This is a genomic window from Blastopirellula marina (assembly GCF_002967715.1).
In the GTDB taxonomy this organism is placed as follows: domain Bacteria; phylum Planctomycetota; class Planctomycetia; order Pirellulales; family Pirellulaceae; genus Bremerella; species Bremerella marina_B.
In genome coordinates this window covers 1-57671 of the sequence record NZ_PUIA01000016.1, presented here as the reverse complement: position 1 = coordinate 57671, position 57671 = coordinate 1, and the positions used below count along the sequence as shown (strand labels likewise).

The 57671-nt window shown below is 55.9% G+C and carries 52 protein-coding genes and 1 tRNA gene; 25 read left to right on the top strand and 28 right to left on the bottom strand.

The window, feature by feature from the left end; genetic code table 11:
• Positions 1-589: 589 nt before the first annotated feature.
• The 9 genes from C5Y96_RS02245 to C5Y96_RS02205 form a co-directional block, all read right to left on the bottom strand.
• A complete protein-coding gene (locus C5Y96_RS02245) occupies positions 590-1003 on the bottom strand; it encodes a hypothetical protein (protein WP_105349923.1) in 414 nt (137 codons plus the stop codon).
• Between the two features lie 125 nt (positions 1004-1128).
• Positions 1129-1548: a carboxypeptidase regulatory-like domain-containing protein gene (locus tag C5Y96_RS02240; protein WP_105349922.1), complete on the bottom strand. Its 420-nt coding sequence runs from the start codon at positions 1546-1548 to the stop codon at positions 1129-1131.
• A gap of 115 nt (positions 1549-1663) precedes the next feature.
• Positions 1664-2650 carry a DUF1559 domain-containing protein gene (locus C5Y96_RS02235; RefSeq protein WP_105349921.1) on the bottom strand — a complete coding sequence of 329 codons (987 nt, stop codon included), beginning with the start codon at positions 2648-2650 and terminating at the stop codon, positions 1664-1666.
• A gap of 117 nt (positions 2651-2767) precedes the next feature.
• Complete coding sequence (locus tag C5Y96_RS02230; RefSeq protein WP_105349920.1) at positions 2768-3748, bottom strand: DUF1559 domain-containing protein; 981 nt, start codon at positions 3746-3748, stop codon at positions 2768-2770.
• A 488-nt stretch (positions 3749-4236) separates the two neighbouring features.
• Positions 4237-4977 (bottom strand): SDR family oxidoreductase, encoded by a 741-nt coding sequence (locus tag C5Y96_RS02225; protein ID WP_105350877.1) that lies wholly within the window; start codon positions 4975-4977, stop codon positions 4237-4239.
• A 63-nt stretch (positions 4978-5040) separates the two neighbouring features.
• Positions 5041-5442 carry a hypothetical protein gene (locus C5Y96_RS02220; RefSeq protein ID WP_105349919.1) on the bottom strand — a complete coding sequence of 134 codons (402 nt, stop codon included), beginning with the start codon at positions 5440-5442 and terminating at the stop codon, positions 5041-5043.
• Positions 5443-5465: 23 nt separating this feature from the next.
• Positions 5466-6104, bottom strand: coding sequence for a DUF4272 domain-containing protein (locus C5Y96_RS02215; protein ID WP_158261046.1), 639 nt, complete (start codon positions 6102-6104; stop codon positions 5466-5468).
• Between the two features lie 63 nt (positions 6105-6167).
• Entirely contained in the window at positions 6168-6806 is a 639-nt protein-coding gene (locus C5Y96_RS02210; protein WP_105349917.1) for a LysE family translocator, read from the bottom strand.
• A gap of 118 nt (positions 6807-6924) precedes the next feature.
• Positions 6925-8310, bottom strand: a complete 1386-nt coding sequence (locus tag C5Y96_RS02205) for a sulfatase-like hydrolase/transferase (RefSeq protein ID WP_105349916.1) — start codon at positions 8308-8310, stop codon at positions 6925-6927.
• A gap of 114 nt (positions 8311-8424) precedes the next feature.
• Between C5Y96_RS02205 and C5Y96_RS02200 the strand changes: the two genes are divergently transcribed.
• The 3 genes from C5Y96_RS02200 to C5Y96_RS02190 are packed head-to-tail and all read left to right on the top strand — an operon-like array spanning position 8425 to position 9783.
• A complete protein-coding gene (locus C5Y96_RS02200; RefSeq protein WP_199188618.1) occupies positions 8425-8892 on the top strand; it encodes a DUF695 domain-containing protein in 468 nt (155 codons plus the stop codon).
• Positions 8893-8911: 19 nt separating this feature from the next.
• A complete protein-coding gene (locus C5Y96_RS02195) occupies positions 8912-9469 on the top strand; it encodes a hypothetical protein (protein WP_105349914.1) in 558 nt (185 codons plus the stop codon).
• Positions 9470-9483: 14 nt separating this feature from the next.
• Entirely contained in the window at positions 9484-9783 is a 300-nt protein-coding gene (locus C5Y96_RS02190; protein WP_105349913.1) for a hypothetical protein, read from the top strand.
• Positions 9784-9984: 201 nt separating this feature from the next.
• Here C5Y96_RS02190 and C5Y96_RS02185 read toward each other — a convergent pair whose 3' ends face one another.
• The 4 genes from C5Y96_RS02185 to folE2 all read right to left on the bottom strand — a co-directional run bounded on the left by C5Y96_RS02185 (position 9985) and on the right by folE2 (position 12807).
• Positions 9985-10197 (bottom strand): hypothetical protein, encoded by a 213-nt coding sequence (locus C5Y96_RS02185; RefSeq protein ID WP_105349912.1) that lies wholly within the window; start codon positions 10195-10197, stop codon positions 9985-9987.
• A 281-nt stretch (positions 10198-10478) separates the two neighbouring features.
• Positions 10479-10826, bottom strand: a complete 348-nt coding sequence (locus C5Y96_RS02180; protein ID WP_233198729.1) for a nucleotide pyrophosphohydrolase — start codon at positions 10824-10826, stop codon at positions 10479-10481.
• On the bottom strand, positions 10823-11761 hold the full coding sequence (locus C5Y96_RS02175) for a sugar phosphate isomerase/epimerase family protein (protein ID WP_105349911.1): 939 nt from the start codon (positions 11759-11761) through the stop codon (positions 10823-10825). The genes C5Y96_RS02180 and C5Y96_RS02175 overlap by 4 nt, the downstream gene beginning before the upstream one ends.
• 35 nt (positions 11762-11796) lie before the next feature.
• Positions 11797-12807 carry a GTP cyclohydrolase FolE2 gene (gene folE2 / locus C5Y96_RS02170; protein WP_233198728.1) on the bottom strand — a complete coding sequence of 337 codons (1011 nt, stop codon included), beginning with the start codon at positions 12805-12807 and terminating at the stop codon, positions 11797-11799.
• 402 nt (positions 12808-13209) lie between these two features.
• On the opposite strand from folE2, the gene hemB reads away from it, so the two are divergent.
• The 5 genes from hemB to C5Y96_RS02145 all read left to right on the top strand — a co-directional run bounded on the left by hemB (position 13210) and on the right by C5Y96_RS02145 (position 17849).
• Entirely contained in the window at positions 13210-14220 is a 1011-nt protein-coding gene (gene hemB / locus C5Y96_RS02165; RefSeq protein ID WP_105349910.1) for a porphobilinogen synthase, read from the top strand.
• A gap of 143 nt (positions 14221-14363) precedes the next feature.
• Complete coding sequence (locus C5Y96_RS02160) at positions 14364-15233, top strand: EboA domain-containing protein (protein ID WP_105349909.1); 870 nt, start codon at positions 14364-14366, stop codon at positions 15231-15233.
• 64 nt (positions 15234-15297) lie between these two features.
• A complete protein-coding gene (locus C5Y96_RS02155) occupies positions 15298-16209 on the top strand; it encodes a TatD family hydrolase (RefSeq protein ID WP_105349908.1) in 912 nt (303 codons plus the stop codon).
• 198 nt (positions 16210-16407) lie between these two features.
• Positions 16408-16914 (top strand): DUF1569 domain-containing protein, encoded by a 507-nt coding sequence (locus tag C5Y96_RS02150; protein WP_158261045.1) that lies wholly within the window; start codon positions 16408-16410, stop codon positions 16912-16914.
• A 152-nt stretch (positions 16915-17066) separates the two neighbouring features.
• A complete protein-coding gene (locus C5Y96_RS02145; RefSeq protein WP_105349906.1) occupies positions 17067-17849 on the top strand; it encodes a DUF480 domain-containing protein in 783 nt (260 codons plus the stop codon).
• A 242-nt stretch (positions 17850-18091) separates the two neighbouring features.
• Here the strand turns inward: C5Y96_RS02145 and C5Y96_RS02140 are convergent, their stop codons facing one another.
• Positions 18092-19738, bottom strand: coding sequence for a vWA domain-containing protein (locus C5Y96_RS02140; protein WP_105349905.1), 1647 nt, complete (start codon positions 19736-19738; stop codon positions 18092-18094).
• Positions 19739-19936: 198 nt separating this feature from the next.
• Between C5Y96_RS02140 and C5Y96_RS02135 the strand changes: the two genes are divergently transcribed.
• From C5Y96_RS02135 to C5Y96_RS02125, 3 genes are read left to right on the top strand one after another with little or no spacing between them, the layout of a single operon-like run.
• On the top strand, positions 19937-20476 hold the full coding sequence (locus C5Y96_RS02135; RefSeq protein WP_105349904.1) for a type 1 glutamine amidotransferase domain-containing protein: 540 nt from the start codon (positions 19937-19939) through the stop codon (positions 20474-20476).
• Complete coding sequence (locus C5Y96_RS02130) at positions 20476-20862, top strand: VOC family protein (protein WP_105349903.1); 387 nt, start codon at positions 20476-20478, stop codon at positions 20860-20862. The genes C5Y96_RS02135 and C5Y96_RS02130 overlap by 1 nt, the downstream gene beginning before the upstream one ends.
• A 15-nt stretch (positions 20863-20877) precedes the next feature.
• A complete protein-coding gene (locus C5Y96_RS02125; RefSeq protein WP_105349902.1) occupies positions 20878-22341 on the top strand; it encodes an ArnT family glycosyltransferase in 1464 nt (487 codons plus the stop codon).
• On the opposite strand, the gene C5Y96_RS02120 is transcribed toward C5Y96_RS02125, so the two are convergent.
• The 3 genes from C5Y96_RS02120 to C5Y96_RS27575 all read right to left on the bottom strand — a co-directional run bounded on the left by C5Y96_RS02120 (position 22338) and on the right by C5Y96_RS27575 (position 25109).
• The gene (locus tag C5Y96_RS02120) at positions 22338-23180 is read right to left on the bottom strand and encodes a purine-nucleoside phosphorylase (RefSeq protein ID WP_105349901.1); all 843 of its coding nucleotides are present in this window, start codon (positions 23178-23180) and stop codon (positions 22338-22340) included. The two genes, C5Y96_RS02125 and C5Y96_RS02120, sit on opposite strands and share 4 nt — an antisense overlap.
• 115 nt (positions 23181-23295) lie before the next feature.
• The gene (locus tag C5Y96_RS02115) at positions 23296-24123 is read right to left on the bottom strand and encodes a purine-nucleoside phosphorylase (protein ID WP_105349900.1); all 828 of its coding nucleotides are present in this window, start codon (positions 24121-24123) and stop codon (positions 23296-23298) included.
• A gap of 341 nt (positions 24124-24464) precedes the next feature.
• Entirely contained in the window at positions 24465-25109 is a 645-nt protein-coding gene (locus tag C5Y96_RS27575; protein ID WP_199188617.1) for a DUF2500 family protein, read from the bottom strand.
• Between the two features lie 177 nt (positions 25110-25286).
• Here C5Y96_RS27575 and C5Y96_RS02105 point away from each other — a divergent pair, with 177 nt between their 5' ends.
• The gene (locus C5Y96_RS02105; RefSeq protein ID WP_105349899.1) at positions 25287-26585 is read left to right on the top strand and encodes a hypothetical protein; all 1299 of its coding nucleotides are present in this window, start codon (positions 25287-25289) and stop codon (positions 26583-26585) included.
• 698 nt (positions 26586-27283) lie between these two features.
• On the top strand, positions 27284-28129 hold the full coding sequence (locus C5Y96_RS02090; protein WP_105349896.1) for a sugar phosphate isomerase/epimerase family protein: 846 nt from the start codon (positions 27284-27286) through the stop codon (positions 28127-28129).
• A 78-nt stretch (positions 28130-28207) separates the two neighbouring features.
• Here C5Y96_RS02090 and C5Y96_RS02085 read toward each other — a convergent pair whose 3' ends face one another.
• Positions 28208-29653, bottom strand: coding sequence for a sulfatase (locus C5Y96_RS02085; protein ID WP_105349895.1), 1446 nt, complete (start codon positions 29651-29653; stop codon positions 28208-28210).
• A gap of 280 nt (positions 29654-29933) precedes the next feature.
• Here C5Y96_RS02085 and C5Y96_RS02080 point away from each other — a divergent pair, with 280 nt between their 5' ends.
• From C5Y96_RS02080 to C5Y96_RS02070, 3 genes are all read left to right on the top strand, one after another.
• Entirely contained in the window at positions 29934-34652 is a 4719-nt protein-coding gene (locus C5Y96_RS02080) for a VCBS domain-containing protein (protein WP_105349894.1), read from the top strand.
• Positions 34653-35395: 743 nt separating this feature from the next.
• Positions 35396-36316, top strand: a complete 921-nt coding sequence (locus C5Y96_RS02075; RefSeq protein WP_105349893.1) for a DUF1559 domain-containing protein — start codon at positions 35396-35398, stop codon at positions 36314-36316.
• Positions 36317-37154: 838 nt separating this feature from the next.
• Positions 37155-38135, top strand: a complete 981-nt coding sequence (locus C5Y96_RS02070; protein ID WP_105349892.1) for a hypothetical protein — start codon at positions 37155-37157, stop codon at positions 38133-38135.
• A 357-nt stretch (positions 38136-38492) separates the two neighbouring features.
• On the opposite strand, the gene C5Y96_RS02065 is transcribed toward C5Y96_RS02070, so the two are convergent.
• The 5 genes from C5Y96_RS02065 to C5Y96_RS02045 form a co-directional block, all read right to left on the bottom strand.
• A tRNA-Lys gene (locus C5Y96_RS02065) sits at positions 38493-38565 on the bottom strand.
• A 199-nt stretch (positions 38566-38764) separates the two neighbouring features.
• Positions 38765-40693: a sigma-54-dependent Fis family transcriptional regulator gene (locus C5Y96_RS02060; protein ID WP_146115488.1), complete on the bottom strand. Its 1929-nt coding sequence runs from the start codon at positions 40691-40693 to the stop codon at positions 38765-38767.
• Between the two features lie 155 nt (positions 40694-40848).
• Positions 40849-41808: a PDZ domain-containing protein gene (locus C5Y96_RS02055; RefSeq protein ID WP_105349890.1), complete on the bottom strand. Its 960-nt coding sequence runs from the start codon at positions 41806-41808 to the stop codon at positions 40849-40851.
• 86 nt (positions 41809-41894) lie between these two features.
• Positions 41895-42599: a hypothetical protein gene (locus C5Y96_RS02050; protein ID WP_105349889.1), complete on the bottom strand. Its 705-nt coding sequence runs from the start codon at positions 42597-42599 to the stop codon at positions 41895-41897.
• Positions 42600-42617: 18 nt separating this feature from the next.
• Positions 42618-43142, bottom strand: coding sequence for an RNA polymerase sigma factor (locus C5Y96_RS02045; RefSeq protein WP_105350867.1), 525 nt, complete (start codon positions 43140-43142; stop codon positions 42618-42620).
• A 408-nt stretch (positions 43143-43550) separates the two neighbouring features.
• Between C5Y96_RS02045 and C5Y96_RS02040 the strand changes: the two genes are divergently transcribed.
• Both C5Y96_RS02040 and C5Y96_RS02035 read left to right on the top strand, forming a co-directional pair.
• Positions 43551-44594 (top strand): aldose epimerase family protein, encoded by a 1044-nt coding sequence (locus tag C5Y96_RS02040; RefSeq protein ID WP_233198726.1) that lies wholly within the window; start codon positions 43551-43553, stop codon positions 44592-44594.
• Positions 44595-44808: 214 nt separating this feature from the next.
• Positions 44809-47247 carry a protein kinase domain-containing protein gene (locus C5Y96_RS02035; RefSeq protein ID WP_105349887.1) on the top strand — a complete coding sequence of 813 codons (2439 nt, stop codon included), beginning with the start codon at positions 44809-44811 and terminating at the stop codon, positions 47245-47247.
• Positions 47248-47279: 32 nt separating this feature from the next.
• On the opposite strand, the gene C5Y96_RS02030 is transcribed toward C5Y96_RS02035, so the two are convergent.
• Complete coding sequence (locus C5Y96_RS02030) at positions 47280-47729, bottom strand: SufE family protein (protein ID WP_105349886.1); 450 nt, start codon at positions 47727-47729, stop codon at positions 47280-47282.
• Between the two features lie 39 nt (positions 47730-47768).
• Positions 47769-48350, bottom strand: coding sequence for a thioredoxin family protein (locus C5Y96_RS02025; protein WP_105349885.1), 582 nt, complete (start codon positions 48348-48350; stop codon positions 47769-47771).
• A 988-nt stretch (positions 48351-49338) separates the two neighbouring features.
• On the opposite strand from C5Y96_RS02025, the gene C5Y96_RS02015 reads away from it, so the two are divergent.
• Entirely contained in the window at positions 49339-49677 is a 339-nt protein-coding gene (locus tag C5Y96_RS02015) for a P-II family nitrogen regulator (RefSeq protein ID WP_105349883.1), read from the top strand.
• 147 nt (positions 49678-49824) lie between these two features.
• Here the strand turns inward: C5Y96_RS02015 and C5Y96_RS02010 are convergent, their stop codons facing one another.
• Positions 49825-50220 carry a GlsB/YeaQ/YmgE family stress response membrane protein gene (locus C5Y96_RS02010; RefSeq protein WP_199188616.1) on the bottom strand — a complete coding sequence of 132 codons (396 nt, stop codon included), beginning with the start codon at positions 50218-50220 and terminating at the stop codon, positions 49825-49827.
• A 287-nt stretch (positions 50221-50507) separates the two neighbouring features.
• Here C5Y96_RS02010 and C5Y96_RS02000 point away from each other — a divergent pair, with 287 nt between their 5' ends.
• The 4 genes from C5Y96_RS02000 (at position 50508) to ilvA (ending at position 54379) form a co-directional block, all read left to right on the top strand.
• The gene (locus C5Y96_RS02000) at positions 50508-51116 is read left to right on the top strand and encodes a hypothetical protein (RefSeq protein ID WP_146115487.1); all 609 of its coding nucleotides are present in this window, start codon (positions 50508-50510) and stop codon (positions 51114-51116) included.
• Between the two features lie 74 nt (positions 51117-51190).
• A complete protein-coding gene (locus C5Y96_RS01995) occupies positions 51191-52255 on the top strand; it encodes a bifunctional transcriptional activator/DNA repair enzyme AdaA (RefSeq protein WP_105349880.1) in 1065 nt (354 codons plus the stop codon).
• Positions 52256-52756 (top strand): hypothetical protein, encoded by a 501-nt coding sequence (locus C5Y96_RS01990; RefSeq protein WP_105349879.1) that lies wholly within the window; start codon positions 52256-52258, stop codon positions 52754-52756. It abuts the gene before it with no gap.
• Between the two features lie 117 nt (positions 52757-52873).
• Positions 52874-54379 (top strand): threonine ammonia-lyase, biosynthetic, encoded by a 1506-nt coding sequence (ilvA, locus tag C5Y96_RS01985; protein ID WP_199188633.1) that lies wholly within the window; start codon positions 52874-52876, stop codon positions 54377-54379.
• On the opposite strand, the gene C5Y96_RS01980 is transcribed toward ilvA, so the two are convergent.
• Complete coding sequence (locus C5Y96_RS01980) at positions 54376-55155, bottom strand: c-type cytochrome (protein ID WP_233198799.1); 780 nt, start codon at positions 55153-55155, stop codon at positions 54376-54378. The two genes, ilvA and C5Y96_RS01980, sit on opposite strands and share 4 nt — an antisense overlap.
• A 382-nt stretch (positions 55156-55537) precedes the next feature.
• On the opposite strand from C5Y96_RS01980, the gene C5Y96_RS01975 reads away from it, so the two are divergent.
• Together C5Y96_RS01975 and C5Y96_RS01970 are read left to right on the top strand one after the other, a co-directional pair.
• Positions 55538-56491, top strand: coding sequence for a DUF1559 domain-containing protein (locus C5Y96_RS01975; RefSeq protein ID WP_105349876.1), 954 nt, complete (start codon positions 55538-55540; stop codon positions 56489-56491).
• Positions 56491-56898, top strand: coding sequence for a hypothetical protein (locus C5Y96_RS01970; protein WP_105349875.1), 408 nt, complete (start codon positions 56491-56493; stop codon positions 56896-56898). The genes C5Y96_RS01975 and C5Y96_RS01970 overlap by 1 nt, the downstream gene beginning before the upstream one ends.
• A 7-nt stretch (positions 56899-56905) precedes the next feature.
• Here C5Y96_RS01970 and C5Y96_RS01965 read toward each other — a convergent pair whose 3' ends face one another.
• Entirely contained in the window at positions 56906-57460 is a 555-nt protein-coding gene (locus C5Y96_RS01965; RefSeq protein WP_105349874.1) for a hypothetical protein, read from the bottom strand.
• Positions 57461-57671 lie beyond the last annotated feature (211 nt).

The following is a 57671-nucleotide window of genomic DNA, read 5'->3' as shown; positions in this document are numbered from 1 at the left end:
CGTCTCCTTCTCTGTTCCCAGAGAGATACAAGAAAATAGAACTGAGATGTGGTAACGAGCCCTCGCGAAACACAATACGAGAACCGGTATTCCGACCCCGAAGGTGATTGCCTTCGTGCCTCTATGGCCGTTCAACCCAGCGTAAAGCAGCGAGATCAATAAGGAATCTTACTGCATAAAATGTGCTGCGTGATTCTTTATACTCCAGTTTCTTATGTTAACGAGTAGCAATCACCTAACTATAAAAAACTAATTTACCTAACAGTCCTGCCACCCCCTCAATGGAGAAGTTCTCTTCCTAAAGGTGCTTGTGCGTACCCACAGAGATGATTGTGAATTCTTGCAAAGGCATTCTCTTCAATATTTGAAAGTTTCGCCTTGCACCCAGGTGGCCAAATTTTGGGCCATTCTGTTTAATCAACCACTATCAATAGACATACACCCAATAACGTCGACAAACTCCCCATTGACAGCAGGCCCCTTCTGCTGCACTCCTCTTTCGGGTAAGCCTGACGAGGGCCAATGACACATCCACCCAGACCGGCAAAACACGCTGTAGTTTATGGCCAATCACGCGCCCTTCGAACCTTTACGATTCAGGCGGATTCCCCTCCTTAAGTCGAGTGCGTTGAGCACACAAAGAGACCACTCTTTCATGAGGCGTACTCATAACGCCTCCCCCCAACCTGGAGACCACCCGAAGGTATTGCAAGGCCGTCTCAGGAGCCTCTCTAAGCATGGGGACGTAGGCCTTCTGTAAAACCCAGTAGCCCACAAACACGATCGCTGCGGCCGGAAGCACACGCACGAAGAAGGGAGTGGCGACGATCGTGGTCGTGCTCAGCGACAGCAGAAAAATAGGAATCAAAAGATACATCACAGCCCCACCAAATAAATCTCGCAGCTCTGCTTCGATCTGGGGCAGGCTCATCGCATCGACCGGTCGCCGATAAGGCTCGTCGGGCTCTGGCACATCGGGAAGAGGCTCTTGTTCTTCAATCATTGGCGATCCATGCGGTTGCGGGTTTCAGGTCGCTTCATCCTAATGTCCAACCACAAGAAATAAAAAGACGCCCTGACCTTCGAAAGCCAGGACGTCTTCGACATGGTTCAGGTATGCATGCTTGGCTATTTTGATGTTAACTCAAAGTCGAACGTATTAGGTCCGAGTTCTACCGTTCGAGTCAATTCACTCTTTTTGTTGTATCGCACGGGAAGCGGGTCCTTGAACGCCGGTCCGCGATAATCGTCCGGCTGAACCGGTGGAACGGTACTTATCGAAACGCGATGTTCGCCAGGCACAACCCCTTTCGTATCACGAATGTAAACCAACTCGTACGAACCATCCTCATTGGTAATCGCAATGGACGGACGCCCCTTGCCCGGCGTGAATGTAACCATGGCACCGGGATAGGGATTGCCATTGAGCGTGACAACGCCGGTTGCTTGGCCCAAGTCCCCATATTCCTGCTTGCCGCAGCCCAGAGACAGCAGCACGAAGGATAACCCCAGGACAGCAGTGACACGCTTCAATTCATAGGTGAACATTCCGCATCTTTCCCCGTCTTTTGTAATAGACGAACTCAGTTAACTAATCTGTATTTGCAATGAATAAAAAGTCAGACACTGCCGCTGGAACCGCGGCAGCGTCTGGGCGACCAACTTAGAACGAACCAAGAACCGCCCCATCTTGTCGATCGGCCAGGCCGGTCAAGATCGAGAAGTCAACGGTTTCGGGCAGAAAGCGTACCGAAGCATCACCCAAGGTGACCAGCACGCCGCCTGGGTGAGCGGAGATTAGCGGAATGTTCGCGTGATAGTTCGCGCCGTTGCCTGTGCCTCCGGTAGTGGCGATCGGATAGCGAATGGTCGTAACGTTCGCTGTCCAGGCATACGTGCTGTCCGTGGTTCCGTCACCGCCATACCAAGAGCGGCCTGCGTGGCCACAGCTTCGACGATTGACTTTGTTACCGCTGGCATCGTAGAAGTAGTCACTCTGTTCGCTCACCATTATCACGTTGGACGTCCCGTCGGTGGCATTCTTCAAACCAATCGAGCGACTCTTCGTGTTCACCGGAACAATCATGCCGCTGTAAACGGAAGTGCCGTAGCTGGTGTTATCTTGCGGAGACGTTGAAACGACATTGGTCGTTCCGCCTCGCCAATACGAACCAGTAATCCCTACGTAGTTCACTAGCTGCAACTCCACGGCACCATTGGCGTTCGTGTTCTGAGTTTCCAATTCCGGCAGTGGGCTAGACGGGCAATTGAACCCGGGAACTCGCAGCTGCCCTAGAACAACCGAATTCGGACTAGGACCATCCTGCATCGAAAAGTCGCCACTGAAAACGATTTGATCATAGGCAGCAGACTGTTCGACGAATGGAAGCAGTCGAATCAACCACGAGCACCCTCGTTGCATGCTGCCAGAACTATCTTGCGGCACCGCGTTATGTGGAAGATTCAAAAATGTATCGTGGTAGTTGTGCAGGGCCAGGCCAAGCTGCTTTTGATGATTGGTGCACTGAATCCGCCGAGCAGCTTCTCGTGCTTGCTGTACCGCGGGAAGCAACAAGGCAATAAGAACACCGATGATGGCAATCACCACCAACAGTTCAACAAGCGTAAATCCGTGGGAGTTCTTCTTCATTGGCAGGCTCACTTCAATGGTCGAGGATTAATGATCGATGGTGTGATTCGTGGCAGGAAGCACAGGCCAATGGCCTGTGCTTGTTTATCGAGGAGGGAGTTGAAACAATCTTGGCAATTAGAATTCGCCGAGAACGTTACCGTCTTGGCGATCGGCAAGACCTGTCAGAATTGCAAAGTCAACGGTCTCAGCGAGAAAGCTGACCGAAGCATCACCCAAGGTGATGAGGACCCCACCGGGGTGAGCGGAGACCAGTGGAATATTCACTTCGTAGTGCTGGGTGTTTCCAACACCCCCTTCGGTTGCAATTGGGTACCGAATGGTCGTGACATTCGCCGTCCAAGTTCCGGCTCCTCCGCCGTTGCCCCACGTGTGCCCCCAATGCCCAGAACTCCGACGATCGATCTTGGTACCCGATGCATTGTAGAAGTAGTCACTTTGCTCACTTACCATCATCGTATTGCTCGTGCCGTCTGTAGCAGACTCCAGGCCAATCGCGTTACTCTTTCCACTCACTGGCACAATCATTCCGTTGTAGACTGAGTCACCGTAACTGCTGTCCTGCGGAGAGGTAGAAACGGTGCTTGTTGTTCCGCCCATGTAGTACGAACCTGTAATACCAACGTAGTTGGTGATCTGAAACTCTACGTTACCGTTGGAATTCGTTCCTCGCGTCTGCAAAACGGGAAGTGGGCTCGAAGGACAGTTGTAACCAGGCACTCGCAATTGATTGATCACTGCGGCATTGGGACTCGGCCCATCCTGCATCGTCCAATCGCCGGAAAATTGAAACTGATCGTACGCGGCATTCTGCTCCATGAAGGGAAGCAATCGAGTCAACCACGAGGGGCCTCGCTGCCGTGGGGTGCTAGAGCTTTGCGGAACAGCGTTGTACGGGAGCTTTCCGAACGTGTCGTGATAATTGTGCAACGCCAACCCCAGTTGCTTCTGGTGATTGGTGCACTGAATACGGCGGGCCGCTTCACGAGCCTGCTGTACGGCTGGCAGCAACAACGCAATCAAGACACCGATGATGGCAATCACCACCAGCAACTCAACCAACGTGAAGCCGTGACGACTTCCCTCATAGCGAGACATGCCTCTACTCCGGAATGAAAGACTGAACAAGAGAACGTAATGGCGCATCCGGTCCCATTAGGGAATGGATCGACATAGCTAGTATTCAAATCTTGTACCCAGGAAGAAAAACATATCCTCAGCTTGAGGATTCCCGCAGTACCATGCCATCACCGCGAATTACCCCTGCACTAACACGGGCCTAGAGGGCGACCATAGCCCATAAATCAAAGACTTATACCAATAGCTTAATAAAAGAGTTTCTTACAGCGACACCTTTTCAGTCCTGTGTGCTCAGGGCGCAAGCACTTTCCATTGGGGTCTGCTCAAAAACAATGCTTCCACGAGATATCATCGAGCACTAGCCATCTATCCGTGGGGATTCCGGTTATTTTCTGCTCAGCAGTCCTGAATCACGGGGGTCAACCACCCAAAAAGGAGTAAGGAAAGATAAGCCCCCCAAAGGCATTGCATGCCGAACCGCAGAAGTTGTGACAATTTGCCTCCTTCTAGGCGGTACCCCCATTCACCGGAATGACCTGACCGGTGATCCAGCCGCTATCTTCACTGGCGAGAAATACGACGACCGGCCCCATGTCTTCCGGCTTCCCAAGCCGTCCGAGAGCCGCCATCTTTCGCATGCGATCGATCTTTTCTTCGTCGTTGTTACCGAGAAATAATTCGGTCTCCGTTGGCCCTGGTGCAACGATATTCGACGTGATCCCGCGGTGCCCTAATTCTTTGGCCAAGCTGCGCGAAAGTTGTTCGATCGCCCCTTTTGTTGCACAGTAGGGACCATAGGTTGGCAGGAACATGCGTGCTGCCGACGAGGAGATAGAGATAACCCGTCCTCCATCCGTCAGGCGGACAGATGCCTTGCGCATGCCATAAAAGGCGCCGTTGACGTTGACCTGCATTAACCGGGCAAATTCCTCATCGGTCGTGTCTTGAATCGTCTTGTAATGCACGACGCCAGCGTTGTTCACCAGGATATCGACTTTACCGAATGTCTCTTCAGCAACGTCAAATAACTTCGTGACATCGGCCGACTGCGCAACATCTGCCTGCACGGCCACAGCCTTGCCGCCAGCCGATTCTATCCGAAAGACAACTTCGTCGGCCGCGTTCTTATTGCTGGCATAGTTAACCACCACGTTCGCCCCGGCAGCCGCGAGACACTCGCAGAGATTGGCCCCAATTCCACGTGAACCACCGGTGACAATCGCGGTCTTGTTTTCCAACTTGCGCATGGCCATTCCTTACTTCGAAACCTTGGGACTTTTACAGAATTAAGAGGGCCTATGGGCAACAAATCAACCCAGGTCGAATGTTTCGTACCCGCCGCATCGAATCACGGCCTGGACGCGAAAGAAGACACTTTCTTCGTAACCCACGGTGTCGTCGGATGGCATGTAGACCTTCATCGGCGGATCGGTATAAAAGCGGAAGAAGCGATCTTGCGGGGGATGAAACCAATCGCGATCAGCCACCAGCATGCCAAATGGCTTTGCCCCGCCTAATTTCCTCATGAAACGCATGATCCCGGACTCCTGGATCTTACCGATCTCTTCGAAACGAAAAGACTGCGTTCCATCAGGCGTTTCCACCTGCAATCCAGTCGGCCACACGGTCACCGAAGTCACGTCAGTAAACCATTCCACACGCGATGGGGTGAACGTGATCTTGAAGTCTGGTTCGTGAGTTTCCTGCTGCACGGCTTCGCGTCCTTCGCCGAGGGCTAATCGATATCCATAGGCACTTCGTCCCAGGGTTCATCACAGAAGAGCCACTCCAAGGCGTGCCGTCGATTGATGATGATGTACGGTCGCAACCGCTTCGGCTTCTTGGGCAGTTCGAGCTGGTGTTCCGTTTCGTGCTGGATTGCCCAGTGAATGCAGTAGGCCAGGTCTAGCTTCGGTGCGATTTCTTCTACCGATCGCAACTGACATTTACTGCGAAAAGCTTCGCTCGAGGCCGAGGCCTTCAAGTTGGGAAACATGGACACCATATCGTTGGTGCATGTCTGATTGAACTCGAGGGTATCATGAACCTGAGCAAGCCAGGCCAGAGTCCAAATGGTCTCGACATGCGGTTGAAACTTTTCGACCGGGCTTTCATCCTTGCTTCGCAGATAGAGCGACTCTTCTGGCGTGACCTTCTCGAGCAGCCCCTCCTGGGCCAGCCATGACCACCCCAACTGCTTGGGAAGACCGAAAGAACATGCTACGCAGGTAAACAGGCACAACATGCGATCGACCAGTTCCTCTTGCGTTCGCTGAATGGCAATATCGCCCAGCAGCGGCAAGTCCGAGTTAACCGGATAGCCCAGCTTCTTGGCCTTGGTCAAGCTAATTCTGCGAACGGTCTCAGGTTCCATAATTCGTTCCATCTTCGGCAATTGAGATAGCAACAGGCATCAGCACACGGCCGATCGTCCGGCCTACGACTTCTGCCCGGTAAAGATCAAGTGCAAGCCTAACCCCACAAACAGGGCACCGGTCACGCGATCAATCCACTGACCAGTCGAGGGACGACCTCGCAGCCAACCACCGACCAAGCCGCTATAGTACCCCAAAAGGGAATAGCTGAGCGTCACCCACAACCAAAAAACGATCCCCAACACCAACAACTGCGACCAAGCCGGCTGGCTAGAGTCGATAAACTGCGGCAGAAATGCCAGAAAGAAGAGCCCCACCTTGGGGTTCAATGCGTTGCACAAAAAGCCCCGCAGGCAAGCCTCACTAAAGCTTTGGCGGGGAACTTGTGCATCCAATGCCATTCCCTCTCCCTTGGCTGGAGCGACTAATGCTCGGGTGCCCAGGTAAATCAAATACGAAGCTCCAGCGTACACGATAAATCGGAACGCCCACGGCGACGTCGCAACGACCGCCGAGATCCCCACTACGGCTAGAAGTGTATGAAAGAGGGTACCCAGGCCGACACCAATCGCAAAACCCATCCCCGCTTGTCGACCGCGACCGACCCCGTAACTCAAGATCCCCAACATATCTGGCCCCGGCGTCACGCTAATCACCAGCATGGCAAACAAAAAGTAGGGAAGCAATTCAATCGGAGGCATGCAGCGAGTTCTCTCAAGGAAACAGCGGGAAACCAATGAGCCAGCAAAGATTCCTAGCCCAATCAGTCACCTACGACAAGACATCTAACCTAAAAGTTCACAGGCATCGGCCACTTGGCTAATCACTCTGCACGACTCTCTTCAGATAGGCTTTGAGCTGCCGCTCCATTTGCGAGATCCGATCATCATGCCTCGATTCGTTGGCCACGTTATTCGCTTCGATCGCGTCGGAATTCAGATCGTAGAGTTCGCGAAAGACCTGACCATTACCCAAGTCGGTCTCGATATACTTCCAACGGGCATCACGCACGGCCCACAGAGGTTTGCTTCCCAACTGCGGCGTCGGAGCCTCATAGAGGAAACTCGTTCGCCAGTCGCTAATTGTTTTTCCTTGGACGATCGGCAATACGCTGCGCCCATGTAGCGACCTTGGTACTTCCAGCCCGGCCAACTCGTAGATCATCGCGGTCAAGTCGATGTTCAGCACCAGTTCACTGCGAACCTGGGGCTGTTGGCCGGGGCCGACAACGGCCATGGGAACACGCATCGATTCTTCGTAGGCAAGAACCTTGCTGGTGAAGCCATGTTCCCCCAGCATCCAGCCGTTGTCTCCCATCAATATGATCCACGTACTTTCACGCAGGCCACGCCGCTCGAGCTCGTCCAGGAACTTCCCAACAGCCGCATCCATTTGCTGAACGCTCGCGTAATAGTCGCGTGTGTGCTTGCGGATATTCTCTGGGTCGTCGTAACCGTACGACAGAGCCTGGGTGCGGCTGCGTGACATCGCCAGATATTTTGGCTTTCCTTCCAGGTCATCGTTCCACGTTGCTGCCAGCGGCATAGATCCGACTATGTACTGATCCTTGTACTCCTGCTTTGCCGGCCAGGTATGCTTGTGGTCCATATGTGGAACCTGCGTGCAGAGCCAAAGTGCAAACGGCTTGTTGGCCTCGGCGGCTTGATCGAGAAAACGCAGCGATTGTTCAACTGCGACGTCGTCGACGAAGCCAGGCATCACTTGCTTCTTTCCATCAATCATAAACTCGCGGTTGTACCACGTACCGTTCGACCAGCACGTCGAAGCAAAGTCGAAGCCGCAATCGCGCGGTGAATTTCCCAGATGCCATTTACCCGCCACACCAGTTGCATAGCCTGCCTCCTTGAGGGCACGGGCGAAGGTCGGTTCCCCTTTCTTCAGCGAAGCATGCCCAACCGCAGTCACCCCGTTGCGACTACCATAGCGTCCCGTCAAACAGGCGGCCCTGCTAGGCGAGCATATGGCCAGCGTCACGAACGCGTTCTCAAACCGCGTGCCTGCCTGGCACAGCTTATCGAGATTGGGTGTTCTGATCTGCTCGTTACCGGCGGAAGTGAGCCCGTCCCAGCGGTGATCGTCGGTGAGGATAAAGACAATATTGGGCTTGGTATTCTCTGCACGCAGGTGCGTCGAAGCCAGACAGCAAATTGCCAAAGCGGCTAGGTGAAGAATGGAAGGTCGCATGATTTCACAGGGAAAGTACGCAGAGTTCGAGACACGAATTCAGTAGTCAATATAATACGAGAGCCCAACCTTGCCGAATTGGACATGACTGCATCTATAAAACGGAACCCACTTTTGACTGAATATCGAGTCATCATCCCGGAAGAAGAATGGTCGCTGCTGGAATTCCAACAGGAAAGCCTTCCAGGCGTGGCCGTGATCAATAGAGCACTTCGCAGCTTCGAGCCGAAGATAGTATTTGCCTGGCACTTGTCGCTGCTGCTGAACTTTGAAGACTTAATCGACAACGGAATGCCGTCGCAATTAGAACGTGAAATCGTCGATCCCTTCTGCGAGCGTCTAAATGAAGAAATCCGTGGAAAGGACAAGCAGAGACCGAATGCTTTGTTCCTGGCCAGAATCACGTGGAATGGAACCCGCGAACTAATCTGGCGGGTGTTCGATCCGGAACTCCCTCACGCTTACCTCCAGGACCTCATCAACTCAGCCCCGCCGGAGTACCCTCGGCCCTTCGACTATCGAATGGACGAAGATCCCGAGTGGAAACTGGCACAGTGGCACCTGAGCCACAACGAAGATTAGTCGAGCCCCGAGGCCTCTCATGTCGATCTCGCCCGAACTCTTCCAGCCTTACAATAAGCAGATCGCCGAGGCTCTCGGGCTTTCCGAATTACGCAATGGCAGTTGGAGAGTTCAGAACACAGACGGCCATTCGTTAGTCTATTTTTGGCAAGCCGCGGTCATGCCTACGTTTCGTGGTATGAGTATACTGACGGTCATTCATACACAGCGGCTGAGTGATTCGGATCCCGTGAATTCAGGCAAGTGGAAAGGCGCCTTTGCATTGCCCAACAGCAAGTTGCAAACGCTGGAAGAAATCGCGGTCGCATCCATCCCGCACGATGTCCTTTGGGCGGAACTTAATCAAGTTGACTTCACCGAGAACATCGTTACCTCCTCTCGCGACGGCATCGGATATCATCTTGCGACCACCACCAACGACTTCAGTGCCGAGTTCAACTTTAGCAACCCTGAGTCGGCGTGGCTGAAACGAGTCGAGCGGGCACTGCTTTATCAATTGCAACGCATCGCGATGACTTCTCAGAGTTTGGCCGCGCATGAATATTTAGCGATGTGGAAAGAATACGTTGAACGATAGGAATTTAAATCTCCATGTCCAATACCACAAAGCCCGACAACCAATCGAATACGCTGCTTGATTCTGTTCTCAGCGAAGAAGGAGATCGCTCGTTCCGCGCGGTAGATAATCCCTCACCGCAGCAGCCCTACAAAACATCTTCGGACACCAAAGGCCTTATGATCCTGATGGTGATCGGCGGAGTCCTGACCATGGGAATCTTGCTACTAACACTTCCCGAATGGGCCCTCCCCTTTGTGCTCGGCGGATTCGCGGGCCTATTCATTGCTGTGAAGCTTGTGCTGGAAGTGCGACAGCTGCTGCGTAAGAGATAAACGGACAAGTCGGAATCAGTCGTCCGTGTTAATGCCAGCCCCAATCAAGAGACAAGTGGCTTCCGTGCCACTTGACCCGGGTATGCCGGCGGGTGGTGGCAGCAGGGTTACTACTATCATTACGAAAAACGGGTGCCGGGTCGACTTTTTTGAAAGTCATCCCGGCACCCGAATATGGTAAATCGACCTTTGCCTGGGTCGTTACTTGCAAGTTCGCATGGCTTCAAAACCGGACTGGGTCAGGCTGTAAGCGCCTTTGAACGATTCAGGAACCAAGTATTCCCTTTTGACCAGCTTGGTGAGTGAATTCTTGTGAGTGGCCAACATCGGCCCGGTGAAGCAGAGCATTCGGCCTGGATCCATCAAATACTGGCGGAACGTTCTGAGGACTTTCTTTTCGCCTTCGGTCAGCATGGGAAGCTCCTATGAGAAGGAATCGAAGAGCTCAGCCTCCTGCTATTAAATTGGCGACTTTTTCCGTAAAGTCGAGGTTGCTGATGCCATGCGATCGTCAGACGCATCTAACAATTGCGGGCAGGAAAAAAGAACGCCTTACGTCCGAGAAAGCTTCGTGCTTCTGGTAAGAAAGCGCCAGTTTTTCCACAGCAACTAGTATCGTACCATTTTTCACACGCAGATACCAGTACCCCAAAAGGATGGCAACCCAGTCCTTGGGGGCAATACGGTGAGAATGCCTACTTAAGCTTCTCGTTTTCGTGGTGACGGGTCGCGTCGCGTCGGGTTTTCTTTTCGAGATTTCGCCGGAGGGCCTCGGTCAGGTCGACACCTGTTTGATTGGCCAGGCAGATCACTACGAACAACACGTCGGCAAGTTCATCCGAAAGCTCGACCTTCTTGTCCGACGCTTTGAAGCTTTGTTCGCCGTAGGTTCGCGAAATGACGCGGGCCACCTCACCCACCTCTTCCATCAACTGGGCCAGGTTGGTGAGTTCCGAGAAGTATCTTACGCCGATCGTTTGGATCCACTGGTCGACGTCGTCTTGGGCCTGGCGAAGCGTCAGAGGGTTTTCGGTCTGTGTCACGGGGCAATCAATTTCGCAAAGGTTTTTTGAGCGTATTCTCGGCCGATTGTGTGGGCCTCGACCGCGCCGGCCGTATTGGGTGTCTTTCCTTCGACCGCTTGCTCTAAGACCAACAGGGGCGGTGTCTCAAGGTCCAATAGCATCTCGGCCAGTTGATCGTAATCGATGTCACCGGAACCGAATGCTTCGTCCCAGATCCCGTCGTGTGATTGACGCAGATGCAACTCGACGATCCGATCTTTGTACAGTCGCACCACATCGAACACAGCCACCTCCGAGTTACCGCACCCGCGAAAGATCCAATGGGCATCTAAACAGAATTTGACGTTGTCGGGGTCGGTCGAAGCCAACATGTGATGCAGTTCACGAGCCCCCTCGCGCAGTTCGATATCGTGGTTATGATACGCCAACTGCTGCCCCTGTTTTCGCAACTGAGCTCCGAGCAGATCAAGAGCATTGGCCTGGGTTCTCAGTTGCTTGTCGGATTTGTTCTGACTGCCGCCCCATTGAATGGGACTTGGATTGGTCACGATGATCCGCGTGCCGCAAGCTTCTTTCGCAGTCGCAGCAATATCGAGAACCGACTGAATACTCGCGGCGGCCTGGCCAGGATCGTGCAGCGTGCTGTTGACGTACAGCGACTCGACTTTCAGGTCATGCTGCTTGGCCGCGTCAGCGATTGCTTTCATCTGCTGCGGCGAGCCAGCGATCGGCTCGTAACCCACTAGGCCGCACGATTTCACTTCGGCCAACAGCGCGTTCAAATCTCCAGCATCGCGGTTACTGCGGCGATAGAACGTCCCCCAGGGATACTGCTGCGTGAAGATCGGCACGCTGGCCGCTTCAGCCGCATGCAGCAGCGACGAGGTGGCAAGAAACGGAGAACAAGCTGCCAGGACGGCAGCTTGCTTCGTGAATGCACGGCGACTGAGCATAGGCTTCTCAATCTTGATGGGGGTAGGCTGGCGAATTAAGGAACCATGCCGCCAGGAACGCCTTTGACGACAATCGCCACGGCGTCGTGCGGGTGCAGGCTTTCGAAGTGGCTGGCTTGAATGCGGTAGTCGATCACGCCTGGCATCGGGTCGATGGCCGATTTCATACGACGTGCTGCGTCTTCGCAGAACATAAGGTTCTCGCCGTTCAGGCGGGCAAACTCTTGCTCGTCGGCTCGCTTTACGGCAGCTTGAACCGCCGTATTCAAAACGCCTTCGACGCGTTGAATGATTTCGTCGATCGGCAGGTCTTCGCGCGTGTCATCCAGGTCGACGGTGATATCGGCATGGCTTCGCTGGCTATGCGGAACCGCAATCAACGTGTTGTTTGAGCCGAGCCAATTCAGCACGGTCGCGGCGCTCATCCAGTTGTGACCGTAGAACTGCTCTTCAAACTGCTGCTGCAGCAACTGTCGCGACAAAGCCGCCGAACACGGGCAAGCACTCGAATAAGTCAGCCGCACGTGAACGCGATACTTGACCGAGTCTCCCTGCTTCAAAGCCTCGATCTGGATCGGATAGCTTCGCCAGGCGGTGTTGTCCGACAGGAGCGAGGCCCGCTGGATCATATGTTCGAACGAGAACTGCAGGTAAGCCGACTGGCTCATTTCGCTGTGCGTTTCCAGGAAGCGACCAAGAATGCGTTCGATCTGCTTGCGCGAAAACTCGGTGTGCAGTTCATTCTGTAGGCTCAGGTAGAGCCGCGACATGTGGATGCCCTTGGTCGCCGGGTCGTCGAGACTGACGTAGGCATCAACCTTAGCAGGCGTACGCATCAGGACATCGTCTTCGCCGCGAACGAGAATCGCAACTTCGATGCCCGACATACCAACGCGATTGATCGGCGACAGAAACTGCGGAGCCGTGTCGTTCGCGACATCAGGCAGCAATCTTGGTGACGTATCCATTGCCAATGGGCGAGTCACTTCGGAAGCCAGTGGGGTGGCCGAAGTCGATTGCGATGATGTGGGCGAGTCGGTGGACATCTACGTTTCCTTAGCGGAGTATATTCGTGTGCGGTCGGAGTTTTCCTAGCGTAGGACCGGGAAATTCCAGTCCGGGCAACCGCAAAATGTTCGGAGTTCGCACAGATGGCAACCTCTGCTGGGCGGGGCCCTATCATAACCGATTCCCGGTTACCCATGTTAGGATGCCACCCCCAACCAGAGCGTTACAGGCAACTTATGCTGCCCCGCGAGGGAAAACTGAGTACACTAAGTAGTATTCCAGCCTTCACTTACTATTGTTGCCTGCGGTGTGGCTGGGCTCAACAATTGCTTTCGTGGCCGAGCACCTGAATTGTCGATAACTTATTTATTGACAATCGTTTCCAACCAGTTGCAAAAGTCAATCCACCCCCCGATAACCCCACGAACAAGATCGCAATTATGACTGCTACGGGTTCGCTCGGAGATTTCCCACATTACCGCCCTCGCCGGAACCGGCAAACCGAATGGTCGCGGCGGCTCGTGCGAGAAAACCATCTGACCGTCGACGATCTGATTTGGCCCATCTTCGTTCAGCCAGGCAAAGCCACACGTACGCCGATCTCTTCCCTGCCAAGCGTCGACCGCGTGACGATCGATCTCGCCGCGGAAGAAGCCCAACGTGCCGAGGAACTTGGCATTCCGGTGATCGCCCTGTTTCCGGCGACACCAAGCGAACTGAAGACACCTCAGTGCCAGGAAGCGATCAACCCCGATAACTTGGTTTGCCAGTCGGTTCGAGCAATCAAACAACTAGGTTTGACCGTCGGCATCTTGTGCGACGTCGCACTCGACCCATATTCCAGCCACGGGCAAGATGGCCTGGTCAAAGATGGCTATGTGGTCAACGACGAAACGGTCGAGATGCTGTGCCAGCAATCGATCGTCCAGGCCCAGGCCGGCTGCGACATCATCGCCCCCAGCGACATGATGGACGGACGCATCGGTGCCATTCGCAAGGCGCTCGATCACGACGGCTACCAACACGTGCAAATCATGTCGTACGCGGCCAAGTATGCTTCGGCCTTCTATGGTCCTTTCCGCGATGCGGTGGGGTCCTCTGGCAATCTTGGCAGCGGCGACAAAAAGACCTACCAAATGGACCCGGCCAATACCGACGAGGCGCTGCGTGAAGTAGCACTCGACATTAAGGAAGGGGCCGACATGGTGATGGTCAAACCCGGGATGCCGTACCTCGACATCGTGCAGCGTGTGAAGGAAACCTTCGGCCAGCCTACATACGTCTACCAGGTCTCAGGCGAGTACGCCATGCTGCACGCCGCCGCCGGCAACGGCTGGCTCGACCTCGACAAGACGATGCTCGAAAGCTTAACGGCATTTAAACGCGCGGGTGCCGATGGCATACTTACTTACTTCGCCCCTAAAGCAGCGGAAATGCTGAAGAAGGGCTAATCCTTTACCAACCCACGATAGGAACTCGCGCAGCATTGTCCCACGTCCTTGCTTCGTGGAGTTTCTAGATTTAGGCTAAATGAGGTTCTCTGGCTTTTCGCATTGCGGTCAGAGAACCTTCATCAGACGATCAGGTCGACCCTATGTCCTACACCCCAGTTCAACTGTTAGAGAATTGGATTCTGCGTCAGGCTTCCGATTCCGGCCAGGCATGGCTCGATACGCAGCGTGAAGCAGTCGCCACCGGCGATCTCAAATCGCTGTACATGGCCTTTGGCTTTGCTCCGCGAAAGATCGGCAAAGCCGATCTTCAGCTGACCGAGCGCGACTATAACGATGCTGCCGAGGCCCGGCCCGGTTGGATGCCGCATACCTGGACGATCGACCAGGCAGCTCGCGTGCTCCTGCTGATGTCCCTTCCTGCGGAAGACGACGCCGCGTTTTTTGTCACGCTGGAGAAGCTGTTCCAAACGGCAGAGATTCGCGAACAGATTTGCCTGTACCAGTCCCTGCAACTGCTGCCACACCAAGAGCTTTTCGACGACCGCTTATCCGAAGGCACTCGCACCAACGTCAAGTCAATCTTCGAGTCGATCGCACACCACAATCCGCTGCCGATGGAACTGATGTCGGAGCAGGCCTGGAATCAGATGGTTCTTAAGGCGCTGTTCATTGGTACGGCACTCGACCCAATCGAAGGGCTCGATCGTCGCGTGAATCCGGAACTGGCACGCATGCTGATCGACTTTGCCCACGAACGCCGCGCGGCGAAGCGACCGATTCCCGTAGAGTTGTGGCGAGTGGCCGCCCCGTTTGCCGATGAAATAGCATTAGAAGACATGAAAGCACTATATGCTTCCGGCGAACAGCTCGAACAATCGGCCATCGCGTTGGCCCTGGTTTCGACCGCTTCAGACGAGGCCGACGACATCCTGAAAACCAATCCTGAAATCGCCAAGCGAGCCGAAAGCGGCGAAATCACTTGGCGTGATATCGCTCAGCAAGCGTACTAGCATAGACATGCTACCGCTGGCTGAGTTGCTGATAACTGAACACTGACAACTGAAAACCAATTCCATGAAATTCATCGACCCCCACATTCACGTTACCTCGCGTACGACCGACGACTACGAAGCGATGGCCAAAGCAGGCGTGGCGGCGATCATCGAGCCGGCATTTTGGCTGGGGCAACCTCGCACCAACGTCGGTTCCTTCCAGGACTACTTCAGCAGCCTGGTCGGTTTCGAGAAGTTCCGCGCGGCCCAGTTTGGCATTCGCCACTATTGCACCATTGGGCTCAACTCGAAGGAAGCCAACAACGAGGCCTTGGCCGAACAAGTCATGGAGATCATGCCACTGTTCCTAGCTAAAGAGAACGTCGTGGCCGTGGGGGAAATTGGTTTCGATGACATGACCGCCCTCGAGGAGAAATACCTCCGTCTGCAGCTGGAAATGGCGAAGGAAGTCGACCTGCCGGTGCTGATCCATACGCCCCACCGCAACAAAAAGCAGGGAACGTATCGCAGCATGGACATCATCGAAGAACACGAAATCCCACCCCATTTAGTGGTGATCGACCACAACAATGAGGAGACCTGCGAAGAAGTCCTGCGACGTGGCTACTGGGCCGCGTTCACCATCTACCCCAAGACCAAAATGGGGAACGAACGCATGGTCGAGATCGTAAAGAAATACGGTCCAGAGAGAATCATTGTCGATTCCTCCGCCGATTGGGGTGTTTCCGACCCGTTAGCCGTTCCGAAAACTGGCAATTTGATGCTCGAGCGGGGTGTCCCGCAAGAGCACGTTGAGTTAACCTGTTACAAGAACGCTTTGGCTGCTTATGGCCAGAGCGGTCAGTTCGAGGAATCGGATTGGCTCACCCCAGAACCCATCGATCAACGTACGTTGTTTGAAGGGAATAGCGTTCTGCGGGGAGGCCAGGCTCCTCGAGTCGATAAGCCTGAAGACGATCGTATCATTCAATAAGCTCATACGTCTTCCAGCTTCAAGACGGATCGGTTTCCCGCAAGGGAAGCAACTGAACAGAGACGCTAGGCACCACAGTAAAAGGAAATGCGTTCGGAACCGCATTTTGCTTTCGCTATCCAGAGGCACCCAGCACTTTGCCTTAAGGGTCGTTACGTTTGCGACCCGACGACTGGACCAGCTTACTTACGGTGTGTTATGAGCTTTCATCGCAATGGCGCAAGCGACAAGTTGTCGCGGCGCGAACTTCATTTCGAGAACTTCGAAGACGTTCTCGGTGAAGCAAGAAGTCTTTCTCGTGTCGGTTACCACCGCGTATCGAAGTGGTCGCTAGGACAAATCTGCGATCACCTATCGCGATTCATGGATGCGTCGCTCGACGGTTTTCCGCCAGCACCTTTCTATGCCGCGATCGTTCGGCCGATTGCCCGCATGATGTACCTGGGCAAGATTCTGCGAAACGAGCAGATGCCGGCCAGGCTACCCACGCTCAAGGAGTTCACTCCCGGAGAATGGGCTGAGGATCCCAAGGCGATTCCTCAACTGGAAGCTGCAATCGCCCGAATTACCGACCCCAACGCCCAGTTCGTTCCATCGCCACTTTTTGGCAGTTTAACGAACGATCAGTGGCGAAAGGTTCACCTGTGGCATTGCCAGCATCACCTGGAATTCCTCATTCCAGCAGCTAAAGACGCAACGGCGTAAGCAGGGTCGACCGCCCATCGCGGCACAACGAATCGCGCGCTATTCGTTGTGCCGTTATTCAGGTTGATCCCCTTCGGACCTTGCCATTTGGCATGCAGCGTCGTATCCTGCGCGACAAACCCAGTTGTGTCGTTTCAGGAAAGACCCCATCCATGTCTGAAGATATGCATACCCCGGAGCCAGCGTGGCGTCCCCTTTCCAAGATCCAGCGTCGCGTGCTTGGCGTGCTGATCGAGAAAGCCAAGACAACGCCAGATGCCTATCCCATGTCCCTTAACGGTCTGACGACCGGCAGTAATCAGAAAAGCAATCGCGACCCTCAACTGAACCTGGAAAGCTGGGAAGTCGAGGAAGCGATCGAGCAGCTGCGCGAGATGGGTGCTGTCGCCGAAGTGCATGGAGACGGACGCGTCGTCAAGTTTCGCCACTATGCCAAAGACTGGCTGGGCTGCGATGGAAACGAACTTGCCGTGATGGCCGAGTTGCTACTGCGCGGTCCCCAAACCGTGGGCGAGCTGCGCGGCCGGGCAGCTCGAATGGGCAAGATTCCCGATATGGGCTCGCTGCAGCCACTTCTGGATGATCTCCAGCGAAAGAAGCTGATCATACCGCTCACCCCCAAGGGGCGCGGGCAAGTCGTTACGCATGCGCTGTTCAGCGAGAAGGAACTGACCGAGCAGCGCAACCAGTTGGGCGATGGACGAGTTGTCGAATCGCATGTCGAACCGCCTGACGCCACGTCGATCGCCGAACCAGTCCAGCGTCCGGTCAGCCCCGAGCCAACGTCTCCTCCGCCAGCGCCAGTTGCTACGTCGGCAACCGCGTCTTCCGATAGTTCGGAGATTGCCGAGCTCCGCGCAGAAGTGGCCGCCCTGAAGGCGGAACTCGAACGCCTGAAGAAGGACGTTGAAGATATCTGGTCGAGCATGACCTGATCGGCATCTTCACGCCCCTCACAGTAACGGAAGTTGCCGTGCGAGTTAACTTCGCTTTAAGGTGCGTTTTAGTTTTGACGAATCAGCCTGCATTAATCGCTGCGCCAATTGCTATCCGCGAGAGCGTGATTGAGAATGACTCTCGCTGTGAAGCGTTCCAATTGGGTCGGCACCGTCGTATACGGTGCCGGCCTTTTTTTATGCCAGCAAACAGGCACTAAGCGCGGAACTGTCGAAATCGATTAGTATTCAACCCACTTCCAGCCGATAGGCGCTTCCAGCTCTTTTTCTGCAAAGTAGGCCCATGGCGTGTCCGGGTGTTCTTTGATGACACGTTCGAGATACTCTTTGGCCTGCAGGCGGGTCTTTTCCAGGCGGCTACCAGCTTCTTCCAGGGTATCGGCCGGTTCGAGGTTCCACGTGTTGTGCGAAGGGTCCTCGAACTTTCGCCCCCCCTTCAGAATCGCGAGCATCTGGTTGTAACCATCGACGCGAGCCTTATTGGCAGCGGCGCGGCCCAGGGCCAGGTCGTAGCTGGCCTGCCAACGCTTATCGGTGATCTTATCGCGATCTTTCTCCCCTTCGGCCAGCGGATCGTAAATAGCGTTGATCAGCGGCTCTAAGCGTGCAGCAATGCGTTGGGCTCCATCCAGTGCGTTTTTCAGCCGAGCTTCGTCCTCCACCACGAACTGCGAAGCGGGATAGGTCATCGCTTCGACCTGTCCTTGCGAAGCAGCCTGATGCAGCGCGGCGAGCGCTTTGTTCTCGGAGAGCTGGGTCTGATACTGGGCTTCGGTCAGGTACTGTGGCGGGTACTTTCGCATCACCTCGTCCTCGAACCGTATGGCACTGCCTGGCCAAGGAGCCGAGCGAAGCCGCGACACGAGAAACGATCCACGCGTTTGATAGGCCAAATAGGTCAAACTGAATGGACCGTAGCCGCTATCGACGTCGTCACCGCCGAACCCGCCACTGTTGAACTTCATATCGACACGTTGCGAGTAACGTGTTTCCGGTCCTTGCAGCATCGCTGGTATGCCGTCGGTTCGCGATTCCTGCGGGGCGACTTCTGCCATCTTGCGTCCCATCGGGGCAGGCACACCAATCGCATACACTCGCACACCGGTCGTGTTGGCCTTTTCCACGATCGCGTCGACCTGTTGCCAGTCATCGCCAGCTTCATCAGTAACCACAACCACCATCAGCTCGCGAGCTTGCTGCTGCTTGATCGGGCCGTACTTATCGAAGACCTGGCCGATTGTGGCGAAGGTAGATTCCTTGCCCGAGTTGTCGGTCTGAATGGCGTTGAGCTTGCCGATCACTTCATTGAAGTCGGTCGTCGGCTGCTCGAGTACGAAATCGGTTTTCTCGCCAAAGCTGACAATCGCGGTAGAAAGAGCTTCTGCCGATTTTCCCCCAGGCAAGCCATTGGCCTGAAAGTCGGAGTACAGCTTCTTCACACCACTAGCCCACGAACTTCGCAGTTCGGAAGCACTGAGCGTCGAGTCAACGACCCAGACAATCATGGTCGGAGCGAAGTCGATGCTGCTGGCGATCTCCGAACGCAACCGTTCGACGTTTTCTTCGACACTCGAATTGGCTCCCACCGCTTTGCCGCTACCAAACCGGCTGGCACCGCCGCCTCGCAGCGAGGTCGTGCGAATCATCGTATTGCGAGCTTGGGCTTCTTTGGTCTGCACCGGCTTGGGATCCGCCTTGGGCTTAGGTGCCGGCTGTGCAGGAGCGGGCTGCTGCTTGGGCTCGTTCTTGGCCAGTGGATTGCGAAACTTGACGTTGTCTCCACAACCAACCAACATCACCACGCCCACGAGCGTCGCGGAGATCCATCCCAATGCGGCGTTGTTCACAGTTATCATTCGGCGAGGCATGTCAGTAGAGGCTCCCAAGGAAGAGAAATACGGCAGGACGACCGACTTTTATTCTACCCCTCATTTCAGTCGGGTCGAGTCGATGTCCGAGATTCCCTGTGCCAGCATCCCCCACCACAGCACTGATTGCTTAGGGACTGGCAATTGCGGCGAATATTCGAAACAATAACGCAGATCGAATACGAATAAGGATTTTTCATGCCCTCTGAGCAAACCCTCGCCGGAAAACGAATTCTCATCTTTGTAGGTGACATCTACGAAGATCTCGAACTGTGGTATCCTCACCTGCGCTTGAAAGAAGCCGGGGCCGAATCCGTTTTGGCTGGTCTTACCGCAGGCGAAACGTACGCCGGCAAGCACACCTATCCCGCGAAAGCCGATATCGCGATCGCGGATCTCGACCCCAACACGTTCGACGGTGTGATCTGCCCTGGCGGTTTCATGCCTGATCGGCTACGCCGAGAAGATCAGGTGAAATCGCTCGTTCGACACTTTCACGACAAAGGCCAATTGGTGGCCGCCATTTGCCACGGAGGATGGTTCCTGGCTTCGGCCGGTATCTGTCGTGGGACTCGCCAAACGGGTTCACCAGGCATCAAAGACGACATGATCCATGCCGGCGTTACCTGGGAAGATGCGGAAGTAGTCGTCGACGGCCATATCGTTACCAGTCGCCGCCCCGACGACCTCCCGGCGTTTTGTCGTGCGATCATCGGCGTGCTGGAGAAACAAGCCTAATGTCGCTCGCCCACCTCACGATCGCCACACAAGATTCCGCGGCTACGGCTAAGTTCTTTCAAGAGATCTTCGACTGGCCGGAAGTCCATCGCCCAGCTAACGTCGACCTGACAACCTATTGGCTCGATATCGGGCACGGCCAGCAGGTCCACGTGCTGCAGGTCGATGACTTCCAGGTGTCTCCATTCGAACGGGAATTCGGTCGCCACTTCGCCTTTCTTTTTTCGGCTGCCAAGCTCGTCACCATTCGCGAGCGACTCGCTGAAAGAAACGTCGACGTCATTCCGCCGATTCGCCCCACTCCGTTCGAGCGGTTCTTCTTTCAAGATCCCAACGGGTACATGTTCGAAGTAATCGACCAGGATAAGTTCGTCCAAGAGAAATAACTAAGCGGTACTGCAGTGAAAGCAACGGATTGCCAAAGTGTTCACGGATGGACTTCGCTGCAGAAATATCTCTTCGCGGCCCTGCTGGTCGGCACGTTTCTCTTTCAGCTTGCTTTGCTGCGTGCGGGACACGACTGGGGAGGTGACTTCGCCCAGTACTTGAGCCACGCACGCAACCTGGCCACCCTTGAAAGCTACGCTGACACCGGCTATGTCTACAACCCCGATGCGGCGGTCATCGGGCCGCGCGCCTACCCACCGCTCTTTCCGCTGTTTCTGGCACCGATCTACGCGGTCTTTGGCGTTAACTACACTGCGTTTCGTGTTGCGATTCTCGTGCTGTTTGTCGCAACGGTCGCGATTTCCACGATCCTATTCGCCAGACGACTATCACCATGGGCGTCCCTTTGTTTTGCAGGGCTGCTGGGTACCTGTCCAATCTTCTGGGATTTCCATCTATCCATTCTCTCGGAGCATCTGTTCATGCTGTGGTGGATGCTGACCTTCTATGTCTATCAGCGTTACCGCGGCGATCCCGAAAAACCTTCCGAGCACTTCGGACCGGCAATCGTAACCGGCCTACTCATATATCTGGCCATCGGCACGCGGACCGTTGGCATCGTGCTACCCCCTGCCCTGCTGCTGACCGAGGTTATCCTTTACCGCCGTTTAACACGCTACGTCGTGGTCAGTATCACGGCGGCCATTGTTTTCTATGCCTTTCAGAAGTTCGCATTTCCGATCGGTGGCTCTGGCTACCTCGATCAGCTTTCCGAGATCAATGTCCGTACGCTTGCGTCGAACCTGTTTGCCGACTCGGTCTCGTTTCTGTACTTCTGGAAGAATGGCTACGCGAAGTGGCTTACCGCGGCGACCGGCTTCTTTCTGGGACTGATCGCAATCACTGGTTTCTGCAAAGAAAGCTGGCCGCGGCCGCAGCTTCTGGCCATCGCCAGCGTATTTTATTTTGTACTGATCGTGGTCTGGCCTGGTGCCAATGGCATTCGCATGACGTGGCCCTTATTGCCAGGCTTTTTGTTTTGGCTGCTGTATGCCCTGGAAAACGTTCCCGCATCAGAATCGTGGCGAAAGGTATGCCTGACAGGCTTTGTCGTCTTCACGCTGGCCTGCTATGTCGGCGAGTACTCCGCTTCCGAGTACGGCCTATTAGATGGTCCCGAGACTCCAGCTGCGCAAGAACTATTCGCAGAAGTCAACGAGCGGGTCGATCCAGAAGAGATGTGCCTGTTCTTCAAACCGCGTGTTCTGGCATTTTACACGCGTCGAAACTCGATCGGGTATCCCATCGATCTCAATCCCCAGTCACTCGATCGTACGCTGGAAACAGCCCAAGTCGATGTCGTGATCACGCGCAGCGACCAACTGCCAGAACTGGAGAGTCTTCTCAAGCAGGATGGCTTTCAGATCGACTGGTCGAATGCCGAGTTTCAGCTCTGGCGGAAAAAGGGCACGCCTTAGACGGCTGCCAACTGGCCTTGCTGTTCGAGCAAGACTTCTTTCACAATGTAACGTAGGCGAGGCTCGGCGGCCTGGGCGGCTCGAATGACATCGTACTTGCCGACACAACCCAAGTTGTCTGGCAGGCAGATGTTGGTCACCGTCGATAAAGCCAACACGCGCAAGCCAACCTGGGCCGCGACGATCGCCTCCGGCACGGTGCTCATACCAACGACGTCGGCCCCGATCTTCTTGAGAAAGCGGTACTCGCTCCGCGTTTCGTAGTTCGGCCCGGTCATGGCCGCATAGACGCCGCGATGATGCGGGATCCCTTCACGGCGGGCAATGCGAGCGGCCGCGTCGAGCAGTTCTTTATCGTAAGGACTCGACATATCGGGAAAACGCTTGCCGAGATTCGGATCGCTGTGCCCGGTCAGCGGATTGCGCCACATGAAGTTGATGTGGTCTTCCATCAGCATGATGTCGCCGCTTTGATAAGTCGGGTTCATGCCGCCGCTGGCATTGCTGACAACCAGAATACTAGCCCCCAGCGCCTTCATCACGCGAACCGGCAGGGTAATCGTTTCGAGCGAATACCCTTCGTAAACATGAAAACGGCCCTCCATGACCAACACTGGGACAGTGCCCAGTCGTCCACATACGAGTCGCCCCTTATGACTCAGGGCGGTAGAAGATGGAATGTGCGGCAGGTCTTCGTAGTCGATCGTCACTTCGACATCGACACCATCAGTCAGCGTACCGAGCCCTGTTCCTAAAATGATTCCGGCCAAGGGGCGTTCGTTCCATCGACGCCGAATGGCAGCAGCCAAATCCTCGACCTGGGCTTTAAGCTTGAACAAGCATCAACTCCTGTTCCCTTACCACTCTGGGCAAGTGGCCAACCGTGTACCAACATTGCCCCTCACCCTGGCCCTCTCCCCTGAGGGGCGAGGGGACAATAGTCGCGTGCCGTTACTAACCGGCGTACTCTGTCAGCACACCTTTGACCAGCGTTCGCAGCTTCGGTTCTGCTTTGTTGGCAATCGCAATGATCTCGGCCACATCGGCTGGCTTCAAGGCATCCGGCAGGCACAAGTCAGTGACAATCGAGAAGCCAACGGTCTTCAGCCCGCAGTGTACCGCGACAATCACTTCCGGCACGGTGCTCATGCCGACCAGGTCCGCGCCGATAGCACGCAGGAAGCGGTACTCGGCACGCGTTTCGAGGTTCGGCCCGGCGACCGCCACGAATACGCCCCGATGCGCAACGATATCTTCCTTGCGAGCGATGCCCAGAGCCTTGTCGATCAGCTCGTGATCGTACGGGGCACACATATCCGGGAAGCGTGGCCCAAGGCGATCGTCGTTGATACCGATCAGCGGGTTATCCCCCATCAAGTTGATGTGATCGTCGATCAGCACAATGTCGCCGCAGTTATAGAACGGGTTCATACCGCCGGCCGCGTTCGAGCACAGCAGCAGTTCGGCACCCAGGGCCTTCATCACGCGTACTGGCAGGGTAATCTGCTTGAGCGAGTACCCTTCGTACATGTGGAAACGGCCTTCCATCGCCACGACCGGAACCCCACACAGCGTACCGCAAACCAACCGGCCGCGATGGCTGGTCGCCGTCGAAGCGGCGAAGTGCGGGATGTCGGTGTATTCAAACGAGGCCTCTTCCTCGATCTCTTCCACCAGGCCGCCCAGCCCAGTGCCCAGGATGATGCCAGCCTTGGGGGTCTTGTTCCATTTCGCTTGGATAACTTTCAATGCGTCCTGGATTTTGTCGTACAGATCGAGCATGAGCGGGCATTCCCGTTTGGAACTGAACAGATGGGCCAACGTAGCCCCCGATTATGCCACGTTCCCTTCGAGCCACAAGTCCCGACATGTTATGGAGGGGATTCGGAGCGAATTCAGCGAGAAACAAGAGAAGAATTTCTGACCACGGATGAACACGGATAGGTTTTGAGTTAGCTGGTCGTAGGATGGCTACGCCTTCCGAGGCGATAGCCATCTTGAATCTATGAAAAAGATGGCTATCCGCCGAGGACGTCGGTAGCCATCCTACGACCTATTCCATCAACTCTTATCCGTGTTCATCCGTGAAATCCGTGGTCAGTCCTCTTCTTCCTATGTGAGTACTAAACCCTCACGCGATCGAAATCGACGGCGAATTTATCGCGGGAAAAGAGAACGCCTGCGTCGTCTTCAGAAACTCGCCCATAGAGACTTCCATCCAAGACCGGAAACTCCCTGCGCTGGCCATCTTCGAACTCGAACGTCACGAAGTAGCTGGTGCTGGCCGAACTGTTCTCACCTCCGCCGGAAACCTGAGTGCGTTTCCCGGTGACAATCGCCGCGATGGCATCGACCTTGCCATCGCGCATCGTCTGGAAGTTTTGGAACATACGGATCGCCATGAACACGCCCATCACGAACATCCCCAGAGGTACAATCCCCATACAAAACGGGATGATTGAAAACGGGAACGCCTGTTCGCTCATGCTGGCCACTCCGCCGATCCCAATCGCCATCACGGCAATGAACAGGGAGATGCCACAAAACATCGTGAAAAAGACCCCCAGAAAGATCATCTGCCCGATGCCTGGCTTGGGCAACTTTTCGATGCGCTGTGCCGAGAGTCGATCGACATACAACGGAGAAAGCTGGATGCGTCGGAAAATGTCCCGATCGTGCTGTTGGTTGGGGGATGTCGTACGCGAACCGCAAAACTCGCACGTTAACGAGTCTTCCAGCAAATTGGCTCCACAACTGGGGCACTTCATACGGCTAGGGTTCCTGATCGACAAGCGATGGCAACAAGGGACTCGGCAAATGAGGATTCGTTTCAAGTTAGCGAATATTGCGGCCTGATTCGATGACAGGCCCCGATTTTTGCCCCCAGGGCGTTATACTGGCGACATCCCGTTGCATTCTTTCCACCCCCAGAGATGCCAGAGCGGATGACCAAAGCGGAAACTTCCCAGCTTGAACTCCATCACGATGTCCCCTGCCCCGGCTGTGGATGCCTGTGCGATGACCTGACAATCGGCCTCGCCAATGGCCAGGTACAATCGATCGAGCCCCCCTGCGCGATGGCGAACGCCTACTATCGGCAGCCAGGCCTATCGGCAGACGATTGCCGCGTGGACGGTAGCCTGGCCACCACGGCCCAGGGCACGCAGCGCGCCGCCGAGATCCTGCAAGCCGCGAAAGCTCCCCTCTTCTTCGGCCTGGGAGAAACCTCGAGCGAAGCCGTACGACGCACGATTGACCTGGCGGACCGCGTCGGGGGAATCGTCGATGCGACGCACCCAACCTTCTACGATCCCACCGGACGCACCATTCAAACGACAGGGCTCGTCACGTGCTCGCTGGGTGAAATCCGCCAGCGAGCCGACTTGGTGATCTTCTGGGGCTGCGACCCGCAGACAACCCATCTGCGACACTGGCAGCGATATAGCGTGGAAGCGACCGGACGCTTTGTGCCAGGCGGAAGAAATGATCGAACGCTCGTGGGCATTGGCACGCCGAACAAAACAACCGATGCGTGCGACTCGTTCATCCCCCTGAAGCCAACGCAGCAAATCGCCGCATTGCATCACTTGATCGGTCTGGCACAAGGCAAGCCAGACCATCGCAGCGTGCTCGACGAAACACAAGACATGGCAAACGATCAGCTCGCGCAGCTTTACGAGCAACTGTGCCGTTCGAAGTATTTTGTGTTTGTGCTGGGTGATGAATTCCTGCGCCGAGAAGCAGGCCGGGTTCCGCTGGAACTGCTCGCCCAGTTCGTGCGGCCGATGCACGAGCAAACGCGTGGGGCCATCTCGATCTTGCGTCCAGGCCCCAACTGGGTTGGTGCTGGTGGCGTGGTCGCTTCACGAACCGGCTACCCTGGCGGTGCCACGCTCACGCAAGGTATTCCGCAGTTCGATCCCGACAATCTCTCGGCAACCAAACTCCTCGCGCAGGGGCGCGTCGATGCGGCCGTTTTCTGGGAAGGACCTTGGCTGGCCAATCTGCCAGAGTCCGCACGTCAAACGCTGGCGAAGATACCCACGGTGGTCTTAGGGCATCGCAAGTGGGCGATGGACTTCACGCCAAGCGTGTTCTTCCCGATTAAAAGACCAGGCTTCACCGACAGCGGGACGATGTCTCGCATGGACGATATGCCGTTGCCGATCCGAGCACTAACTCAGGAGAATCTACCGGCGGCAGAGGAAGCAGTTCAGGCCATGTTGGAGAGGATTTCGGCCTGACGAAGAATGAGCCTCTTACCTTACGGCAATAACGCAACGGTGAATCCGATACCGTATACTAACGCGTGAATCACGAGAAATACGGCGTATTGGCGAACTTCCGGCTTTTGGGCAAGCTGAGTAACTGGATGCAATGCGTTCTCCTTTTCCAAGAGAAAATCCGAGGGAAGCCGTTTCCTTGAAATCGCTTCCTGGGGGAGAGGAATCGCATCCTGCGACATGGCGAAAGGTGGGTTTCTGATAGCCAACTCCACTATAGGCATCTGCGTCTCCAAGTTAAGGCCCTTTCACAATTCAGCGGTATTTTTTCTGTAAACAACTTCGCTTTCGCACTTTTACACCAAGTTTGCAACTTGGTCTTTCTACGAAAAACGCTGAGTCTGCCCTGATTTTTCCACTCGTAAGGGGCGATCAATGCACGTACGAGCGACTCGTTTGAATCTTCAAATTCATACCTGCGTGCTGGACTCGTTACCGGCCTACTCGTTAGCGCATTATTCACGGCCAAAAGGTTATCGTGATCGCACGGTGCATGTTGCGAAAAATCGACACGCGATTCTCGCAATTCAACGCGCGAAGCTAGGAAATCTACAAAGGCACCCCGAACCTCCTTCATTGGGATGAAACAGCCAAGATGGGCAGTTATAATGAGCCGTCCATCAAATACCCTCCTCCAATTCCGCAAAGGATCATCCATCATGGTGCTCTCTCGTCGTCAGTTCCTGGCCGCCGCCTCGGCAGCCGTCGCCGCAACTGCCATCCCTGGCCGTAGCGTGTGGGCGAAGTACGATCCCGATCGCTTCCCTGGATTCAAGGTCGGGCTGCAAAGCTACTCGCTGCGTGGATTCGACGTCGACAAAGCCATCAACACGGCCGGCGAACTCGGTTGTGCTCATCTCGAGTTCTTCGGTGGTCACTTCTCGCCAACCTCTTCCCCTGAAGAAATCGCCGCGATGAAGCAGAAGATGGCCGAGCACGGCATGGCCATGTATGGTCACGGCGTTCACGGCTTCAGCAAGGACCACGCCAAGAACGAAGCCCTCTTCAAGTTTGCCAAAGCCGCCGGTATCAAGAACCTTTCGGCCGATCCAACGCCTGACGCATTCGAGAGCCTCGACAAGCTGGTCGATCAGTACGACATTCGCATCGCCATTCACAACCACGGCCCGTCGCATCGTTACAACACGGCCCTCGACGTGCTGAACGCCGTCAAAGATCACGATCCCCGCATCGGTGCATGTGCCGATCTGGGTCACTACATTCGCAGTGGTGAAGATCCAGTCGAAGTGATTCGCCTGCTCAAAGGTCGCCTGTACGGTATCCACCTGAAAGATTTCGCCGAACAAAAGGAACGCACCAAGGGTGTTATCCTCGGCAAGGGGCACCTCGACGTTGTGGGTGTCTTCCGCGCTCTGAAGCAGGTCGACTTCCCAGCCGACGGCTGCCTGTCGCTGGAATACGAAGAGAACCCCAGCGATCCAACCGCCGACATTCGCGAGTGCCTGGCGATCGCCTCCGAAGCGTGCAAGACCGCTGCGTCGTAACGCTTCGATCAAGCAACGAAAAAGGCCGCCGATGGCACTCACCTCGGCGGCCTTTCTTTTTGGTACCTGCGTTCGATCTTACTGGATTGATTCCAGCTTCCAATCCAAACGGGCCTGCAACTGCTTCCGCAAAGTAGCGTGCCGAGGATCTTCTGCCAGGTTATAAAACTGCTGCGAATCGTTCTTCATGTCGTACAGTTCGATGCTGTCGTCACCGTAGCGAATGAGTGCCCAGCGACTGGTTCGCAGCAGATGATCGTTGCGATTTCGTAGCGTGTAAACCTCTTCGTGAATCGTCGACGTGGGGTCGTTCCAAACGGCAGCCAAACTCTTCCCTTGCACGTGGGCAGGAATGCTCAAGCCGCATAGCTCGGCCAACGTCGGGTAGATATCGATCTGCTGGCTCAACGCAGCCGTGGTCGCGGCATCCTTACCCGGCACGCGCACGATCAGCGGAATGCGTGTCGACTCTTCGTGCAGACTCATCTTCTGCCAGAACTCATGTTCGCCCAGATGATACCCATGGTCGGCGGTGAAAACGACGATCGTGTTCTTCTCCAAGCCCAACCGGTCGAGCGTCCCGACCATCTTGCCAACCTGGGCATCCATGAACGTGACCGCTGCGTAGTACGCTTCCAACACCTTCTGTTTCTTCAGCTGCGTGTCGAGCCCACTGCCGCGGCTGTTCTTCACGATGCCGGCCTTGGGAATATCGTCCCAGTCCCCATCGACCTGCTCGGGCAAGATCATCTTCTCGGCCGGATAGTCTTCAAAGAAGGATGCCGGTGCCACCAGCGGAACATGCGGACGCACCAGTCCTACCGCCAGGAAGAATGGCTGCTTGTCTTTGGCCCGAGCTTCGAGAATCTCGATCGCCTTGGCCGAGGCCTTCATGTCGGCCTGTTCGGCACCATCGCCGGGGGTCTTCACCACGTAAAACGCACCGCCATAGCCAAGTTGGTAATGAATGTCTCGGTTGGGGTCTGGCTTCAAACGCACTTTGTCCAGGTTCTCGTGCTCTCCTTCGCTCCACTGCTCAGGTGCTTTGCAGTTGAACCGCTCGGTCCACGATGCCGCATGATCCGGCCCATCGACCCCGGCGGTGATATCGCCAGGTACCCGCATGTGATAGATCTTGCTCACGCGAGCCGTGTAGTAGCCGTTGTCTTTAAAGTGCTGGGCAAGCGTCGGCCGCTCCCCCAGGTTCTTCGTGAAATTGTCGGAAGCTCCATTCGAGGTCACCCCAATCGCCTGGGCATACATGCCCGACATCAGCGAGGCCCGCGAAGGCCCACACACCGGGTACTGCGTAAAGGTCCGCTGAAACCTCATTCCCTGCGATGCGAGCGCATCGATATTCGGCGAATGACACTGCTGGTTTCCATAACACCCCAGCGACTGGCTCCCCAGGTCGTCGGAAATGATGAACAACACATTAGGCTTCTCAGCACGACAATCGCGCCCCAGCCAAGCCAGCAACACGAGCACGCAGCAAGAGGTCAAAACAAGACGCACGACAGGCATAAGGCCTCCAAGGAAAGAAGAGGAGCGTGGCAGGTTGGGGGTGATTATAGCTGCCGGGAACGCGAGTTTCGAACGCTCGAGACATCGATATGCGTGCCCCCCAATCGTATACCCAATATACGGCATTTACAAAACTTCAAAGGTAGACCGCACTCCCCATTCCAACTACACTAGTCATCAAAATCGATAGATTCATTCGCGATATCAACTAAGAATCACCTTCGTAAGCTCACATCCAGCAGTTCTGAGAAGAACCTTTCCGGCAAGGCAGTACCGACGAATGTTCCAACGTAGCCGCGTGAAGAAGTCCAATTCCCGAAAAGCGCAAGCCAATCGACTGAAGTCGGAAATGCTCGAATCGCGACGCTTATTAGCAGGCCTGGAAGTTGTTGCGATTCCTTTCATTCAAGGGCAACCCGACGTCCCTCACCCGGTTCACGAGCAAGGCAACATCACCCTCAAAGCAATCGCCCGTGGTGCCGACTCGGGTGGCGATTATGAAATCTGGTGGGACACCGACTTTGACGGCAACTTCGATAACAACCCGAGCCGTATTGTGAACGCAACCAACGGCACCGATACCATCTACGATATCGGTCAGACATTCACGGTCCCCAACGTCAGCTTCGACCAACAACTAGACGTTCAAGTCCGCATCCGTGAACTCGACAGCGGCGAAGAAGCGTTCGGCACGTTTCATATTTACGTGAACGACTTCCGTCCTTCCAATGATCCACGCAACTGGACTGCCCAGCAATTGGAAGTGATCCAACAGATGTCGGTGCAGGAATCGATGTGGTACGTGCATCGGAACTTGACCCGTTCAGGCGATCTCACGTCAGGCATGACGGCCGAGTACGCTTACGATAACGTGACACCGCAAGCAATAAAACTCTTCATCTCGAACACCCACCTGCCTGCCTATGCACCTGACTCGTTCGATTCGTATGGTCAAACGATTCCACAGAACTTTGAAGCCACCAACGATGCACGCTGGCATGCCGATCCGTATGCCGAATCGGCAATGCGGATGCTCAACGAGGTGGTTTCCACGGCGTTGATTGTTGCCGTTCCATCGTCCGATGAAGGAGATCAATCAGGCTTTTTCCCAAATGGAACTCCCGTTACGGCCAATCGTTTACCAGGTACCACAGACGAATTTGGCGTCTACTTCTCTGGCTACTACTTTCCTTTTGATACAACTTCCGTAGGCAGTCACGCTACCGCCTTATCAGCTGTCGCACTCTCGCTCAGTGCGTTAGGAGGCACACCGATACAGGTAGGTGATACATCTGGATACAGTTGGGAATGGCTTACCCAACAAGGTGTCGACTGGCTTGGTTTTGCTCAAACCGATAGCGGCACCGGAAGAGGTGCCTGGGGTTACCAAGCGAACGATACAGAATTATTTGGTGCCGACACGCTGAAGTGGGCTGTCACCGCGTTTTCCGATGTCGAGCGTGTGGCGGCACCATATGGCGTGATTGTTGATAACCTGCACAAATACCGCGTTGCTGATGCCCTGATCGCTCACGCAAATGCCAACGGGCTTGCCGAACACTTTATTGGAAGTCAGACCGGTGACTTCATGCATACTGGGACCATGATTCAAGCCGCCCGATGGCTAGGCATTCAGTATTTCTCACCGAGCGATAATCAAATCGCATTTCCAGGAATTTCTTCCGCAACTCGCGGACAACTCAACCAAAGCTTGCTCACTTTCTCGTCCGCAGCCGCATCGTATTGGAATGCCCTTAACAAGTTATCCTATTTCGGGTTCTTCGATTCTTTCTGGCGAAATAGTGATTATCTGCAAGGAAATACCAACGCCCTATACAACGTTACCACGAGCGGCGAACCTCTGATCATGCTGCGTTATGCCGATGCGTTCCGTGAAGGACAACAGGAAGTAACGGTTTTCGCCAATCACGACTGGAACAGGGAGTTCACGACATTCCTATCGCGAGGTCAAGAGCGGCATACGAGCACTTTGGATCCCTGGCAAGACTATGACACTTTCGGAAGTTTTGTCACTCTATCAACCGTCACCAATAGCTACACCTTCAATCACGGTGCGCCTTACTGGAGCAGTGTCGTTGCTGGCCTGGCCATGACCTCAGCCACCACCAATCCTCCCAAGTACGGCAGCATTACTCTGCCGACCCAGGCCTACGCAGGCCAATCGCTCGAATTCTCTCTCGACCCTGCTCCAAACTTCCTTGCTATCCAGTGGGACTTCGACGCCAGCAATGGCCTGGGCTGGGACACCACCGGAACCGCGGATGCCACAGGATCGACGGTGAACTATACTTTCAGCAGTCCTGGCATCTATACCATTACCGCCAGAGGTGTCTTTGCAGATACTACTTCCTATCTCTACACACGTACCCTGCGTGTTGATATCAACACGCCCCCTGTCGCCAACAACGATTCCATCAGCACCGACCAGGACAGCACCGTCATGTTCGATGTCCTGGTCGACAACGGTTCGGGAGCCGATCAAGATACCGATGGCAACCTCGATGCATCGCTGACCACGGCCCTGACCAGCCCCGCCAAGGGGATCCTTACGCAACAAGCTGATGGCAATTTCACCTTCGACCCCAATGGTGAGTTTGACGATCTGCCTGCTGGCCAATCGACGACGGTCTCGTTCGACTATCAGATCGAAGACGTCGCCGGAGCGACATCCACCGCCACCGTCGCCATCACCATCACCGGCAACAACGATGCCGCCACCATCGGCGGAACGCTGACCGGTACTACCGACGAAGACACGGCCACCGCCATCACCGGTACGGCCACGGTCAGCGATGTCGACACGGGCGAAGACGCATTCACGCCTCAGGCTTCCACCGCCGGTACCTACGGTACGTTCACCATCGACGCCAGCGGCAACTGGATTTACACACTTAATCCAGCATCCGTGCAAGACTTGCCGACAGGTAGCTCCGCCCAGGAGAACTTCAACATCGCATCGTTCGATGGCACTACCAGCCAGGTCGCCATCACCATCACCGGCAACAACGATGCCGCCACCATCGGCGGAACGCTGACCGGTACCACCGACGAAGACACCGCCACCGCCATCACCGGTACGGCCACGGTCAGCGATGTCGATACCGGCGAAAGCTCCTTCACGCCTCAGGCTTCCACCGCAGGTACCTACGGAACGTTCGCCATCGACGCCAGCGGTAACTGGACCTACACCCTCAATCCGGCATCCGTGCAAGACTTGCCAGCGGGAAGTTCCGCCCAGGAGAACTTCAACATCGCATCGTTCGATGGCACTACCAGCCAGGTCGCCATCACCATCACCGGCAACAACGATGCCGCCACCATCGGCGGAACGCTGACCGGTACCACCGACGAAGACACCGCTACCGCCATCACCGGTACGGCAACCGTCAGCGATGTCGACACCGGCGAAAGCTCCTTCACGCCACAGGCTTCCACCGCAGGTACCTACGGAACGTTCGCCATTGATGCCAGCGGTAACTGGTCGTTTACCCTTAATCCGGCATCCGTGCAGGATCTCTCGATTGGCGATCACGTTGACGAGTCGTTCACCGTTACGACAATCGACGGAACGGAGGAGATGATCTCGATTCGCATCGATGGGGTGAATGATCTGGCGATTCCCAGTATCGATACGGTCACCTCGTTCCGCTTTGTCGGATCGGAAATCGAAGTCACCGCTTCGGCCACCGATGTCGATGGCGACGACAGCAGCATTGACTACCAGTACGCCGTCTACATCGACGGCAACCCGACCGCCGCGTTTAGTGGGGGCGGTGTGGATCAAACACAGTTCGCTTTCACGCCCACCGTGGCAGGCGAGTATCGGATTGAGTTGACCGCAATCGATGACGACAACGGCGAAAGCACGGTCGACACGACGATCACCGTCGGCACAGCTTCGCTGGTTTCGTTCCAGTTTGCCGACGATGGTGCCCTGCCTGGGGGCGTGAACAACAATGGACCAGGCCCCGAAGCGTTGTACCACGAATGGCAAGACGCGACTGGCCAGTTGTGGATCACTATCGATGCCGACGTGCCGAACGCTCCGTTCGATCTGACCTTCCAGTTGACCTCAACCGACAACTGGCTGGCCGAACCGCAGTTAGTAGCCCACATGGCCAACAGCAGCAGTTGGCAGCATCAGCAAGATGCCAATACCCTCACCACCTCTGGCACGCTGCACGGCTTGGACTTGTCTGAATACCAGGCAGGTGATCGCGTTTTGCTGGCGACGATCGTCTACCCGGACGATCTCACCGAACCTGCCGGCCTCCTCATGAACAAGACAGGCGAGTACACCACGGCGACCAACGACCATGGCGTACAGCTTGTCTATGCCCAGGTATCCCCCAGCAGCCAACCGTTTGCTGTAGATCAAAACGTATCTGGCCAGTTCTTGCCGGTAGTCTACGACTCCAACGACGACGGCAAGATCGGCATCGCGGACTTCGCTCAATTCATTTCGCAGTACAGCAAAGCACCTAACGCCAGTAACCCCGAGGCCTACCGATTCGACTACAACTGGGACGGCAAGGTCGGCATTAACGACTTCGCCAACTTCATCAGTCACTACGGGCGAAAGAAAGGGAACCCACCTGCGACGATTGTCATGCCCAATCCGACGCCTGGCCAGCCACAACAATCGCTCGTCCTGGAAGGTGAGTCCCTTGCTTCGCCCGAGCTGAGCCTGCTCGCGGAATCGTCCTATCCAAACGGGGCTAGTGAATTCACATGGCTGCCGCCGGTTGCATCCTTTGACGCCGCCTCTGGATCGCGCCGTGTCGAATCGCAAGAGTCCGCCTCCGACGAAATCGCTCTAACGGACGATCTCGCAGAAGTGCTTCCTGGCATCTCAGATCACGCGGACTTCGATCTGAAAGTAGTAGATGCGATCTACCAGAACGATCTGTTGCCAGAATCCGAAACGCTGCTGACCGAGGACGACGATCTCAACATCTATCAACTGCTTGCCGAGTAACAGCGAAGCCCATCCCACCTGTCGCAGCCCATGCTTGGCGATAGACCCCATTTCACCAAGCCTGGGAAATGCATGCATCACGTTCTCGCGGTTGCCAACCGTGGACATATCGTGATATCATGAGGGATACCCCCCCCTCCTGATTAAGCAAAATGCGACCCCTGCTTCATAAAACGTGGAACGCCATCCCTATGCGTCATCTGATATGCATAGGAACGCTCTTGGCGTTTACTGCCTCTGCGGTAGGTGTGCCCTGGTTCGCCGAATCGAATTCATCTTGCCACTGCGACAAAAACCTCAAGGCCGCCGGGCAGTGCTGCTGTTACCAGGCTAAGAATGGCCGCGCTGTCGCCTCCTGCTGTGCGTCAGGCCCGCTTCTGGCAAAGTCCTGTTGTAGTCCATCCACGAAGTCGTGCTGCGCTACCAGGCCGCAAGATTCCCAGGATGACGCATCCGAATCGCGGCTGCAGATTAATGCTTACTGTGGATGTGGCAGCCCAGCCGAAACGGGTCTTCTGATCAATGCGGAACCACGTATCTTAGACGACGCTGCCATCGGCCCGATGCATGCCCAGGGAGAACGATGGTTTCCACCTCGAACCATGCTCCCACCCAACCGCTCGATTCTGCCCGAAACTCCTCCTCCGGAAGTGTGCTCGCTTTTCTCCTCACTGACCTAACGATCGGACTGTCTGATCGTTAGCAAGCACCACACATTTCCTTCCATCTATGGAGTTTCATTCATGAGGTACTCAACAGGAGTGCGCGCGCCCGTTGCGCGCGGGTTTACGCTCGTCGAACTACTTGTCGTCATCGCGATTATTGGCATCTTGATCGCTCTGCTGCTTCCAGCCGTACAACAGGCCCGCGAGGCTGCCCGACGATCGCAGTGCAAGAATAACCTCAAGCAGGTAGGGCTAGCTTTGCACATGTACCACGACACGCTCGGATCGCTGCCCCCTGGTTGGATTGCGAATCATCCGAGCACCAACCAACCGTACTGGCTTGGCATCCCTGGCTGGGGTTGGGGAGTTCGCATCCTGCCGTTTATGGAGCAAGGCAATATCCAGAAGAACCTGATCGATTTCCGTCTGCCAATGCTGAACTCGTTTCACGATGAGGTACGCACCACGTCGATCCCTTCGTTCATCTGTCCATCGGATACCGGCGATTCGACCTTCGTTCTGGAACCAGGCCCGATGCCCATGCCCAACTACTCGGCTAGCTTCACGGATACGGTTGTGCCGAAATCGAACTACATCGGCGTGTTTGGCACGGTTCGCATGGTCAATGCAGGCTGCCCGACCGGCGAGTGCATCGGCAATGGCAGCTTTGTGCTCCAGAAGGGTTTTCGCTTCCGTGACATGACCGACGGACTGTCCAACACATTTATCGTCGGCGAGCGAAACTCTGAGTACTCTCCATCCACCTGGCTCGGAGTATTCGCAGGCGCGGCCCATGCACCTGGTCGAATTGTCGCAGTCGCCGAGAACCCACCCAACTCGGACACCTCCCCGGGATTCACCTTCAGCAGCTATCACCCAGCCGGAACCCAGTTTCTCTCTGGCGATGGTTCGGTAAAGCTGATCTCCGAGAATATCAACCAAGCCACCTATCACGCCTTGTGCACACGAGCAGGCGGCGAAGTGATCGGGGAATACTAAGTACGCCCGCCTCGCCAGTGCCACCACCAACCAAGCACCTGGCAGCAAGCATCAAAAGCCAAGAAAGCCGGCCCGATGGGCCGGCTTTTGAAAGTGTGCTCCCTGTTGGAATCGAACCAACAACCTACTGATTAAGAGACTGGACGCTCATTCTGATAAGTGCGAATCAGATAACGACTTAGGCGAAGGCCCTTTTACGGCTTGCACTTGTATCTGTCAATTGCCCTCTGAGCTTGCCGAAATCGTCGACGCCTGGCCCACGTTGCCGGCCTCGGTTCGTGAAACGATTTCTATGCTCATTCGATCGGCGCGGGTTTTTTGAAACGCGTTTACTCTCAGCTCAAAAACGTAGTAGGAGCGTCGGCGATGCGACTAAAGACATCAAACCCATTTACTACGCGCAGTCTATAGGGTACGATCAATTACGATGTTTGCGCTCAATGGAGCACAGGCATCCTCTTAAATGAGAAAGACGAATGGCAGTGGGGAACCCCAACCGTTCGGCCTTATTGCTCGATATCGCAGCGGACACTGCGATGACAATAAGCTGCCATCCGTACTTCGAAATCGCCTTGCCCCGATGCGGTGTGCGTTACTCTAGAAAGCTAACCGCATTGGGACTCTTTTGACTGCGGACCAGCAGGTCGACGATATGGTTGACCGTCTGCTGGCCCAGAATCCCTTCTCATTACATGCTTCCTCCTATGCCGAGTAGTATCTACATCCCTACTCCGCTTGTCAACTCCCAAAATGACAAATTTTGTCGCCTTGTCGATTGCCGAGAAAAAGCGAAGGGAGTATAGTTAAAGCGTACACCACCCAAACACGGAGCAGGGCCATGTCAGAAGACCCGAAAGTGCGAAAAAACCGAAGCCCCAACCACCCTTCTTTACCGCTTGAAACGGCTGTTGAGAAAACCAAGCTTCTCTTCGAGAAGTATCATCGACAGCCGGCACCATTGATGAATGCGTGCACAACAATCGGCTATAAAACGATATATAGCACCTCGAATCAAGCAATTGCGGCCCTGAAATCATACGGACTAGTTGACACCACGGGCAAAGGGGACAACCGTCGCGTTGTAGTTACGGAAGTAGGCCAGCGAATCGCTAAAGATGCTCCGGACCGAGATCAGCTGCTGAAGGAAGCAGCCCTTGCACCTCCGATCCACAAAGAAGTCGTCGAGTTTTATAACGGCGAGTTGCCCCACGATGACATTTTGCGAGACTACTTGCTTTGGGAACGCCCCGAAGGAGCACGATTCAACGAAGACGCAGTCGATGGATTCATCAGTCGCCTACGCGATACGATGAAGTATGCAAAGTGCGGAAAGCACGACAAAAATAACAACGAAAATGAGGATGGAGCTACACCACCTGCGCCGGATAATGGAATTAACCTCGATGATTCTCCAACGGAGATCAAAGTTGGGTCAATTGTCCAATGGACCTCGCAAGGTGTGCATCAGTTTCCGCATCCTCTCCCAATTGTTCGAATTGACGAGCACAACGGGGAGCGTTTCGCATACTTCGAGGGGAAAGGCCATGCTCCCATGTCTCAGTTATCACTTTCAACGGAAACGACCGCAAAACCGCCGGTGGAATTGAATTTGCTCACTCCTTCGAGCCAGATTCCTCCACCGCAACAAACTGAATTCAAAGGGCCTGTAGTACGATTCCCGCTTGCTGGAGGCACTAATGAAGTTGAAATTCGACTCAAGAAGCCTGTTTCGAAGAAAGATTTTGATCGAATTACTCAACTCTTAGCCCTGTCAGAGGATTCACTCGTCGCGGACGAAACCGACGCTCCAGCGCCTTAGTGCGACGATGAAATCATATCGCTGCCGTTTGCCGCACAGATACTTTCGTTCCGCTACCCGGTGCTTGGATCAAGAGACTTTGGCTAAGTAAACGGCTAGTCTTTGAAACTTGGTACGACTTCTAACTATCTGCAATCACTTGATGATATGCCAGCTTCGGCGGCCTGGGTGGGTCAAAAGTTTGTCGAAGTCTGCCTTTAGCCAAAAGCTTGCACCTACAGATGACTCCGCATGTCATCAGACGGCCCTTGATGTCACCAAGACCGTCCCAACCAAAGAAACGTTAGAGCGTGCGGAAACCCCGGAATTACCGGGCAAGAACGAAGAAAGCCGGCCAAATAGGCCGGCTTCTGAAAGTGCTCCCTGTTGGAATCGAACCAACAACCTACTGATTAAGAGTCAGTTGCTCTGCCAATTGAGCTAAGGGAGCTTTTGTTTGGTTGAAGGAGAGCTTGGCGGGCGTTTGGGTTCGCCTCGTCTCCTTGGTTTCGCCTTGTTGGCCACTGGGGCCGGGGGCGAAACGCATACTTTACCGCTTTTCTCGGCTGGGGTGAAGGGGACGCTTGAAGAAAATCGGGGCGTTCCCCCTTCGCATAGCGGAAACCGCCGAAATGGGGCGGAAACTGGGGTTATTCTTTTTCGTCTAACAGCCCTAGCTGCTTCATTTTGCGGTGCAGGTTCGAGCGGTGGACCCCCATATTCTTGGCCGCCTGGGCCATGTTGCCGCCGGTTCGTCCCAGGTGATAGCTGATGAAGTCCGCTTGAAAGCGGTCGGTTGCGGCGGCCAGGTCCAGTTGGGCCGAAACCTGGTGTACCTGCGGGCCAGTACTCGTCTCCAGCGGCAGCACCTCGGAAGTGATTACCTCGCGATCGCACAGAAACGCGATCCGCTCCATCGTGTTGCGCAGCTCGCGGATGTTGCCTGGCCATGGGTGGGCCAGCAAGCAATCTTTGGCGTCAGCCGACAGCATGGGAATCTCGCGGTGGGCCTTGCGAGAAAACTGTTCGAGGAACTGCTGGGCGAGGATCAAGATATCGTTCCCTCGATCGCGCAGCGGCGGCAGATTCACCGAGACGACATCCAATCGGTAGAACAGGTCCTGGCGAAACTTCTTCTCTTTCACCAGCTTGGGCAGGTCCTGGTTGGTGGCTGCGATCACGCGGACATCGATCTCGATATCGGTCTGCCCACCCAGCCGCGTAACGACGTGGTTCTCCAGTACGCGCAGCAGTTTGGCCTGACCTGGCAAGCTCATGTCGCCGATCTCGTCGAGAAACAGCGTTCCGCCAGAAGCCAGTTCGAACTTGCCGGCCTTGGTTTCGTGCGCGCCAGTGAAGGCCCCTTTCTCGTGACCGAACAGCTCGCTTTCCAGCAGCGTGTCAGGCAGCGCCGCGCAGTTCACGGCGACCAGGGGTTGGCTGCGGCGGTCACTTTGATAGTGGATCAAACGGCTGACCACTTCCTTGCCGCTACCGTTTTCCCCCAGCACCAGCACCGGCAACTTGGTGGCGGCGATGCGATCGATGTTCTTACGCAGCTCGATCATCGCTGGCGACTCGCCGATCAGTTGAATCTCGGAGGCCTGGGCCTGGGCGATGCGGTCGCGGCATTCCATCAGTCCGGCAATCTGCTGCGAGCTTTCCAACACGGCGGCCGCATGCACGGCCACCTCCATCAGGCCTTGTTCGTCTTTGGTGGTGAAATTGCCGTCGAGCTTGTTGATCAACTCAAACGCCCCGAATACTTTCCCTTTCCGGTCCAACAGCGGCACGGCCAGCAAGCTGCGCGTATGGAACTCGAGTTGTTTGTCGATATCGCGATTGACTTCGTGCCCTAGCATGTCGTCGACGCGGCGAGGCTCGCCTGTTTGCACGACCGCACCGACCACCCCTTTATCGTCCGGCACGACCAGCTTGCCATCTTCCACCCCCAACGCTGGCCGACCGATGAGCTGATGCTTGGGCTTATCCCACAAAAAGATACTGGCCCGCTCGGCACCGAAGAACTCGGTCGACGACTCGGCCATTTCGTTGAGTAGTGAAATGAGATCGTCGGTCTGATGCCAGCGCTGCACCATGGTGAGCATGGCCTTTAACCGCTGCGAACGATCACTCTTGTTCTGGTTTTCGATGAAGCGCTTCACAGCGAAGCGAGTCACCTGAGCGATTGCTTGTAGCGATCTTGCCGGCAACCCAGGCACCCCTTCCAGAACCAGCAGGCGGTGTGGTTCGTTCTCGAGCGGTAGCGAGAAAGCGGCCGGATCGCCGGAGGTGATGTCGGCCTGCATCCACTGCTGCGACTGGCTGGAAGAGATCGCACTCGTTTTACCGGCCGAGGCCATCCTCTTCCAATCACCGGTCGATTGCTGACACAGAAGCTGCGCGGCCGCTCCGGGAAACGACTTGGCCAGGGCCTGGCAAATTCCGTCGAACAGTTGCGAAAGATCCTGGGCCGTGCCCAACTGTCGCCACAACTGCGTGAGCATGGTGGCCAGCCGCGGATTCTCTTGAATGGCCTCGCCGAGCAGTTGAAAGGGATCGTGATCAGAGGAGTTCATAGCAGGCAGTAACAACTCGGCGAATAAGAACGGGATTCGGACTTCGCCTCCGTTATACAAAAAAAGCCGCCAGACCACGATTGTGGGCCGGCGGCTCCGTCGTCTCCTGGCATGACAGGCAGGACCAGGATCAATCAGCAGTTCTTCGTGGGGGCTTAAACTTCGTCCTTAACAGGCTGCTGGTCGGCAGGCGGGGCAACCTGAATGCGTTCCATTCGCTCGTGCATCTTGCGGATCATCTCGTGCATTTGCTTCATTTCTTCTTGCATCCGCTTTTGGAAATCAGCGTTGCCAGGCAGACCGTCTGGCCCCATATCCTTCATCATTTCCTGCAGTTCGACGAAAGGAACATTTTCGCCACCGATGATAATGTTGCCGGCATTGCCGAAGGTCAGGTACTTCTTGGCAACCGGTTGGAGGTCGGCGGGAAGCTGATCGATTTGGTCTTCGGTCACGCTCCACTTCTGACCGTCACGTTCGATGTGCAGCGTGGTGGGGCCTTCCCCCTTCTTTTCCACGCGGATGGTCATATTCAGCGGCATGTCTTCCGCGAGGCCTTGCAATCGCACTTGAGGCGGAACCATTTGAGCTGGGCCAAAGAAACGAAAATGGGCACCAGGCTGAGCCTCTTCAAAGGGGAGGCCTGGAATAGCCTGCCACTGAGGCATCACCGATATCATGTCTACCGGAGCTTCTTCGGGCTGAACGTTGTACGTTTCGATTTCCAAGCCACGCAGAACACGCACGGCGAGGACCGCTCCATCGTTATCGCGTACGATCTCCACCATCTGTTCCGGCGAAGTGATCGTCGTTTCGTTGATCTTCAAAATGTGGTCGCCTGCTTTCAGTCCGGCCTTTTCAGCAGGGCTTTCCGGAGCGATACCGGCAACCATCGCGCCCCCATCTTTCAGGCGTTCGACATGCTTCTTCAAAATTTCGGGGGTCGGTGCCAGTTGCACGCCAATCCAATATTTTTTGGCGGCTGGCTCTGCTTGCTTGGCTTCGACCTTTTCTTCCGCGGGGGCCGCATCGTCGGCGGTAGCGACCTGCATCATCGGCACGGCGACAACGCCGGTCGCCAAGATCGCGGCCATGAACCAATGTCTGACCTTCATTTTTCCACTCCCTTTTTTCGTGTGTGACTCTGTGAGTTCAAGTTAGGTAAGTAACGAATGCTGGTGCCCATGGGGCAGCGAGTGATTTAGTGGTACGGCAGATCTGGCTTTTCGTAGACAATCACATCCTGCACCGGAACCACCACCCGGTCGCCGTTATCCAGCGAGACCGGAATCAAACGGTTCTTGGTTTGATACGATTGCCCGGAATCCTTCAGCTTTTGCAGCTGCTCGGGGTTCATGCCCCAAGACGTATCCCATTCGGCCTGGGGGTCGTACTGTTTGTTCGGATCGATGGCGATCGGCATGCCGCCCCCTTGCTGGCCATCCCATTGGTTGACGTACACAAACTGCGGCTTGGCTACCGTGTGCATCGGAGCATCCGGGGGCAACTGCGGATTGCCCACGTTCGTGGTGAGGCCACCCCCTGGCATATCGACCGCAGGGGTATCAGCACCCGAGATGTACATCCCCAGGCCAAACGCCACCATCACCGAAGCTGCCATCGCAGCCAATGTTTCCATGCGACGAAAGGAGGCCGTACCGGAGTTGGACGACTTCTCTACCGTTGGTGCCGGCTCTGTCTGGGGGCATGACGGAGCGGTCTGCATCACCAACGGCAGAGCTTGCTCAAGCGCCTGTGACTCAAGGAACGCATGGGCACAACGTCGCCAACCATTAGGCATTTGATCTAGCTGCGAAAGAACCTGGCGGTATTCTTCCGCCGAAAGCTCTCCATCGACCAGACGGTCGAGAAGGAGGTCGTCGATGTTTTCAAATGAATCGTTCATGGCATGTTTCACTTAGGTTCAGGTCGCCGTCGAGACGATCTCGCGGGCCACCAATCGCTCTCGCAATCTTTGACGAGCACGATGAAGTCGGGCTTCCACGGCGCTGGTGCTGACGCCCATGCGCTCGCTGATCTCGCGATAGCTCCACTGCTCGGTGTACTTCAGCAGTAGTATCTCGGCATCGCGTCGGGGTAATTCGTTCATGGCCTGGCGGACCAACTCGTTGCGTTCTTCGGCCAATAGCCAGTCCAGTGGGTTCGCCTCGCTGTTGGTTCTGGCCGGCAAGCTCTGCTCGGCCGCATCATGCAATTTGCGAATGCGTCCTTGCTTGCGGCGATACAACAGAGCCTGGCGAATGGCAATTTTGTAAAGCCACGGTCCCACAGCGCTGGGGTCCCTAATCTGCTGCCAATGTTCCAGCGCTGCGGTAACCGTTTCCTGCATCACGTCATCAACCTCCATCGGACTACGCAGCCGCGCATATAGTGCGGTCCTCAGCCATCGCTCATGCTGCTTAAGCATTTCTGCGGGCTCGGGCTTCACGTTGTCTCCTGGCAGCTCGATGGGGTTCATCCTGTATTCAGAGGGTTAGTTACCGCAGAAGAGAAAACCTTGCGGGGTGACTCGAATATTTTCGCAAAAAATCTCAGGTGCTTGTGCAATCAAACTCAAACTCTTGTACTACGCACAAAAATGTGGGTTGGTTTGCTTCGTAAATTACGGAGAACGCTAGACTTCCGGAATTCGCACCTTGATAATGTTTCTCAATGCACATCTCTTTCTCTTTTCCTGGTGCGGCCCCCTCGGCCGTCAGTCTACTAGCCCCAACTGCTTGGAGTTCCGATGATGAAACGCTGCTTAGCCCCTGCCGCACTTTGCCTTGCGGCGATTGTAATGAGTGCTTCTGGCCTGACGGCCGCGGAGCCTGCAGCAAAAGGAAATGACACCCCCATGAATGTGACCGCGAGCGAATTCGGCCAATTGCCGGACGGAACCGTGATTGCCAAGTACACGGTCGACAACGGCAACGGCATTGTGATGGAACTGATCAACTACGGTGCGATCATGACCACCCTTTCCACGCCGGACAAAGAAGGCAAGTCGGCCAACATCAACGTTGGTTTCGACAACCTGGAAAGCTACCTGGGGGGCACGCCCTACTTTGGTGCCACCGTCGGCCGCTACGCCAATCGTATCGCCAAAGGCAAATTCACCCTCGGCGGCAAAGAATACACCCTGGCCACCAACAACGGCCCGAACACCTTGCACGGCGGTCTGAAAGGGTTCGATAAGGTTGTCTGGGACTCCAAGAAGATCGAAACGGAAGACGCCGTGGGCGTGCAGTTCGACTACACCAGCAAGGATGGCGAAGAAGGCTATCCCGGCAACTTGAAGGTCACCGTAAAGTACACCCTGACCCCCGACAACAAGCTGGTCATGGACTACACCGCCACGACCGACGCCGAGACCGTGCTGAACCTGACCAACCACAACTACTGGAACCTGGCCGGCGCTACCAGCGGCAAGAACTACAACCACCAGTTGAAGTTGGAAGCCGACAAGTACCTGCCGGTTGACGAAACGCTGATTCCTACCGGCGACATGGCATCGGTCAAGGGAACTCCGATGGACTTCACCTCGTTCAAGGCCATCGGCAAGGACATCCAGGAAACCGGTGGCGATCCGATCGGGTACGACCACTGCTACGTCCTGAACGACCAGTCCAACAAGCTGACCCTCGCCGCGACGGTCAAGGAACCCACCTCGGGTCGCGTGATGGAAGTTTGGACCACGCAGCCTGGCATCCAGTTCTATAGTGGCAATTTCCTGGACGGCAGCAAAGGCAACGCCGGACTGAACCAGCACGAAGCGTTCTGTCTGGAAACGCAGCATTTCCCCGATACGCCGAACCAGCCCAGCTTCCCTTCGGCCACGCTCAAGCCAGGCGAAACGTTTCACGAGACCACGGTTCATACCTTCGCGGTCGAAAAGTAAGCGTTCCCCCCATACGATCAAATCGAAAGCGGTCCCTTCCCAGGGGCCGCTTTTTTTGTTGGTAGGTCACTCGCCAACCACCGCATGAAACACGACCTTACGAGCAAAAAGTTCAAAGGAGACTTACTTTTTTTCGCGCAGGCTTGTTCCTTAAAGCCCGCTGGCTTGTAACATATTGGCAGCCCAACCAAGCCAATCTTCACACGCTGGAAGCATGAATCAGCCTGATACCGCAGTTGTTATGAAGATCGCCGCCGAGGCCCGGCGCCGCCAAGGTGCTGCCCGCGAGGCGTTTCTGGACGACACATGCGGCACCGATCAGGTATTGCGCAAGCTGGTCGAAGACAAGATCCGCCCTAAGGCCGCCGGCACGCTCGTACCAGATCAAGTCGATCCCGATGCGACCATCGCCGTCGATCCCCCTTCCAAGCATTCGCTTCATCCACGCCAGGGCCTGACCACGCGTTACCTGCCTGGCACCAGTGTGCTGGTCCGGGTCTGGGCTTCCCGTCTGTATCGCACGATTGCGATCGTGAGCTTCATCGCGCTGATCATCTTGCTGGGTATCGGGTCGCGCTATCTCGTCTGGAACGAACTGCGCAAAGTCCGCGAACAAGAATTCACCGCCTTGCTGGCCGCCGACGTCCAGGCCCTCACCTCTTGGATCGAAACCCGTAAAGAACACGTCTCAGTCGTCGCCAAAGACCAGGACGTAAAAGACGCGATCCTGCGGCTCGTCAAACAAAAGCGAGCTCTCGGAGACGAATACTCGGCCGACGCTGTCCAGGAAGAGCTCGAGTTCTTCCGCCAGCGATTCCCGAAATTCAATCGTCCCATTAGTGGCGTCAAGCAGTTTATCGAAGAGCACGAGCCCATCGATTTCGATCAGCGAAGTGACGCACAGGCGGAACCGCCTGGCCTGATCCCCGATGAAGGGGCGTACTTTGTTGTCGATCCGGCCGGTACCATCCTTGCCGCAAATCAAGTCGGAGCGATCAATCAAACCCTGCAAGGTTCGCGTCGCCTGCAAGTCTTCTCGGATGTCTTTCTCAACAAAGCAGGCTTCGTGCCCCCGATGCGGCCCGAACACGAGTTGACCATTCCCGGCACGCGCCCCGATGTGGTCTTTACGTGGGTCTATCAGCCGATCTACGACGAATTCAAAATCCCCTCGGCGCTGCTCTGCTTCGGCTATTATTCCGTGGGCAACTTCACCAAGTCACTTATCACGGCACGGACCGGCGAGACGGGGGAAGCGTATGCGTTCGATGCCAATGGCTTGATGCTTACCGAGAGCCGCTTCACCAAAGACCTCTGGCGGATGGGGATCTTGCCGGAAGGGGAACCGTCAAGGGCCAATCTGATACTTCGCCCTCCCTTTGCCGCCGAGCACCCCCACCCCGAAAATCACGACCGATATACGCGGCTGATCGAAGACGCGCTGGCCAACCACGGCACCAATACCAAGTCGGATGTCGTGATGGACCGCTACATCAATTACCGCGGGCACCTGGTGGTGGGTGCCTGGCAGTGGATCGATGAATACAATTTTGGCGTCGCCTATGAAACCGAATCGCACGAAGCCTTCAGCCCTTTCACCATCATTTCGTATACCCAGTACGCGTTGCTGTTTTTGATCGCCGGCTTTGGCGGGCTCGCTTACTACGCCGCATCGTCCCTGGTTCAAATGCGCCGCACCATTGGCGAGCACACCGTCGTCGGGGCGTATGAACTGCTGCTCAAGATCGGCGAAGGGGGCATGGGGCAGGTCTATCTCGCACGGCACCAGATGCTTAAACGTCCCACGGCCGTCAAGCTGATGCGGCCCGAACAAACCGACCCGGCCCTGCTCAAGCGATTCGAGCGCGAAGTTCAGCTTTCCAGCCGCTTGAAGCACCCCAACACGGTCGAGATCTACGACTACGGCAAGACCCCCGACGACATCTTCTACTATGCCATGGAATACCTGGACGGCATCACCATTGAAGTCCTCGTGCGTCAGTATGGCTGGCTCCCGGTCTCGCGCACGCTGTCGGTAATGCGGCAGGTGGCTGCGTCGCTGCGCGAAGCCCACGAGAGCGGCCTGATCCATCGCGACATCAAACCGCTGAACATCATGCTCTGCCGCGTTGGTGGCGAGTACGACGTGGCCAAGGTCTTGGACTTCGGCCTGGTGAAGAACCTTTCGGCCGATCCCGGGGCCACCATCGTGACCAACACGACCGAGATCAGCGGAACGCCCATGTACATTCCGCCTGAACGCGTGAAGAATCCCACCCAGGCCGATCCACGCGTCGATATCTATGCCCTCGGTGCGACGGCCTACTTCATGCTTACCGGGCAAACGATCTTCAGCGCCGCCAGCGCCGTCGACGTGCTGGTGCAGATCGTCACGCAGTCGATTCCTTCGGTCAAAGATGCTTCCGACCGAGTGATCCCCGATGCCCTGCAAGACCTCATCTCGCGCTGCCTGGCGAAAGACCCAAAAGATCGTCCGCAGTCCGCCGACGAAGTTTTGAAGGAAGTCGAAAAGCTGATGATCGACTTCCCTTGGACACAGCAAGATGCCGCCGACTGGTGGCAGAACAACATCCCGGTCGACGAACTCATCGAAATGGCGAACCGGGATTCAGAAGAGTTCCCCGCGATCTAATCGCCTGGCGTACTCATCATCCGATGTCGTGCTTAGCGAACGCTGACCGCGATCTCGTGGATCTTGCGGACCATCGAATGTAAACCATTCGAACGAGCCGGTACCAGGTGCTTTTCCAGCTTCAACGTATCGAACAGACCGCGCAGGTCGAAGTCGAGAATCTCTTGCGGGCTCTTCCCCGAAAGCAGCATCACCAAAATGCCCACCAACCCTTTAACGATGTGGGCGTCGCTATCGGCCTGGAAGACGATCTTCTTCGGTTGCCCTTCAACTTCCACCACTTCCGGCACCAGCCATACCTGGCTTTGGCATCCCTGGACCTTGAATTCGTCGCGGCGCAACTGGTCCGGCAGATCGGGAAGTTCGCGTCCCAGTTCGATAATCAACTTCAGTCGCTCTTCTTTCGTTTCGGCGAACTCGAAGTCATCGATCAATTCTTCCGCGGTCAGGGTAGGCGGTTCGTTCAACGTGAGTCTCTTCATCTTCAATCGAAGGGTTTGTCTGTTGCTACGGTTACGATTCTAGTCGCCGTGCTTCTCGCGAAGACGGGTCGACGTGCGACAAATCCATTGGTTGCGTTCGAACTGATCGATCCATTCGGCCAGCACGCCACAGGTCAGGGCATCCATTTCGCCAGCGGCATGAAGCGAAATGCCGGTACTGCACGCTGCTCCGCCGAGCTTCTCGACCATCTGGCGATACTTGGCCAACGTGCGATCGCCGTACATGCCGGTTACCTGGTCATCTTCGTTCAAAAAGACGACGACCGGAACACGGTTTCCGCCGCAAACCTGGATCGCCTCTTTCAAATCGTCCGGGGCATCATCCCGATCGATATACCGCACGACAACGTTAGGAGATGCCTGTTCCATTAACTGAAACATCGGGCACTGATCAACACAATCGCCGCACCACGCCCCAGACAGGCAAAGGACGTGCATCTCGCGCGTGAAGCTGGCCAGCAGCGTCTTCTGTTCATCGCTAAGGGACAACGTCTTCAGCTTCGCACTCCAACGCTCCTTCTGATTCTCGTTGGCATACTTGGCCAGAAAATCGTCGTAAGAGAGAGCGGAGGAAAACAGAGTGGGCCAGTCGAGGGGCATAATCTACCTAGCGTTGAAAATATCTTGTCGTGAGTGAGTGGCTAAAAAATAACCACGTTTTCAGTGTTCCGTTTTCAGTGGGAGAAGACCTTTCTTCTTTCTGAAAACGGAATACTGAAAACTTCCAACCAACTGCATCGCCGCTAAATCCACGGCTACCCGCATAACCGCATCATGGGCGATGCTTTTGAAAGCAGCAGTTGCGTGCATTTTAGGCAGCAATCGCCAGGCTGATTAGGGGCGGTCAAAAAAACTACAGGCTGTTTTCTGCCCGAAAATGGGGAAAAGTACCGATTTCGGCGCGTTTTCTCGGCTTGTGTTCGAATTGGCACACCGAATGCATCTAATGTGTGGCGAAAGCGAATCAGAAGGAGATTCGGAACCGGTCGCGAAGGATCGTGAGCCTCGGACTTCTCGCTTCTGAAAAGCATAAGATGCTTGCCCCGTGCTTCTGTAACAAGGAGTGCGTCAGAGCTGGGGACAAGCTCAACTGCTTCGCTTCATACCCGAACAATCAAGATCATCTCCAAGTGATCTTTGCCCGTACAGTGTGGAAGCATGATGGGGTGTTGTTCGCGTGCAGTGGGGCTGCCGCGAACGGTAGTCGAGGTTGAGGAGGTTTTGCCTCCTTAACCTCGGCTATTTTTATGCGCTTATGGATATTCTGCAGAACTTTTTCCTGTCACCATCTTAGGCAGGTTTCTCCTACGCTGCTGATTTGTCACGCAGAAGTTCACTGGACAAAAGCAACTTGGGAAAAGTTTCGTTGACTTAAACCACTGCGTCATTGATATTTAGGAAATGATGCCACGCACCGACAGTTCAATTGGCATAACGGTTGCAAACAAGCGGGAGCAATGGACAACTAGGTCACCCGCTCATCATGCACTCGCTCTCCGCCTTGTTTAGTGCATGGCTCCACTTTGAAAGAGCATCCCGTTGCGACCTGTCCTTATAACGTCACGTCAGTTTGTTGGAGTATGCATTAATGAAGAAGATTGAAGCCGTCGTCCGCCACCACAAGTTGGACGAAATCAAAGAAGCCCTGGTTACCAAGGGGTTTGGTGGTATGACCGCAACGGAAGTCCAGGGATTTGGACGTCAGAAGGGACAGACGGAAACCTATCGCGGTGCGGAATACTCGATCGATTTCGTTCCTAAAATCAAAATTGAAATCGTCTGCACGGACGAGCAGTGTCAGGAAATCGTCGATACCATCATCCAGAAGGCCCAGTCCGGTCAGATCGGTGATGGCAAGATCTTCATCTCCGAACTCACTGACGCCGTTCGCATTCGTACTGCCGAAACCGGTTCGTCCGCGATCTAGTGATCGCTTGAAAACAAGTCGAATCGGTTCAGCGCACAACCCTTCGACCACCAAGTCAATCTCTCTCTCGAAAAAGCCGGCCCCCCCTGGGTCGGCTTTTTTTATGCGCCATTCCGGTAAGCCGGGCCCACCGTCCTGCGGACGCTCTTAGTAGCGATCGGCAGCCGAACGATCCGACCGGCGACGATGCGAATACAGACGCATCCGACGCGGGGCGGTCGATGGATGACTTTCGTCGATCACGTGCCCTGAAAGCAGTCGGTAGAAGAACAAAATCATGAACGCGCCGCCGGTGGCCACGGCAAAGCCTAGTGGGCTCAACGGCGAGACCTTCGTCCCTTCAAAAAACAGCGATAGCATCCCGCAGCCGATCACCGATCCGCCAATCCCCATCGCCAAGGTAGCAATCGGCCCGCCAGGATCGCGCCCCGGCATGATCGCCTTGGCAAACAGCCCGGTCAGCGTGCCGAAACCAACCCATGTCAGAAACAGATTGGCCCACGCTTCAAAATGTTCGGATACCTGTAGCGCCTCGTCACCCATAACCGCCTACCTTCGCCATGCTAGCAAGTGGGGAGGAAATTCCCCTGAGAAGTTGACATAAAGTAAGGTGTCGTCAGCTACGGCCCAAAAGTTTGCCGATTATGCCGATCGTTCGGGAAAAGGCTTCATTCCGGGGGTGCCAGGAAGTGGAAATCGCGAGAAAGGGGCTATAATAGCACGCAGAGCAGGCAACGAAACGGATCGTAAAACGCTGCCTGCTGTACTGATCCTGGAAGGATCGGTCCCCTAATCTTGCGATCGCACGGTTTCCTTCGCGGAGGTGTCTTATGCGAACTCTTATCCCTATGTTCGCCGTGTCGCTATGTGCGGCATTTGCCATTGGATGCACCAAGTTCCAAGCCCCGGAATTCACCGACAGTTCCCCAGGCACGCTGGCCTCGGATGCTCGCTCCCATCAGGTCGTCTCGCTGCAATTGGGTCAACAGCCCGGCGCGTTTCAGGTCGAGGACGTCACCGGACCGGCCGCTGGCGAGTTCCTCTGTTATCGCTGCAAGTACAGCGGCAAGCCCACCGTCGTGATCTTCGCGCGTGAGGTCAACGACTCGGTCACCAGCTTGGTCCAGCAGATCGATCGCCAGGTGAGCGAGAACGCCGACCAGAAGCTTTCGGCCTTCATGGTCGTCGTGGGGGATAACACCGACGAGGTCAAACCGACACTCCAGCGCGTGCAAGTTGCCCAGCACATTAAAAACACCCCGCTGACCGTCTTCAACGAAAAGGAAGGCCCCGCAGGCTACGGCCTTTCACCCGAAGCCCAAATCCAGGTCATGATGTGGAACGACGACGGCCTGAAGGTCAACCGGCCGCTGGGACCTCACCTATCCAAGGAAGAGATCACCGAGATCGTCGCCCAGACCAAAGAGATTTTGAACTGAGCCGATTCTCGCTTTCCGAATTGTTTGTTCCGTTTTCGGTCGCCAGCGTGGTGCAGCGTTTCTAAAGTAACACCATGAACGCTACGATCACCCTGCCCGACCCGAACACGATGTACCAGGCCATCGTCGACCGCGATGCCGAGATGGAAGGGCTGTTCGTCATGGCGGTCAAGACGACCGGTATCTTTTGTCGTCCTGGCTGCAAAGCGAAAACCCCCAAGCGCGAGAACGTCGAATTCTTCGCCACCGCCGACCAGGCCCTTGCCGCCGGCTATCGCCCATGCAAACGCTGCCGCCCGATGGAGCTTTCCGGCAGCGTGCCGGCCTGGCTGACCCAGTTGGTCGATGCCCTCGAGGCCGATTCTTCGCGCCGCTGGACCAATGCCGACCTGGAAGCAATGGGACTTTCCCCCATTCGTGTTCGTCGCTGGTTTCAGCAGCACTATCGAATGACCTTCCACGCGTACCTGCGCACGCGGCGAATCGGCCTGGCGGTCGACATGCTACAAACGGGCAAGGACGTCACTTCCACCGCGCTCGATAGTGGCTACGAGTCCCTCAGCGGGTTTCGCGATAGCCTGCGCAAATGGACCGGCCAATCGCCGACCAGCATCAAGGATGGCGAGCCGATCCTGGTCCAGCGTATTCTCACGCCGCTGGGTCCCATGCTGGCCGCTGGCAGCGACGCCGGGCTGTGCCTCTTGGAATTCGCCGATCGCAAGATGCTCCCCAAGCAGTTCGAGCGGGTCAGCAAACTGTTCGCCCAACCGATTCTGCCTGGCACGCACCCGGTACTAAGTGAAGCGGCCGATCAGATCGAGCAGTACTTTCAGGGAACGCGAACCGAGTTCACCCTTCCCTTGCGATTGGACGGCACCTCGTTTCAACAGCAAGTGTGGAAGCTGCTCGAAGGGATTCCCTTCGGGCAGACAAGTTCGTACGGCGAACTTGCCGAGCGACTCGGCAAGCCGACCGCCTCCAGGGCTGTCGGCCGCACCAACGGCGACAACCGCCTGGCGATCGTCGTGCCGTGCCATCGTGTGGTTCGCAGCGATGGCCACCTGTGCGGCTACGCTGGCGGATTGTGGCGGAAGAAGTGGCTGCTGGAACACGAACGCAAATTGAACCACAATCAATGAATGTCTGAACCTACATCCCAAGTCGTCCGCTGCGAAAAACGCTGGGCCATCGCGTTTGCCCACCTCCTTTGGAGCCCCCTGCTGTTCGCCATCTTCCTGGCGGGTATCGCACTTTGGCTGGCCCTGGCAATTTCCGACCCGACGCAAAAACTGGTTGCCATTCCTCTGGTGGCGATCGCGGCGATCATCGTTCATCAGCTGTACGGCGACTATCAGTGGGTCGAGAGCGACGGCGAATACATTCGAGCGAAAGGGTTCTGGTTTCGCAACGCCGCTAGCTGGCCCATTACCCAAATTGAATCGATCCATCCGATGTTACGGCGAAACAACGTCACCGCAGATTCCTCCCCGGAAGAGCTCATGGAAGCGATCGCCGGCATGGAGATCCGCTTTCGCGACGACCAGCCCCCGGTCACGTTGATGCATTCCGAGTTCACGTACGTCCCGGAACTTTGCCTGTTTCTGCTCAGGCAAATCCATTCCGATGCCCCGGCACCCTAGACCATTTGACGTTCTTCGCGTCCAATAGGATGCATGAACGAAAAGCCTAAATCAAAGCCGGTTGCGGCCTCGCCTGCCAAACGTGGTCTGGTCGGGGATGGGACCCATCTCGGGCTGATGGATTACCTGCGGAAGATCCTCAACGCCCAGGTTTACGATGTCGCTCACGAGTCCGCATTAGAGCGGGCCGGTAAGCTCTCGGAGCGTATCCAAAACAACGTCTATCTGAAGCGAGAAGACAGCCAGAAGGTGTTCAGCTTCAAGCTGCGTGGGGCCTACAACAAAATGGCTCAGCTCACCCCGCAGCAGTTAGAGCGCGGCGTCATTTGCGCGTCGGCTGGCAATCATGCCCAAGGGGTCGCGCTCTCTGCGGCTCACCTGGGATGCACGGCGACGATCGTCATGCCAAAGACGACACCCAAACTTAAAATCGAAGCGGTAAAGGCCCTCGGGGGCAATGTCGTGCTGCATGGCGAAAGTTACAGCGATGCCTACCAGCACGCCGGCGAACTGAGCAGCACCAACGAGATGACCTTCGTCCATCCCTTTGACGACCCCGACGTGATCGCCGGGCAAGGGACCATCGCGATGGAGATCTTGAGGCAGCATCAAAAGCCGATCCATGCCATCTTCGTCGCGATTGGCGGCGGCGGTATGATCTCCGGCGTGGCCGCATACATCAAAGCGGTCCGGCCCGAGATCAAAGTCATCGGCGTGCAGACAAACGATTCCGACGCGATGGTTCGCAGCGTCAAGCAAGGCAAACGGATTCAGCTAACCGACGTCGGTCTCTTCTCCGACGGCACCGCCGTGAAGCAGGTCGGCGAAGAGACCTTCCGCATCACCAAGGCCCTGGTCGACGACTTTGTCGTGGTCGATACCGACGCCGTGTGCGCCGCGATCAAGGACGTGTTCGAGGATACCCGCAGCATTCTCGAACCTGCCGGAGCGCTCAGCGTGGCCGGCCTCAAGCAGTATGCGGCCAGGCATCGTCTGCTAGGAGACACGCTTGTCGCGATCACGTGCGGGGCGAACATGAACTTCGACCGGCTGCGATTCGTGGCCGAGCGCGCCGAAGTGGGGGAAAACCGCGAAGCGCTGTTCGCCGTCACCATCCCCGAACGCAAAGGAAGCTTTCGTCGGCTGTGCGAACTGATCGGCCCGCGGGCCGTGACCGAGTTCAACTACCGCATCTCCGACTCGAACGTGGCCCATGTGTTTGTGGGCCTGGCCGTGAACAACCGAGACGAGGCGAAACGAATCGCCGACGAACTGCGCGGCAGCGGGTTCGATACACTCGACCTGACCGACGACGAACTGGCCAAGCTGCACGTGCGGCACCTGGTAGGTGGGCACAGCAAAATGGCCGCGGACGAACACCTGTACCGCTTCGTCTTTCCCGAGCGGCCAGGGGCGCTGATGAAGTTCCTCTCGGCGATGCCCAGCGACTGGAATATCAGTTTGTTCCATTACCGCAACCAAGGTGCGGATTACGGACGCATTCTCGTGGGGCTGCAAATACCCAGTGACACGACGACCGAGTTTCAAGACTTTATCGAAAGCATCGCGTACCCGTACGTCGAAGAAACCGAGAACCCAGCTTACCGGTTGTTTCTCGCCTAAGGCCTGGCGGGCTCGTGGTTGTACTCGCCGAGCCTTTCCGCCGGTGGCAGGTGCTCTTCCAGTTTGAACTTGGGGCGCTGTTGGCTGTTGATATAGGCGGCGATGTCGGCCGCTTCCTGCTCGGTGAGGGAAGGATCGTCCAGCGGCATGCCCACCTTCAGCCACGAGGCCAGCTTCGGCACGCGGCTCAGGCCGGCTCCGTCGTTGTACGATTGCGGTCCCCAGACAGGCGGGCCGTCGTCGGTTCCTTCCCCCTCTTGCCCATGACAATCCAGGCAGTAGGTTTTGTAGTCTTCCTTCCCCTGTACCGGATTGGCTTTGCTCCAATCGACTTTCAGTTCCGGCACATGCCGCGGGCCGAGGGGCTTCTGCTCGTTCATCTGGATCTTGCTGCCGGTGGACAGCCAGGTGATGTACGTCGTGATGGCGACCGAGACCTGGCTGCCGTTGGGTGGGCGAACGCCGTTCTGGCTGCGCATGAAACAGTTCAGCACGCGATCTTCGAGCGTGATCACGCGGTTCTCGCGCGGCGACCAGGCTGGGTACGCGGTGGCCGTTTGCAGGAAACTGCCCGCATCGGGATGCTGGCCCCCCTCTAAATGGCACGACGTGCAGTTGAGTTGATTACCAATGAACGGTTTGCTCAGCGGGTGATCTTTCGTCTCGTTGACCAGCAGTTCCCCCAGCCGCACGACCTCGCCCAAGGGGCCTTCGGGGTACGCAGCAGGGACGATGGGCTGCTCTTCGGCATGAAGCGTGGCACTGCCCAGCAGCATAATGCCCAGGCACAAAACGACTCGCAGATTTAATCGACAAAAGGACATGATCTCTTTCTATCAGGTAAGGGAGCAGCGCTTGATAGGCAGTTTATCGTTACGCCAGTGGAATGGTCGATCTGTGAAATAGTTCACAACTGCCAGCAAAGCATCCCGTGCGGCGCAATCGGCACAGTGAAGCGGTTTTTTCTGGCAGGTCTGCCCATTTCCACTAATTCAACGCAAAGCGAAGCTTGCGTGGGTAATTCGGTGTTTAAGGGAAGCAAATCATCACATATTGAGTTCAGCTCGCGAATTCCTTCTTGAACACTGCGTATTAGAAGGATAAAAAGCCGATATCCAATCAATATTTCTCTTATCTCTTTTCTTGGTAGGTGGCTTTATGGTTACCGCTCGTCGCACGGCCTTCACGTTGGTGGAACTGCTGGTTGTTATTGCCATTATCGGGGTGCTGATCGCCCTGCTGCTGCCGGCTGTGCAACAGGCTCGGGAAGCCGCTCGGCGGATGACTTGCACCAACAAGCTGAAGCAGATTGGTCTCGCAATTCACAACCACCACGATACTTACGGCCAGTTTCCATCCGGGGTTCGTTATACGCCGGAGCCTGACTTCACCAGCGGCAGTTGGTGTTCGACCTCTGGCACCACCGGCACACGCGAACCGTGGACGGTAAAGATCCTGCCGTTTCTGGAAGAAAACAATCTGTACGATCAATTCGATCTCAATGCCAGCTTCACGGCCACCAGCAACGTGCCCGGTGCGACGGTGAATAACAACCTGTTCAAACTGAACCAATCGGCGTATCAATGCCCCTCGGACCCAGCCAGCCGGGACGAATGGAATTCGATCAGCTACTACGGCGTGCAAGGGGGTGGCCCGGCCGCGGACGAATCGTGTTCGACCTCGTCCGGGCAGCGGGTGTTCTATCGCAACGGCGTGCTGCACTTGAACTCGGATACCGGGTTTCAGGATCTGACCGACGGTTCGACCAACGTTTTCATGGTGGGAGAAACGCGTTACTGTCTGACCCCAGCGGGCCGGCCGGATGGTTACCACAGCGGTTGGGCTTCGGCGACGAAGCTCGACTCGTGGGGAACGCCGCTGGTGTTGGCCGCGACGCGCGAGCAGATCAACTCGGACCCGCGCAACGGCATGACTAACGACACGCTTAACATCATGACCAAACTGTTCGGCAGCTATCATCCTGGCGGCTGTATGTTTCTGATGGGGGACGCATCGGTTCACTTCATTCCAGAAACGATCGACCTGGCCACGTATCAAACGCTGGGCAAAATCGACGATGGAGCGCCGACCGGCGGTTTGGGATCTTTGTAATGACCTATTTGCGACAAACCTCCACCCTCGCGGCCAGCTTACTTCTGTTTCTGGCCGCTGGCGGCTGTGGCGCTGGCGATTCTAGCGTCCATTTGACCGGCCACGTCACGTACGACGGCCAGCCGGTCCCGCGCGGCACGATCACCTTCTCGCCCGATGGCAAACAAGGCAACACCGGTCACGGCAGCAAGGCGATCATCACCGACGGTGCCTACACCACGCAGGAAAGCTTCGGCCTGGTAGGTGGTCCGCACGTGGTACGTATCGAAGGATTCGACGGGGTGGCCAACGGCGATAACCTCGACGGCAAACTCCTCTTCCCTCCTCACGAAGAAAGCTACGACTTGCCGATGGAATCTGGCGAGTACGACTTCGATATCCCGAAGAGCACGAAGAAGCCACGGTAGTCACCAATCACGGCGGTTCGCGTGCATCGGTGCGGTTTCGCCTGGCACTGCTGCCCAGGATCGCGCAAGGGTCCCTGGGACGTCCACGCGTGGCCCGCCTGATCGGTGGGCGCAGCAGTGCACGTGGTTTCGCCCTGCGTTTTAGTGGACCGAACCCCAAGAATCCGGGTGCCACGTCCAAGTCTGCTTGGGCGTGCCTGGGAAATCTGAATGAGTCACACCGATGACCGGTGGTGGGCGGGTACCGAGTTGGCATACCCACCCGGACGTGGGCATGGTACCCGTCGCGTTGATTCACCGTGGCAGGCGGGTACCTCGTTTGCACGCCCAAGCGGACTTGGGCGTGGCACCCGGGAATTGATTCGATAGGCGGCAGTTCGATGCTGGCCGTTTGGATTGTGGCCAGCTCTTGCCGTAGCCGTTCGATCTTTTGCTGCTTCTCTTGCAGCCGGTCACGCATTTGCTGGTGCCGTCTTTTAATGCAGGCAATCACCTGGGCGGTGGTAGCCTGCTCGAGCCACTCGCGAGTGAGACGCTCGGGGATTTCGTGTTCGTGGGACATGGGGTTTGCTTTCGGTGAAAGGAGACGGTGCGCGCGGCGGCGCGTGTGATGACAAAGGAATTACGTCAATCGTTGGTTGAGAATGTGGAATTCAACAATCCGGGGGCCACGCCCAAGTCTTCTTGAGGGTGTCTTGGAAGTTGAAACAATTCACACCAATGACTGGTGGTTAGCTGGTACCTGCTTCGCACGCCCAAGCGGACTTGGGCGT

Bases quoted from the DNA above. Each gene is read 5' to 3' on its own strand.
- C5Y96_RS02245 (WP_105349923.1), bottom strand. From the start codon at position 1,003: ATGATTGAAGAACAAGAGCCTCTTCCCGATGTGCCAGAGCCCGACGAG.
- C5Y96_RS02240 (WP_105349922.1), bottom strand. From the start codon at position 1,548: ATGTTCACCTATGAATTGAAGCGTGTCACTGCTGTCCTGGGGTTATCC.
- C5Y96_RS02235 (WP_105349921.1), bottom strand. From the start codon at position 2,650: ATGAAGAAGAACTCCCACGGATTTACGCTTGTTGAACTGTTGGTGGTG.
- C5Y96_RS02230 (WP_105349920.1), bottom strand. From the start codon at position 3,748: ATGTCTCGCTATGAGGGAAGTCGTCACGGCTTCACGTTGGTTGAGTTG.
- C5Y96_RS02225 (WP_105350877.1), bottom strand. From the start codon at position 4,977: ATGCGCAAGTTGGAAAACAAGACCGCGATTGTCACCGGTGGTTCACGT.
- C5Y96_RS02215 (WP_158261046.1), bottom strand. From the start codon at position 6,104: ATGGAACCTGAGACCGTTCGCAGAATTAGCTTGACCAAGGCCAAGAAG.
- C5Y96_RS02210 (WP_105349917.1), bottom strand. From the start codon at position 6,806: ATGCCTCCGATTGAATTGCTTCCCTACTTTTTGTTTGCCATGCTGGTG.
- C5Y96_RS02205 (WP_105349916.1), bottom strand. From the start codon at position 8,310: ATGCGACCTTCCATTCTTCACCTAGCCGCTTTGGCAATTTGCTGTCTG.
- C5Y96_RS02195 (WP_105349914.1), top strand. From the start codon at position 8,912: ATGTCGATCTCGCCCGAACTCTTCCAGCCTTACAATAAGCAGATCGCC.
- C5Y96_RS02190 (WP_105349913.1), top strand. From the start codon at position 9,484: ATGTCCAATACCACAAAGCCCGACAACCAATCGAATACGCTGCTTGAT.
- C5Y96_RS02185 (WP_105349912.1), bottom strand. From the start codon at position 10,197: ATGCTGACCGAAGGCGAAAAGAAAGTCCTCAGAACGTTCCGCCAGTAT.
- C5Y96_RS02175 (WP_105349911.1), bottom strand. From the start codon at position 11,761: ATGCTCAGTCGCCGTGCATTCACGAAGCAAGCTGCCGTCCTGGCAGCT.
- folE2 (WP_233198728.1), bottom strand. From the start codon at position 12,807: ATGTCCACCGACTCGCCCACATCATCGCAATCGACTTCGGCCACCCCA.
- hemB (WP_105349910.1), top strand. From the start codon at position 13,210: ATGACTGCTACGGGTTCGCTCGGAGATTTCCCACATTACCGCCCTCGC.
- C5Y96_RS02160 (WP_105349909.1), top strand. From the start codon at position 14,364: ATGTCCTACACCCCAGTTCAACTGTTAGAGAATTGGATTCTGCGTCAG.
- C5Y96_RS02155 (WP_105349908.1), top strand. From the start codon at position 15,298: ATGAAATTCATCGACCCCCACATTCACGTTACCTCGCGTACGACCGAC.
- C5Y96_RS02150 (WP_158261045.1), top strand. From the start codon at position 16,408: ATGAGCTTTCATCGCAATGGCGCAAGCGACAAGTTGTCGCGGCGCGAA.
- C5Y96_RS02145 (WP_105349906.1), top strand. From the start codon at position 17,067: ATGTCTGAAGATATGCATACCCCGGAGCCAGCGTGGCGTCCCCTTTCC.
- C5Y96_RS02140 (WP_105349905.1), bottom strand. From the start codon at position 19,738: ATGCCTCGCCGAATGATAACTGTGAACAACGCCGCATTGGGATGGATC.
- C5Y96_RS02135 (WP_105349904.1), top strand. From the start codon at position 19,937: ATGCCCTCTGAGCAAACCCTCGCCGGAAAACGAATTCTCATCTTTGTA.
- C5Y96_RS02130 (WP_105349903.1), top strand. From the start codon at position 20,476: ATGTCGCTCGCCCACCTCACGATCGCCACACAAGATTCCGCGGCTACG.
- C5Y96_RS02115 (WP_105349900.1), bottom strand. From the start codon at position 24,123: ATGCTCGATCTGTACGACAAAATCCAGGACGCATTGAAAGTTATCCAA.
- C5Y96_RS27575 (WP_199188617.1), bottom strand. From the start codon at position 25,109: ATGAAGTGCCCCAGTTGTGGAGCCAATTTGCTGGAAGACTCGTTAACG.
- C5Y96_RS02105 (WP_105349899.1), top strand. From the start codon at position 25,287: ATGACCAAAGCGGAAACTTCCCAGCTTGAACTCCATCACGATGTCCCC.
- C5Y96_RS02090 (WP_105349896.1), top strand. From the start codon at position 27,284: ATGGTGCTCTCTCGTCGTCAGTTCCTGGCCGCCGCCTCGGCAGCCGTC.
- C5Y96_RS02085 (WP_105349895.1), bottom strand. From the start codon at position 29,653: ATGCCTGTCGTGCGTCTTGTTTTGACCTCTTGCTGCGTGCTCGTGTTG.
- C5Y96_RS02080 (WP_105349894.1), top strand. From the start codon at position 29,934: ATGTTCCAACGTAGCCGCGTGAAGAAGTCCAATTCCCGAAAAGCGCAA.
- C5Y96_RS02075 (WP_105349893.1), top strand. From the start codon at position 35,396: ATGAGGTACTCAACAGGAGTGCGCGCGCCCGTTGCGCGCGGGTTTACG.
- C5Y96_RS02070 (WP_105349892.1), top strand. From the start codon at position 37,155: ATGTCAGAAGACCCGAAAGTGCGAAAAAACCGAAGCCCCAACCACCCT.
- C5Y96_RS02060 (WP_146115488.1), bottom strand. From the start codon at position 40,693: ATGAACTCCTCTGATCACGATCCCTTTCAACTGCTCGGCGAGGCCATT.
- C5Y96_RS02055 (WP_105349890.1), bottom strand. From the start codon at position 41,808: ATGAAGGTCAGACATTGGTTCATGGCCGCGATCTTGGCGACCGGCGTT.
- C5Y96_RS02050 (WP_105349889.1), bottom strand. From the start codon at position 42,599: ATGAACGATTCATTTGAAAACATCGACGACCTCCTTCTCGACCGTCTG.
- C5Y96_RS02040 (WP_233198726.1), top strand. From the start codon at position 43,551: ATGAATGTGACCGCGAGCGAATTCGGCCAATTGCCGGACGGAACCGTG.
- C5Y96_RS02035 (WP_105349887.1), top strand. From the start codon at position 44,809: ATGAATCAGCCTGATACCGCAGTTGTTATGAAGATCGCCGCCGAGGCC.
- C5Y96_RS02030 (WP_105349886.1), bottom strand. From the start codon at position 47,729: ATGAAGAGACTCACGTTGAACGAACCGCCTACCCTGACCGCGGAAGAA.
- C5Y96_RS02025 (WP_105349885.1), bottom strand. From the start codon at position 48,350: ATGCCCCTCGACTGGCCCACTCTGTTTTCCTCCGCTCTCTCTTACGAC.
- C5Y96_RS02015 (WP_105349883.1), top strand. From the start codon at position 49,339: ATGAAGAAGATTGAAGCCGTCGTCCGCCACCACAAGTTGGACGAAATC.
- C5Y96_RS02010 (WP_199188616.1), bottom strand. From the start codon at position 50,220: ATGGGTGACGAGGCGCTACAGGTATCCGAACATTTTGAAGCGTGGGCC.
- C5Y96_RS02000 (WP_146115487.1), top strand. From the start codon at position 50,508: ATGCGAACTCTTATCCCTATGTTCGCCGTGTCGCTATGTGCGGCATTT.
- C5Y96_RS01995 (WP_105349880.1), top strand. From the start codon at position 51,191: ATGAACGCTACGATCACCCTGCCCGACCCGAACACGATGTACCAGGCC.
- C5Y96_RS01990 (WP_105349879.1), top strand. From the start codon at position 52,256: ATGTCTGAACCTACATCCCAAGTCGTCCGCTGCGAAAAACGCTGGGCC.
- ilvA (WP_199188633.1), top strand. From the start codon at position 52,874: ATGGATTACCTGCGGAAGATCCTCAACGCCCAGGTTTACGATGTCGCT.
- C5Y96_RS01980 (WP_233198799.1), bottom strand. From the start codon at position 55,155: ATGCTGCTGGGCAGTGCCACGCTTCATGCCGAAGAGCAGCCCATCGTC.
- C5Y96_RS01975 (WP_105349876.1), top strand. From the start codon at position 55,538: ATGGTTACCGCTCGTCGCACGGCCTTCACGTTGGTGGAACTGCTGGTT.
- C5Y96_RS01970 (WP_105349875.1), top strand. From the start codon at position 56,491: ATGACCTATTTGCGACAAACCTCCACCCTCGCGGCCAGCTTACTTCTG.
- C5Y96_RS01965 (WP_105349874.1), bottom strand. From the start codon at position 57,460: ATGTCCCACGAACACGAAATCCCCGAGCGTCTCACTCGCGAGTGGCTC.